Origin of the sequence: Nonomuraea recticatena (assembly GCF_039533245.1) — a bacterium.
In the GTDB taxonomy this organism is placed as follows: Bacteria; Actinomycetota; Actinomycetes; order Streptosporangiales; family Streptosporangiaceae; genus Nonomuraea; species Nonomuraea roseola.
In genome coordinates this window covers 75,585-130,745 of the sequence record NZ_BAAATE010000022.1, presented here as the reverse complement: position 1 = coordinate 130,745, position 55,161 = coordinate 75,585, and the positions used below count along the sequence as shown (strand labels likewise).

Sequence of the window (55,161 nt, the reverse complement as noted above, 5' to 3'; positions counted from 1 at the left end):
GGAGTGACTGGCGCAGTAGCCGTACTCGGCCCACCCAGCCAGGTCACTGCGCCGGGGCGGTGTCGCGGGAGCGGCCGCACTCCACCGGGGTGGAGTCCGCTGGCCGCCGACACCACATGGCAGAAAAGCCGCGAAGGATGGCTGTTCTGAGGCTCGATCATCTGAAGATCGGCTGGGAGACTGGGCGCGCTCAGGTTGCTGGTTGGCGTAGGCGAAGCCGTCCAGGACAGCCGAATAGGTGACTGCTCTCGAGTACTGATCTGGCTTGTGCCCGGCGGCAAGCGTCCGCGAGACGGACGCGATCACGGAGCCCCCGGCGCCATGGTTCGTATCCCCATGGCGGGAGAATCCGATGCCGGCACCACCGGTGACGCCTCGAGCGGCCGTCTGACCGACACACAGAGGGATCACTACTTCCATGGCATTGACGTTCGGCCGTATAGCGCGTCCTGTTCGCATCGGGCTGACAGTGGCGCTCGGCGCCGCCCTGTCCTTGGGTGCCGCCGCCCCGGCGTCGGCTGACCCCGTGGCCGCTCCCGTGAAGGAGTCCACGAGCATCGCTGACCATCGGGTGAAGGTGTACGAGCTCCTGACGAAGGACGGGGGCTTCTTCTACACCGCCAGCGAGACGGAGAAGGACAGGGCGGTCACCGCACACGGCTGGTCTGTGACGAAGACGCCGATGTACTACCTGTCGTCCGCTCCGTTCCAGGGCGGCAAGCCGCTCTACCGGCTGCGCTGGACGCACAAGGCGTCGTACATCATCACCGGATCCGACTCCGAGCGTGAAAAACTCGTCGCTTCCGGCAGCTTCCGGTACGAGGGCGTCCTCGGGTACGCGCCGTCGGCCACGTCGGGGAAGGTCGTGAAGATCTTCCGCTTGACCAACAACGGCAGGTGGCGCCTGGCGATCGAAGCGCACACCGAGAAGATTCTGGCGAACGAGCCGGGTTGGAAGCTCGACGGCCCGCTGCTGTATCAGTTCACGCAAGACCGCTGACCACGCCATGGTGCGCGCCGGTAGCCGGCGCGCACTCGGCGTGCCCGGCAAGGCGACGGGCGAGCGGTCAGCGCCCGCCCGTCGGCCGGACGTCCACCGTGGTGGAAGCGGCGTCGGCGAACAGACATGGTCGACCACCAGGGCGGAGAGCCGCCGGACCGAACCCCTCAGGAACGGCGGCTCGCTGCCCGGTCGCCTGACGCGCGGGAGCAGAACTCACTGCTTGCGAGGCTGGCTGAAGCGCAGCATGTTCCCTGAAGGATCGCGGAAGGCGCAGTCGCGCACGCCGTACGGCTGGTCGACCGGCTCCTGCAGCACCTCTCCACCCGCGGCGCTGATGCGCTCGAACGTGGCGTCGCAGTCGTCGGTCGTGAAGATGACGCCGCCCAGCAGGCCCTTCGCCAGCAGCTCCGCCATGGCCCTCCTGTCGGAGGGCGAGGCGTTCGGGTCCGCAAGAGGCGGTTCGAGAACGATGTCCACATCGGGCTGCGACGGCGCCCCGACGGTCACCCAGCGCATCCCCTCGAACCCCACGTCGTTGCGCACCTCCAGGCCGAGAGCGTCCCGGTAGAAGGCGAGCGCCTTGTCGTGGTCGTCGACGGCGATGAAGCACTGCGAGAGCCTGATGTCCATGCGCTTCACGCTACGGACCGAGGGCGGGTTTCGCTTCTCCGTTCCTGACCGGGCGCGTGTGGATCTTCGCGACGCAGGCAGGGATGGCGGCGCCCTCGTCATGGCGGCGGGCCCGGTATGCGCTCGGGCTCTCCCCGACCAGCTCGCTGAAGCGCGAGCTGAACGACCCCAGCGAGGTGCAGCCGACCGCGAAGCACACCTCCGTCACCGTCAGGTCACCTCTGCGCAGCAGCGCCTTGGCCCGCTCGATCCGGCGCGTCATCAGGTAGCTGTAGGGCGTCTCACCGAAGGCGGCGCGAAAGCTGCGGGAGAAATGGCCGGGCGACATGAGGGCGAACCGTGCCAGCGCGGGAACGTCGAGCGGTTCGGCGTAGTCGCGATCCATCAGGTCACGGGCCCGGCGCAGCCGGACGAGGTCCTCCAGCGTCACCTCACCACCATCCCACAGCGCCAGACGCCCGCCGGTGCCGGCGCACTCCTCGAGGTGCGCTCAATGCCGGGATTCATGGACGGCTGTGCAGGAAGTCGGCGGAACTAATGGACTTTGTTTCGCCTACTTCTTTCGAGCTAGAGTCATGCGGCATGTCGGACCCATCGAGTCCCGCCAACCTGCGCGAACAGGCGTCCAGCAGGCGTCGCACCACGCTGGAGACGGTCGAGGGCGCGACCTGCAGGGTCTCGACGAGATCGGCACGGGACGTGGGCCCGCCACTCGCCAGCAGGCCGAGCGAGGGCGCCATCCTCGAGGAGGGCACGGGCCGCTCCACCGGTGGACGGCGGCCGCGGATCCTGCGCCTGCGCGATGCGGCGGGGGCGCTGTCCGGCCTCGACGTCTACGTGGCCGCGGCGAGGAGCATGCTCTACGAGCGCTGCCTGCCGTCCATGACCCAGTCCCTGTCCATCGAGGCCGGCATCGCGGGCCCGGATGCGGCCCTGACCGGCCTCGGGCATCTGGTGCGCGCGAAGGCCGACGTCCGATCCTCCTGAGGAGCCCCGCCCGTGTCCCGTCCCCTTCGCGTCGCCATCGGCGGCGTGCACATCGAGTCCAGCACGTTCTCGCCGCACCTGAGCACCGCCGACGACTTCGACGTCACCCGCGGCGACAGCCTCCTGGCACGGTACGGCTGGCTCTCACCCGCCGAGCCGTGGGCCGCCGACGTCGAGTGGATACCGCTCGTCCACGCGCGCGCCCTTCCCGGAGGTGCGGTCGCCCCCGACACCTACGACGCCTGGCACGCCGAGATCCTCGACGGGCTGACCGCCGCAGGACCCCTGGACGGTGTGCTGCTCGACATCCACGGCGCGATGAGCGTCGCCGGCCGCGACGACGCCGAGGGCGACCTCGTCACCGCCATCCGGTCGGTCATCGGCCCCGAACCGTTCGTCTCCGCGGCCATGGACCTGCACGGCAACGTCTCCCACGCCCTGTTCGACGGGTGCGACCTGCTCACCTGCTACCGCACCGCGCCCCACGTCGACGTGTGGGAGACCCGTGAGCGCGCGGCGCGCAACCTGGTCGACGCGCTCCGCCGCGGACAGCGCCCGCACAGGGCCCTCGTCCACGTGCCGATCCTGCTGCCAGGAGAGATGACCAGCACCCGGCTCGACCCGGCCAGAGGGCTGTACGCCCGCATCCCCGAGATCGAGTCCAGGGAAGGCGTCATCGACGCGGCGATCTGGATCGGCTTCGCCTGGTCCGACGAGCCCCGCTGCAGCGGCGCCGTCGTCGCCACGGGCACCGACGCCGCCGTCACCGCCGAGGCGGCGCGCGAGCTCGCCGAGCACTTCTGGGCGGCGCGCGACGAATTCGCCTTCGTCGCCCCCACCGGCTCCATGGACGAATGCCTCACCGAGGCCATGGTGGCGGTCAAGGATCCCGCCCGGCGGCCGTTCTTCATCAGCGACTCCGGCGACAACCCCGGAGCCGGCGGCGCCGACGACGTCACCTTCGCCCTCGAACGGACACTGGCCCGCCCGGAGATCGCCGACGGCTCGATCCGGGCCGTGTACGCCTCGCTGGTCGACCCCGAGGCTGTGGCGCAGGTCGCGGACCTGCCGCTCGGCTCACCGGTCAGCGTACGCGTCGGCGGCCGCATCGACTCGCGGGATCCGGGCCCGCTTCCGCTCGAAGGAGTCCTGGAGGCGGTCGCCGACGACCCAGACGGCGGGCGGTGCGTGAGCGTTCGGGTGGGCGGGCTCAGCGTGTTCGTCACCTCCCGGCGGATGCAGTACCGCGAGCTGGCCTCCTACACCCGGCTCGGTGTCACCGTGAGCACGGTGGACCTCGTGGTCGTGAAGATCGGTTACCTGGAACCCGAGCTGTTCGACGCCGCGGGGGACTGGCTGCTGGCCCTGACGCCGGGCGGCGTCGACCAGGACCTGCGGCGGCTGCCGTACGAGCGCCTGGGCCGGCCGATGTTCCCCCTGGAGCGCGGCTTCGCCGCGGACCTCACCGTCGTCACACGGTGAGCCGATGAACGGCGGGGGAGCATGAGCGGCGGTGATGCGGCGTGGTGCGCGCCGGGCCGTCGCGGGTGTCAGCCGTCGACATGGAGGACGGCGGCGCCCGTCACCCGATCGGCGGCAAGGTCCGCCAGCGCCGTGTCCGCCTCGTCGAGTTCGTAGGGCACGGTGGCGACGCGCAACGGGTGGCGGGTGGCGAACTCCAGCAGGGCCCGCCCGTCCGCCCTGGTGTTGGCGGTGACGCTGCGCAGGGTGCGCTCCTGGAACAGATGGTCCTGATAGACCAGCGGCGGGATGTCGGTCACGTGAATGCCTGCCACGGCGAGGGTGCCTCCGCGATCCAGAGCCGCCAGCGCCACGGGGACGAGATCGCCGACGGGAGCGAACAGGATGGCGGCGTCGAGCGGTTCGGGCGCGGCCGCGTAGACGGGCTGCGCCGAGGCGGCACCCAGCTCCAGGGCCAGCCGCCGGGCCTCGGGTGCTCTTGTCATCACATGCACGGTGATCCCCTGAGCGAGGGCGACCTGCGTGGTGAGGTGGGCGGAGGCTCCGAAGCCGTAGACGCCCAGGCACCCGCCGGGCGGGACGTCGGCGCGGACCAGCGCCCGGTAGCCGATGATGCCGGCACACAGCAGCGGAGCGAGGGCCGCGGCCGGCTGGTCGTCGGGCAGCGGATAGACGAAGTCCTGGGGCGCGGTCAGGTACTCGGCGTAGCCGCCGTCGGTGTCCCATCCGGTGTACTGCGAGTACGGGCACAGGTTCTCGGCGCCGCGGGCACAGTAGCGGCACCTCCCGCAGGCGGCGCGTAGCCAGGCGACCCCCACCCGCTCGCCGTCCTGGAACCGGCCGGCGTCGGCGCCCCGCGCCGCGACCCGCCCCACGACCTCATGCCCCGGGACCGTGCCGGGGCGCCGGGGCGTCAGGTCCCCTTCGGCCAGGTGCAGGTCGGTACGGCAGACCGCGCACACCTCGACCCTGATGAGCACCTCGCCCCTGGCCGGTTCCGGCACGGGCAGGCGGACACGTTCCAACGGCCCTGTCGTCATGGGGCCCGGCTGCCGCACCACCCAGGCTGTCATCATGCGTCCCACCTCTCCATGGTCACATGCCGCTCGTCACAGTCGCGCAGGGTGATGGTTCCGGGCCGGCCGGGGTGAGCTCAACTAGAGTTCGATGACAGTCCCTTCCGGCCCGCCCCGGCGCGCAGGCCCTCGTCCTGGAGTACCCATGCAGCACGACGACATCTTCGACAGGGGACTCCAGTTCGACATGGCGGCGCTGCTGGAACGCCGGAAGGTCCTGGGGCTGCTGGCCGGCGCAGGCCTGGCCACGCTGGCCGGCTGCGGCGGCGACTCGACCGGCGCCGCGCCACACACGTCCTCGAGCGGGCCGCCCCGCGCGTCGTCGAGCGCAGGCGCGTCCGCATCGAGCGCCACGTGCGCGCAGATCCCGGAGGAGACCGCGGGGCCGTACCCGGGCGACGGCTCGAACGGCCCGAACATCCTCACCCGGAGCGGCGTCGTCCGCAGCGACATCCGCAGCAGCGTCGGCTCGGCCTCGGGCACCGCCGAAGGCGTGCCCCTCACCATCGACCTGACCCTCCTCGATACCTCCAGGGGCTGCTCGGCCCTGGTCGGCGCGGCGGTCTACGTGTGGCAGTGCGACCGCGACGGCAACTACTCGATGTACTCCGAGAGCATCGCGAGCGAGAACTACCTGCGCGGCGTCCAGGAATCCGACGGCGAAGGAAAGCTCACCTTCAAGAGCGTCTTCCCTGCCTGTTACGCGGGACGGTGGCCGCACATCCACTTCGAGGTCTACCCGAGCCTGGCCAGGACCACGAGCCCCGACCACAAGATCGCCGTCTCGCAGCTGGCGCTGCCCCGAGACGTCTGCGAGGCGGTGTACGCGACCGACGGCTACAGCCAGAGCGTGCGCAACCTGTCACAGGTGTCCCTGGACGGTGACGGCATCTTCGGCGACGGGCACACGAGCCAGCTCGGCACGGTCACCGGCAGCGTGAGCTCAGGTCTGGCCGTCAGCCTCTCGGTCGCCGTCTAGCCGGGGTCTCCGAGCGGCCGACCGGACAGATCGAACAGGGCGGCCACCGCCTCGGACCGCCGCGGACGAGGCGGTCCCCGGCCGGTTCCAGCGCCACCAGCGCCGCACAGCGGGGCAGGGGCGGACATCGTGCGACACTGAGGCGGTGACGGCGATCTTCCCACGGCTGCCACCCGCGCCGCCCGAGACCACGTCCGGCCGGCGCACCGCGTGGGGCATCGTCGGCCGGACGCTCGTCACAGGCGCCGCGGGTGGCGCCTTCACAGGGGTGATCACCGCCCAGGTGTTCCTCATCAGCGCCCTTGCCGGCGCCGAACCCGTGGACCGGCTCGCTTTCCTCGCAGGGCTGGCGCAGGTTTCCCTGGTGGGCGGTGTCGTCGGGCTGTTGGCGGGGACATCGCTCGCTGTGCCCGCCCTGATGGTGCTCCTGCCGTCGGCCACCTGGGCGGCCAGGCGCGGATGGCGCGCACGAACCGCCGGCGCGGCCGCCTGCCTGCTGCCCGTGGCCGCCCTGAACGCAGCAGGAGTGATCGCGACAGAAGCACGAGACGGCCTGCTGTGGCCGTCGCCCGCGTTGGCCGTCCCGGTCTTCGCGATGACGATCGCCATCGGGCTGTGGCGCGGCCCCGACCTTCTCCGGCAGCGCACCACCAGGCACACCACGGGCTGAGGCGCCGACCAGGCCACGTCCTGCCGACAGGCCCCCGCCTCCGATGTCCTCGTCGTCTGGGGCGGGCGCGACCCGGCGGAGCCTGAAACCGCGCGGTCACTGTGCGCCGGAGGCGATCTGTCGGAGGCCGGCGGGCACGACAAGCGTGACTCCTGGATAACGGGGTAGCGGGACGACTGCCGCAGTAGCAGACGGGAGTCGCGCATGAGCACCATGGTGGGGAACTGGAAAATGGCGATCACGGACGGGTGCATGCCCGGCGACCAGCTCAGCCTGTTCAACATCAGCCCCTGCAACGCCCACGTCGAGCTGACGTTCTGCGCGGAGGGCGGTCAGCCGCTCGGGCCGTTCCGCTTGGTCATCCCTCCGCAGCGCACGCAGTCTCCGATCTTGGAGGACCTGGTCGATTCCGACCTGCCGTCCCCGAGCCTGCCGTATTCCGTCGTGGTCGTGTCGGACGCGCCAGTGCTCGTGCAGCCCCGCCCGGCGAGCCAGCACGTGCCGAAGGCGCGGCGGTCCACGGCCTGACCGAGCGGCGGGTGGTTTCCCGGCGGCTGTGCCGAGGACATCGGCGATCACAGCCAGATCAGTCGTGCCGCGGACCGGCGACCGACTCGACTCGGCGGGTCCTTTCGGCCGAACCCGCGACCCGTGCCCAGACGCGCCCTGGACCTTGGTAGGGCTGGTGCCCTCCAGCGCATCGAGCTCGGCCCAGGTCAGGGGGTGTGGAAGGCGACCTCGGGGTTGGCCGGCGACGGAGCGGTGAGCAACGGCTGCTTCCTGCCCTTCAGGTGCAGGTCGAAGAAGGCGCCGACGTAGGCTCGCGTGATCTCCAGGGAGCGTTGCGGGGAGAGGGCGTCAGGGCCGGACAGGCCGGCCTCCTTCTGCAGGATCGACAGGTCGGTGAAGCTCGTGTGATCGGTACGGGCGACGGTGAGCCAGCGCTTCCAGCCGCCCATGTTCGGCCAGCTGCCGTCCCAGGTGTGGTCCTTGCCGGGGATGTGGTCGGCCTGGCTGCCCAGCAGGAGGAAGGCGCGATCGCCCAGGCTGTCGGCGGGAACCGTGGGGTGGAAGGTGCCGTCCAGATTGGCCCCTGCCCGTATGCGTTCGTCGGCGGCCATGGTGGCGGCCGCGGCGTCGCCGCCGAGGGAGTGCCCGGCCATGCCGATCCGCTTCGGGTTGATCATGAGAGCGTTCTTCCAGGCCGGACGGCGGTCGGTCAGTTCGTCGACAACGAAGGAGATGTCCTTGGTCCGGCTCTTGGTGATGGCCGCGAGCCCGCCCTCGGGCGGTTTGGGCTTGTCGCAGACGGGCGCGCAGGTGAGGGTGCGTCCGTCGGGGAAGGTCGTGCCGGACGACTCGTAGGCGTGGTCGACCAGCGCGACGACGTATCCGCGGCTGGCCAGGTCCTCACCGAGGAAGGTGAGGCTGGCGCGTGGCAGACCCAGGCCGGGCGAGAGCACCACGAGCGGGAAGCGGCCCTTCTTCGGGCGGGCGCCGGTGTGTGCGTGGGTGCGGGTGGCGGCCACCGTCTCGGGCGAGAGGGTGGCGCCCGGAACCTTCCTCCGCAGCAGCGACGTGGCCTCCTCGAGGGTCAGATAGGGAGAGGAAACGCCGGTGGCGGACTGGGCGGGGTAGTACATCGACACCATCAACTGCCGCGGGCCCGCCTCCGGCACCCAGGGGTCCTTGCGCTCCTTGTCGACGAGGTGCAGCGTGTCGCGTCCGACCGGGTACTGACCGGTCGGGCGGGGGAGTTCCAGACGGACGTCCTCGGCGTGAGCGGAGACGGCGGTCATGACGCAGGCCGTCACCGCCAGGAGGGCGGACGCCGCGAGTCGCGGCAGGAGTGCGCGACCGGTTGCTCCATGCATGTTCATCGGTTCCTCTCGCTGTTCGTGAAGGGGGGCAGGGGTGCGTTCACACGTCGCGGTGGCGCACCGCGATCAGGGCCAGGACCACCGCGGCGAGCGGCCACAGCGCGAAGACGAGCCATGAGCCCGCGATCGTGGGCAGGGCCGGCTCGGTGCGGGGATGCACAAGGGACAGGCAGGTACGCCAGACGTAGAAGGGGAACAGGGCGTACAGGTCGTTGGCCCACTGGTGCACGGTCGGTTTGAAGAAGGTCGGCAGGATGACCAGGACGGCGCAGACCGTGACGACGGTGGCCGCGGTGTGCCGCAACAGCGCGCCGATGCCCATGCCGACCAGCGCCGACACGGGGGCGAGCAGCGCGTTCGCGGTCAGGACGCGCAGCACACCGGGGTCGCCGATCGAGGCGCCGGCCCCACGGCCGGACAGGATGGCCTGGCTCACGCCGTACGTGGCGAGGGCGAGGATCGTGCCGGTGGCGAGCATGACGCCCGTCGCGACGGCGGCCTTGGCCGCCACCACCCGCGGGCGCGCGGGGGTCGCGATGAACGTGGTGCGGATCAGCCCACTGGCGTACTCGCCCGCGAGGGTCAGGGCGCCCACACTGCCCGCACCGATCATCACCAGGACCGCGCTGAGACCGCTGAAGGCCTCCGTCATCGGGTCGAACCTGGCCTTCTCCCTCGGGGTGAAGGTGGGCCAGGCGCTGTAGGTGTCGATGCTCGCCTGTACGGCAAGCGCGATCACGGCCAGCGCGCCGAGCCCGAGCACCCAGCAGGCCGAGCGCAGCGACCACAACTTGATCCACTCCGCGGCCAGCAGATCACGGAACCCGGGACGGGAGCCGCCGGTCACCGGCGGTCACCGGCGAGGTAGTCGGTACGGCCGGCGGTCAGCTCCATGAACGCCGCTTCCAGCGACGCCGTGGGCGGTGCCAGTTCGTGCAGCACGATCCGGCTCTGATGGGCGAGTTCGCCGATGCGAGCCGCGCTCAGCCCGGTGACCGTCAAAGCCGCGCCCTCCGGCCGCACGACGGCGCCCTCGCAGGTCAGCACGGCGGTGAGTTCGGCGGGGGCGGGCGTGCGGACGGCGACGCCTGCGCGGGTGCCGCGCGCCGCGAACTCGGCGAGGGACTGGTCGGCGATCAGCCGGCCGCGGCCGATGACGACGAGGCGGTCGGCGGTGTTCTCCATCTCGCTCATCAGGTGGCTGGAGACCAGGACCGTGCGCCCTTCGGCGGCCAGGCCCCTGAACAGGCCGCGCACCCACCGCACGCCTTCGGGGTCGAGCCCGTTGACCGGCTCGTCGAACAGCAGCACGGGTGGATCGCCCAGCAGAGCGGTGGCGATGCCGAGTCGCTGCCGCATGCCGAGGGAGAACCCGCCGACCCTGCGGTGCGCCACCCCCTCCAGCCCCACCTCCTGCAACACCTCGGCCACCCTGCGGCGGGGCAGACCGTTGCCGCGGGCCAGCGCCGACAGATGCGCGGCGGCGCTGCGGCCCGGGTGCACGTCGCCCGCGTCCAGCAGCGCGCCGACGTGGCGCAGCCCTGCCCTGTGCCGCCCGAACGGCCGGCCGTCGATGGTGGCGCTCCCGCTGGTCGGCCGGTTCAGACCGAGGATCATGCGCATCGTGGTGCTCTTGCCCGCGCCGTTGGGGCCGAGAAAACCGGTGACGTGCCCGGGACGCACCGTGAACGTCAGGTCGTTCACCGCCGTCGCGGCGCCGTAGCGCTTGGTCAGTCCGTTCACTTCGATCACCGGGCCAACGCTGCCGCAGGCCGTCCCCCTGGGGCATCTGGCCGTGGGCGGTATTCGGCGGCACGGGGGTGGCCTGCGGGCATACGCCGCCAGGCCGATGCCCCGGCCGGCGGGGGGTGGCTACGATCGAGCGCGTGCACCACGAACCGCCTCGGCCCCCTCTGCTGCAACGCCTGCCGCCTGGCACCTCGGCGGTGCTGACAGCGTGTGCCGTGGTGATCTTCGCGGTGACGCAGTACGTCATGCTGCTGGACGAGGACGAGGACGTTCATCCGGAGGGCATGGCCCTCGCCGGTGTGGCCGTGGCCATGGCGCTGCCTCTCGGGTGGGCGCGGCGCCGGCCGGCGCCGGTGCTGGTGGTGATGCTGGGCGAGGTGGCCGCCGCCCTGGCGGCGGGGGCTTCGGCCGAGCAGATCTGGCCGGTGTTCCTGGCGGCCGACATCCTGGTCGGGCTCATCGCGGTCACGCGGACACACCGGGCAGGCGTCACCGCGGCCGGCGTGACGCTGGCCGTCCAGGAAGCAGCCTGGCACCTGGACCTGTGGCGCAACGGCTACCGTGCTCTCGCCCCGGGCTTTCTCGCGCTGACGATCCTGCTCGCCGCGTTCGTCGTGCTCGCCTGGCTGGCCGGGGCCGCCATCCGCCAGCGGCGCGAGTACGGCCAGGCCCTGCGGGCGCACGCCGCCGCCCAGGCGGTGACGGCGGAGCGGTTGCGCATCTCCAGGGAGCTGCACGACATGGTCGCCCACAGCATCGGCGTCATCGCCATCCAGGCCGGCGCGGGCAGAAGGGTGATCGACGCACACCCGGCGCAGGCGCGCGACGTGCTGGACGCCATCGAGACCACCAGCAGGGAGACCCTGAAAGGGCTGCGGAGCATGGTAGGCGTGCTGCGCAGGAGCGAAGCGCCCGACCCGCGGGTGGGGCTGGCGAGCCTCGACCGGCTCATGGCCACGACCACCGCCGCGGGTGTCCACGTGGACCTGCGCTGGCAGGGGGAGCGCCGTCCGCTGCCCGCCCCCGTCGACCAGTCCGCCTTCCGCATCGTCCAGGAGGCGGTGACCAACGTGGTCAGGCACGCAGACACGCCGCACTGCCACGTGTCGATCGACTACGGGGGCGAGGAACTGCGCATCGAGGTCATCGACGACGGGCGCGGCACCACCACCGCCGAGGGGAACGGATTCGGCATTCCGGGGATGCGAGAACGGGTCGCGCTGCTGAACGGCCACTTCATGGCCGGGCCACGGCCCGAGGGCGGCTTCCGGGTCGCCGCACGCCTGCCGATTCCGGCAGGAGCGCCATGACGATCCGTGTCGTACTCGCGGACGACCAGCCCCTCGTGCGCGCCGGACTGCGCATGGTCGTCGCAGGCACGCAGGACGTCGACGTCGTCGGGGAAGCTGGAACCGGGGCCCAGGCCGTACAGCTGGCCAGACAGCTGAGCCCCGACGTGGTGCTCATGGACATCCGCATGCCGGGCATCGACGGCATCGAGGCCACCCAGATGATCACCACGGACCCGCCCGCGGCCAGGGTTCTCATCCTGACCACCTTCGACGACGACGACAACGTCCACGCCGCCCTGCGTGCCGGGGCGAGCGGATTCCTGGTCAAGGACATGGCGCTGGAGGACATCCTGTCCGCCGTCCGGGTGGTCGCCGGGGGAGACGCTCTGATCGCGCCCGCCGTCACCCGCCGTCTCATCGAGGAGTTCGCCGCCAGGCCCGGCCCCGCGTCCGAGCCGCGCGAGCTGGCGGGCGTCACAGGGAGGGAGCGCGAGGTGCTGATCCAGGTGGCGCGCGGCCTGTCCAACGCCGAGATCGCGGCCCAGCTGCACATCAGCCCCGGCACCGCCAAGGCGCACGTGGCGAGCCTGCTGCAGAAGCTCGATGCCCGCGACCGGGTACAGCTGGTCATCATCGCCTACGACGCCGGCCTGGCCTACCCGTCCCGCTGACCGACCGCGCGGACGCCGGATCCGGCGGCGCGGCATCGGTGGTAGTCAGGCCATCTTGGCGAGCAGGGTACGGACCACCTGTGACAGGACCTTGTCCCTGAACGCCTCCGAGCTCGCGGCGGAGTAGGCATCGGCCCCTGCGAGCTCCGCGCTGGTGTGACCCCAGGTCTCGAAGTGGCCCGTGTGACAGGAGACGCGCATCTGCGAGCCCGCCGTGGGCTTGGAGGAGTAGCACTCCTTCGCCCCCCACTCCTTGCCCAGTTCGACGACACCGCCGATCTTGTCGTCCTGCGCCTTGCCCTGGCGGTACGCCTTGGCGGCCAGGGCGGGATCGGCGATGGCGTTGACCATGATGCTGATGGCGGAGTTGGGCGCGTCGTAGTCGTCAGGGAGCTTGAAGCCGAGGTCACATCCCGCCTTCGCGATGTGCTCGGTGCCCCCGCCCTTCCCTGTCAGGAAGTCGGGTATATCCGTCAGGTTGAGTCCGCGCGGCTTCCTGCTCACCTCCTCCGCCTGCGGGAGGATGGCCTTGAGCTCCCCGTCGGTCAGCAGGCGGCAGGCGTCGGGCCACCGGTCGCCCTGAAGGTAGCGACCGGGCTCGGTTCGAAGGCCGAGCGCGCCCCCGGTAGGCCGGGCCGAGCCGGCCTCCACCGGCGGCACCGAGCAGGCCGCTCCGGCCAGGGTCAGACAGGTCACCGTCACGGCCAACCGCGTCACACGCAGGCCGGGTGCGTCCCGGAGCGGAGCCGGGGATCAACGGCGGTACCGGTAGTGGGGGATCGCCTTGACGGTGGCGTACGTCCTGAAGTCGGCGTCGCCGTTCTCGTAGTCCCACCACGCCTCTTTCAGCCGCGAATCGACCACGTTGCACGTGCTGCTGCGGGAATGGCCACGCTTGATGGGGCCGAGGTAGACCGTCCCCTTGCCCACGTAGCGTCCGTTGACCCTGAGGCGACAGGTTCCGCCCACCCAGGCGATGTCGTACCGGCTGGTGTTCGTCACCTTGATGCGGATCTCGCAGGCCGTCTTGCACCACCCGAAGCTGAGCTTCAGCCGCGGAGCGGCCGCGGCGGCGGCGGGAGGTGCGGTAAGTGAGCCGACCAGTAGAAAAGAGCTTAAGAATGCGAAGAATCGTTTCACGTCTACTCCCGGTAGAACGGATTCGGATGATCGGACACAGGCCTTACCGCGGTGGCGACGGCCCGCGACGGCGGCTCGGGGGGTGAGCGCCTACTCCGTGTCGGTAACATACACGACGTATGTCACACGGTCTGCAGGCTCCCTGTCAAGAGCCGCCTCGGGGGCCGGATGCTTCGGCTTCTGGATCCACTTCAGTCATCCTCGCGGTCCCCGCTCGGTGGGGTCATCCGCCAGTGGCGGGGCATACAGCGACGATCGGCGCCTGTCCTCTTGCTGTGAGGCGCTCGCGGTACGGCTGTCGCACCTCGACTCGCGTCGTCGTGTGTTACGACACGCTGATGCGCCGATCTTCCTGCGCTCGCCAGGGCGTCGGCGGGCTTCGCCGAGTGCGTGGCCGAGATCCGGCTCCTCAGCACCGGCCCCGCGATACGGAAGGGGCCCGACGGCAGGAAAGCGCCCGCCCCGTGGGCTGACGCCTCGTCGAGAGCGCCGATCGCGCTGGACGAGCAGGAGATCGAGCCGGTGTGCCTCGAACGGCCAGCCCCACCGGGCCCGCTCGACGAGCAGCTGCTGGATCGGCTCGCCCTCGCCGTCACCACGGTCGTCAAGAGGTACGGCCCTGGGGCGAACGTGAGATCAGCGCGGACAGCGATGAGGCGGGCGCTGCGACTCCTGGGCTCCACCACCGATCTTCCGGTACGCGTCATCGCTGCGCCTGATCTGCCGGCCGCGTCTGGCGAAGACGCTGCCGCTGTCCGAGGACGCCATGCGGGCGCCGGCCAGCCTGGGGCCGGCGGCTCAGGAGACGTTGGACGCCTACCGCACCTGCGGCTCCCAGCGCCGGGGCGCATCGTGACGGAGGCGTTCGTTCTACTGAGCGGATCTGCTGCTGGAAGCAAGAGAACGGAACTGCTTCCAGCAGCAGAATTCTGATCGTCAATCGACGTGCGGCCCAGTTCGGCCATGCCACTGCGCCTGGGTCGCTTGACCGTCCGTTACTGCCGTCTCGGACGTTCGGCGACTGGCTGGTCCGAGACCTACAGCGGCCGTCCCTCACTGCCGTAGTAGTCGAGGTCGGTGCCCCCGTGTGGCTGGAAGCACTCGGCGTGCGCGTCGTCGTGGTCGTACTCGTCGGTGAACGACATGCTTCGTCTTCGTCCTTCTGAATCTCGTCTCGTTGCCATGGGTCAAGCAATGATGTTGATTTGCAGCTTGCGAGAACTTCGCAGCGGCCGCTTCAAATTGCCCTATCGTTCCGGCAGGAAACCTGTGGAGTTGTGATATGTCTCATGTACTGCGCAGCGCCGAAAGTGGGTATGACCAGCAGAATTGCTTCACACGCAGATCCGCGCCCACGACGCCGGGGCCAGCCGTACCCCGCCAGGCGGGGCGGTCATGCCCGAGTTCGGTGACCGGACGGAGGCGGTCGTCGGCGTAGCCGGTCACCTTCATGCGTCGCCTTCAGGATGGCCGCACGATGGCTGTGACACCGACCTGGAAGGCCGGGCCGAGGCCGGGCGTCAATCGTTCTGCGTCCCCGAAGAAGGCTGAGGACGGCTGGCGTCCACGAGGCGGCCGACCGGTCAGCCGGTCATGCGGTCGGCTGAAGTCGACGCCCATGCAGTCCTATTCCTGGGCCGGGACGGGGCCGGAGTGGAGACGTACGATGGTGGCACCGGCGACGACGCGGTTGTGTGAGACGGGTGGATGAGTCCGGGTGACAGATCCAGCGCACGACCGGCCCGTACTGACAAGCAAGCTGAACCCGCCCTGGACGCGCCCCACAGCGGTGTCACGACGGCGGCTGTTGGGCATGCTCGACGACGCTCACACGCCCGTGACCGTGGTCATCGGGCCGGCTGGCTGGGGCAAGACGACACTGCTGGCCCAGTGGGCCGGCGGTGACGCGGAGCGGCGGCCGGTCTCATGGGTCACGCTGGACGAGACCGACAACGACCCGGTGCGATTCTGGACCTACGTCATCACGGCGCTTCAGCGCGTCCGACCGGGTGTCGGGGCGGAGGCCATGGCCGCGCTTCGCGTTCCCGGTCTCGAGCCACTCGATGTCGCCGTCCCCAGCCTCATCAACGATCTGACGGCCCACAACGGCCAGCACGAGGGCGTGCTCGTGCTCGACGACTACCACCTCATCACCGACCGCAGGATCCACGAGGCGGCCGAGTTCCTGCTGTCCTATCTGTCGGCGGCGATCCGCGTCCTGATCGCCGCGCGTTTCGACCCGCCATTGCCGCTGGCACGCCTGCGCGCACGCGGACAGCTCACCGAGATCCGCGCGGCGGATCTCGCGTTCGCGCCGGAGGAGGCGATTGGCCTGGTGGCCGATGTGGGCGGGGTCGCACTCGGCGCCGGCCAGGTTGCGGGGCTCGTCTATCGCACTGAGGGCTGGGCCGCCGGGTTGCATCTCGCGGCCCTGGCCCTGCGTGGCGCGGCCGATCCTGTACGCCGTGCGGAGGCCATCCGGGGCGATGACCGGCACGTCGTCGACTATCTCGCCGCCGAGGTACTCGCGCGCTTACCCGCAGACCAGCGCCACTTTCTGATCCGTAGCTCTGCGCTCGATCGCATGAGCGGTCCGCTGTGCGACGCCGCGCTCGACTGCGACGGCTCAGCGGAGCGACTGGACGCGCTGGAGCGGGCCGGTTTGTTCGTCGTGCCACTTGACGAGCAGCGGGAGTGGTACCGCTACCACCGGCTCTTTCGCGACGCGTTGCGCCAGGAACTGGGCCGCGTGACGCCTGCCGTCACACCCGGGATTCTGCGGCGGGCGGCGGCGTGGTGGCATGCTTCCGGCGATGTGGAAGCCGCAGTCCGCTACCTGATCGCCGCCGGGGACCAACGCGAGGCGGCCGACCTGCTGATCGCAGCTGACGATGAGTTCCTCGACGGCGGAGCCGCCGCTACCTATCTCCAGTTGGCCGAAAGTCTCGACGAGGCACTGGTTCGCGCCGATCCGCGCCTGGCGATCGCGATGGCCGCCGCAGCCGGCTTCAGTAGCAGGCCGGATCAGGTCGACCGACTCTTGGATGCCGCGGAGGCTGGGCTGGTCGGCGACGACCGGCCGCCGCGCGGGTGGACCAGCGCCCGCGCGGCCATCGGCACGCTGCGGGCGACGTTCGGGCCGGCCGCGAAGCTGGCCGCCGCCGTCGAGGAAGCCCGGCGCGCTGTCGAGTTGGAGCACGATCCCACCCGCGACGGCTACGTGATCTCACGGCTGACCCTGGGCGTCGTCCTGGCCGGGCTCGATCAGCAGGCCGAGGCGCGGGCGTTGCTCAGCGCGGCTCGGCAGGGCGCCGAGACGCTCGGCGCGCCGGTGTTCACCCGACTGATCGCTGCCGGAGCGCTCGCGATGTGCCTGCTCGACGAGGGCCGTGTCGACGACGCCGGGTCGGTCGTCGCCGAGTCGGCGTCCAACGCCGCCGGTCTCGAGGCGGCGCTGGGCGAGGCGGCCGGCGGCGCGCTCGCGCTGCTGCGGGCGGCAGAGGGCAGGCTCACCTACGAGGCGGGCCGGCCGGACCTGGCGCGGACGACGCTGGAGCGGGCAGCGCGGCTGGCACGGGCGGCGGCGCATCCCTCGCAGACGGCGCGTGTCCTGGTCACGCTGGCCGACGCGCTGCTGGCGACCGGTGACCGGGCGGCCGCGCGCGCTGTGCTGGCCGAGGCGGTTGAGATCGCCGGCACGGACACCGTCTTCCCTGGAACGCTACGGCGGATCTCCGCGGCAGAACAGCGCATGGGCCGCGGCGCGGCGCGTGCCGCCCGGGGCGATGGGCGGCTGTTCGAGGAGCTGACCGATCGCGAGCTGTCGATGCTCCGCGCGTTGCAAGGCCCGTTGTCACAGCGCGAGATCGGGCAGGAACTGTACCTGTCGCTGAACACAGTCAAGGGCTATACCAGGAGTCTGTACCGCAAGCTGGACGTGGCGTCGCGGTCCGATGCCGTACGGCGGGGGCGGGAGCTCGGGCTGATCTGACGCGCCGAACGGGGTGGACGGCGTGGTCCCCACCCTGGGTGGAATCCGGGGGCGGGTGGAGACGCCTCGCACCGGCGCGACGGATGCTCTGGTCATGAATCACCACTGCCGCATTGAGGTCGACGGACCGCTGCCAGCAGGTCTGCGCGAGGAGATGTCCCGGCGGTTCGGGCTGGTCCAGGTGCGCCAGGACGGGCGCAGGACCGTGCTCAGCGATCTGACATTGGACCAGGCCGGTCTGCGTGCGCTGCTCGACCTGTTGTGGGACGCCGGCGCACGGGTGCGCGCCGTCACGACCACCGAGGCCGGCGCCGGCCAGGACTGATACCGAACCCATTCATGAAGGGGAAGTCCTCTATGCGTGCGAAATCCGTCACGTTGGTCGTCTGGGGCACACCCGGCTCGGCGAGCAGCTACTACAACCGCAGCAAGTGCGCCTCCTTCGTGACCACCGAGCTGAAGAAGGCGTCGCCCACCATCACCGGCCAGTACCTGGAGGACGACTTCGGCTCTCAAAGCCCGACGTCGGCGCAATATCACGACACCTTCGTCAGCGGTGCCTCGCGCTTCATCACCAGTTCCAACCCCGCTCTGGACCAGGTAACCGAGATCCGTGCCGGGACGATCATCGCGATCAAGTACAACGACGTCGGCTCTGGATCCGGTGATCCCACCGGCCACATGATGATCGCGGCAGGGACCCCGGTGTCCTACAACCGCGACGCCAACGACTCCACCATCGAGTGGGCGGTCCCCGTGATCGACAGTACACAGAAGCCGCACGGGGTTGCGTCGTCCTTGTCGGGCTCGCTCTACCACGACTTCCCGGACACCCGATCCGTCGGCACGACCGAGTACGACGGCGTGGGGCGTGGGTGGATCTTCATCCGTACCGACGCGGCGAACCACCCTCAAGGACACTGGTGGGGGGTGAACGAGCACGTGGTGGACGGATTCCACAGCGTGGCGGACCGGCCGATCGCCTTCGGCAGAGTCAATTCTTGATCATTCCGTAGGCTCGCGGCTCCGGATCTGCGCGGAGCATCCGGAGCGGCGCCGCGGGACCACACCGACATGGAGATGTCATGACCTTGTCTATAGACGCACCGAGCTGGGCGGAGGCCCGGGCCACGAGCGAAGAGGCGCCGCATGTCCTGGCGGACACCGACTTCCCGACGTTGACGCCCGGCATGATGAAGGCCATCGAGGAGGAGGAGTTACTCCAGGAGTGGGAAGGGCTCCTGGACCTCCAGACCCAGGTCCTGGGCGAGGGTGAAGTCGCCTGGCTCCGGAGCAGGGAATTCGGCACAGGCTGCGGGGTCCTCGAGGTCGGCAGCGCCGCGGGCGGTTACGGCGGCTACCTTGCCCGCAACTTTCCCGGCACCCCTATCTTCGGGGTGGAGGCGAACCCGCATCTCGCCAGAAGGTTTCGCAGAAACGAGGCGTCACCCCCGAACTACAGCATCAACGTGTCCAAGATCGGCGAGGATCCGATCCCGGAGACGGCGCGTGGTCGGTTCGACAGGTGCATCCTGCGCTTCGTGTTGCAGCACGTCTCCGATCCCGCACGCGTCCTGAGAGCCGTCCATGACGCGCTTCCGGTGGGCGGCCGGATCTATGTGATCGAGGAGGACCTGTCCTTCCTGACCACGCGGCCAGCCTGGAAACCGTTCCAGACGACGAGGGATGTCTGGCTGAAAGTCACGGCGGACGGCGGCACCGACGCCATGATCGGCAGCAAGCTGCCCCGGCTCGCCACGGACGCGGGGTTCACAGTCGATGATCTCAACATCGTGCTGCGGAACAACGTGGAGATGGGCGCCGCGTTCGGTGACTACCTGACGAGTGTCATCAGGCTGTTCCAGAAGAACAACCCAGATCTGGTCACCGAGGCCGAGGTCAGAACGGTCGTCGACGGGTTCGAAGCTTCGCGCGATGACCACGCCGACCATTTCGTCGCCACATATCCGCAGTTCCTGATGACGGCGACAAAGGCCGGCGATCGCTGAACTGCACAGTTTCCGGCCGCCACCCTGGTGGGCGCCGAACCCTCACCATCAGGAGGACCGTTCATGGCCACGACCGACGTCACCCGTCAACCGCGGACCGACTCCCATCCTTCGCCCGGCCACGGTCGTACGTCCTGGCTGTGGCTGGCGCTGGGCGCCGGCCTGCTACCTTTCACCACCTTCCAATCGGTGATCCCAGCCGCCGCGTGGCTCGCGCCGATCTTGCTACTGCGGTTTGCCCGGACCCAGCGCGCCCTCGTCGCGCTGCCGGTGCTCGCGCTGGTGGGCTACGGCGCGACGCTCGTCGCGATGCGCGGTTTATGGACTCCGCCCGCGCTGTACCTGTGGGCGCTGCCCGGCCTGGCGATCGTCCTGCCGTACGCCGCCGACCTGCTTGCCGCCCGACGGCTGCGTGGTCCCTTGCACACGCTGGTGTTCCCGGCGGTGGAGACGGCGACCGCGTTTCTGCTCAGCCTGGATCAGGGCAGCGCGTTCGCTAGCTGGGGGACACCGGGCTACACGCAGGTCACGAACCTGTCCCTGGCCCAGGTGGTCTCGATCACCGGCGTCTGGGGCCTGAGCTTCCTGATCCTGTGGACCGCGCCGGTCGTCAATCACCTGTGGGAGCGGCGCCCCGCCCGTCCGCTCGCGATGCCATACTGCGTCGTACTGCTTGCGGTTCTGGTGTACGGCGGGACGCGGCTGGCGTTGTTCCCGACATCCCCGACGCTCCCGGCATCCTCGGCCACCGTGCCGATGGCGGGCCTCGCCCCCGACCGCGAGCTCGACAAGGCTCGCGAAGCGGCGGCCGTCCGCTCCGGCCCGCGCACCGAGCCGGAGCGGAACCGGCTTTTCCGCCTGCATCTCACGCCGGTGCTCGACGACCTGTTCACACGGACCCGGCAAGCGGCCCGCGCGGGCGCGAAGATCGTCGCGTGGTCGGAAGCGGCGGGCTACGTCTTCAAAGAGGAGGAGGCCGCCTTCCTGCAACGCGCCACTGCGGTCGCGCGCGAGGAGGGTATCTACCTCGCGGTCGGCGTGATCGTCATCCTGCCGACGGCCGGCGATCCGACGAATGAGAATCGGACGATCCTCATCGACCCGTCTGGAGACGTCCGCTGGGATTACGCCAAGGCGACCCGCGTCCCCGGCGACGGCAACGCCCTCGGTCCCGGCGTCCTACCGATCGTGGACACGCCGTACGGCCGCCTGTCCACGGTCATCTGCTTCGACGCGGACTTCCCATGGCTCGTCCGGCAGGCGGGCCGCGCGAATGTCGACGTGCTGCTGGTGCCGTCGAGCGACTGGGGGCCGATCGGCCCCGTGCACGCCGACATGGCCGTCATACGTGCGATCGAGAACGGTGTGTCGATCCTGCGTCCAACCAGGAGGGGCATTTCGATTGCCATAGATTCGCAGGGACGGACGCTCGCGATGGCCGACTACTTCGTAGGCGACGACCAGACGATGACGGTGTCGATGCCCACGGCGGGCACACCGACTCCGTACGCCGTGGCCGGTGATGCCGCCGGATGGGCCTCCATCGCCGGGCTCGTCATACTCGGCGGCGTAGCCCTGCTTCCCCGCCGCCGGAAGACCCGGTGAACGGCATGTACGTACCAAGAGTGCCCGTCGGCGAGGGTAGATGCCGTGGTCAGCTGTCGGCGCCAAGGCCGAGACGATCGTATCCAGGCGGCGACCCGAGACGGGCCAGCGCCGTGCCCGGGGTGCGGTGCCACGGCTCTTCGAGCATGGCGACGTCGGTCGACAGATCGCCGCCTGGTGCGGCTCAACTGCAGCCTGTTCGACACCCAGAAGGAAGCTCAGAAGGTCCTGGACCGCCGACAAGACCGACCCGCATGATCTCGATCGAGACGGGGACGGCATCGCCTGTGAAGCCCCGGACCACATCAGCTTCTCCGAGGTAGTCGACGGGAAGGGGTCGCTATCGTGATCGTCTTCGTCGTCGGCAGGATGCCGCAGGATCAGGTCGGCGAGGAAGTCCGCCAGCTGGACGGCTGTGGCCTGCCGCATGGTGGTGCCGGTGGCGGACTGGAACTCCTCGTGCAGGCCGCTGGTGACGCTGCGCCAGGTGGCCAGGATCTGGTTGGGCAGCGTCTCGGGGTCCTGCGGCGGGGGCGGTTCGTCCGGGACCGCGCCGCCCGGGTCGGTCGTGGCGCCGAGGGTAGCGGCGAGCGCTGAGCCGAGCGTGTTGAGCAGCGTGCGCAGTTCGGGAGTCAGATGTCCGGCTTCCTGCGCGCTCCGCCAGATCTGCCACACCTTCCCCGGGGTAGCGGCGGCCGTCGCCTGCGCCAGGTAGTCGGGGACGGTCTGGTCTTGGGTGGGCTTGCCCGCGGTGATCTGCGGGGCGTTACGGCGGGCGAGGGTCGATCGCTCGGGCACCGTGCCGGTCCTTACCTGCCGCGGGGAGATGCCTTACACGCGCAGGCGGGGATGGGGAAGGTGGCGGGCTTGCCGTCGACCAGGGTACGGCCTTCGACGACCGTCAGGTAGGCGTCGATGTAGTCACCGGCCTGCTCGATCAGCGCGGCCCGGTCGGGCAGGTCCTCGGCGGCGTTCCAACCCTTGCTTCAGACCGATCGAAGGGTGAACCGTTTTCCCGCATGAGCCGACGGGCAGGTACAGGTGATTTCGACCCGGTACCGGTAGCGCCTGCATGTGGCATCCCCACCATGGACGTGGAACCGGCACGTCGAGAAGCGGTAGGTTCGCTGCTCCGTGCCGGGACGGCCGCCTGCGGGGGCGGCCTTCCCGGCCTCCATGGATTGTCGGTGCCGACCGGCATGATGAACGCATGAGCGACGCACCCCCCATGATCACCTTGGCTGATCCCGCCTCCTACGCCGAGGCCGTGCGCGAGGCGGTCGGAGCCTCCGCCGCCTACTACGCCGACGGCACCTCCGCGCTCGACGACGACGCCTACGACCGGCTGGTGCGCGGCATCGAGGCCTACGAGCAGGCCCATCCCGACGAGGTGCTGCCCGACTCCCCGACGGGCAAGGTGGCCGGTGGCGCGGTGGTGGGCGACGTGCCGCACACGGTGCCGATGCTCTCGCTCGACAACGTCTTCAAGCCCGAGCAGCTGGCCGGTTGGGTGACCTCGCTGGAGCGCAGGCTCGGGCGGCAGGTCGCCGCGTGGAGTGTGGAGCCCAAGCTCGACGGGCTCGCGGTCTCCGCGCGCTACCGGGGCGGGCGGCTCGTCCAGTTGGTCACCAGGGGAGACGGCACCGCCGGTGAGGACGTCTCGCACGCCATCGGCACCGTCGTCGGCCTGCCGGAGCGGCTGGCCGAACCGGTCACGGTGGAGCTGCGCGGCGAGGTGATGATGACGGCCGAGCAGTTCACGCAGGCGTGCGACAAGCGCCGCGCGCACGACGGCACGACGTTCGCCAACCCGCGCAGCGCGGCGGCGGGCACCCTGCGCGCCCAGGATCGGGCCTACACCTGTGAGCTCACCTTCTTCGCCTACGGCGCGCTGCCGCTGCCGCCGCAGGACGACTCCGAGTTGGCCGCGCGGCTGCGGGAGCTGCCGCACAGCCAGATCATGGAGTGGGTCGCGGGGCAGGGCGTGCGCACCACAGCCGTCACGGCTGTGGCGGGCGTCGTCGCCGCCGACCTCGCGGGGGTGCAGGAGCGGATCGAGCAGATCGCCGCACTCAGGGCCGAGCTGCCCTTCGGCATCGACGGCATCGTCGTCAAGTGCGACCTGGCCGGCGACCAGGCACAGGCCGGGTTCGGCACGCGCGCGCCGAGGTGGGCGGTCGCCTACAAGCTGCCCGCCACCGAGAAGATCACCAAGTTGCTCGCGGTGGAGTGGAACACCGGCCGCACCGGCGTCATCGCCCCGAGGGCCGTCCTCGAACCGGTGGAGCTCGACGGCAGCACGGTCACGTACGCGACGTTGCACAACGTCGCCGACATCACCCGCCGAGGGCTCATGCTCGGCGACAGCGTCGTCGTCTACAAGGCGGGCGACGTGATCCCGCGTGTGGAGGCGCCTGTTGTGCACCTGCGCACCGGCGACGAACGGCCGATCGAGTTCCCCCAGGTGTGTCCCTCGTGCGGTGACGGCATCGACACCTCGCAGGAGCGGTGGAGGTGCGTGCGCGGCAGGGCGTGCAGGGCGAGCGCCTCCATCACCTACGCGGTCGGGCGCGACCAGCTCGACATCGAGGGCCTCGCCGACAGCCGCATCCTTCAACTGCTGGACGCCGGGCTCATCGCCGACTTCGCCGACCTGTTCTTCCTCACCCGCGAGCAACTGCTGCCCCTCGATCGCATGGGCGAGGTCAGCAGCGACAACCTGCTCGCCGCCATCGAGCAGGCCAAGACCAGGCCGCTGAGCCGGGTGTTCTGCGCGCTGGGCGTGCGCGGCACCGGCCGGTCGATGAGCCGCAGGATCGCCCGTCACTTCGCCACGATGGAGGCGATCAGGGCGGCCGACGCCGAGGCGATCCAGGGGGTGGAGGGCATCGGCCCCGAGAAGGCGCCCGTGGTGATGGCGGAGCTGGCCGCGCTCGGGCCCCTCATCGACAAGCTGGTCAAGGCGGGGGTGACGATGACCGAGCCAGGAGCCGTGCCCCCCGTCCTCGCAGGCCAGGGCCCCGATCCCGTGGGCCACGCACTCTCGGACGACGTGCCCGCGCTGCCACTGGCCGGTATGTCGGTGGTCGTCACAGGGGCGATGAGCGGACCGCTGGAGGCGCTGTCGCGCAACGAGGTGAACGAGCTGGTCGAGCGCGCGGGAGGCAAGGCGTCCTCGAGCGTGTCGGCGAAGACGTCGCTGCTGGTGGCGGGGGAGAAGGCCGGATCCAAGCGCACCAAGGCCGAAGCGCTGGGCGTACGGATCGTCACGCCTGAGGAGTTCGCCGACCTCGTCGCGGCGTTCAGATAGGCCGCCCACCAATCGAAAGCCGTCAAGCCCTCCCGCCGTGGCTCCACACCTACGGTCACCACCGCGGCCACACCGCATTGAACGGCCAAGCACCCGCCGGCCGCGTACTCAACCTCCCAGGACAGAACAGCTAGCGCGACCGGGCAGAACGGGTCGGCGAGGACGGGCCGGCGCCCGCGCGTCACGGTGATCAACGCGGGACCCGCGCCCGTCGTAGGGGATGGACGAGCCGTTGCGCCCCTCAACCGCGCCTCTCAACGCCAGCTCGGCCGGGCCGGCGATCGAAGCGATCCTGGATCCGACGATCGTCCGGCCCGCTCCCGTTCGCCCAGGGCTGCGGGCGGGCCGCCCCCGGATGTGGGGGCGGCCTGGAAGTCATGGGGTGACGTACTGGGTGGCGTACTCGCCCTGCGGCGGGATCGGGGTGATGACGTCGATCAGGATGCCGTTGGGGTCGGCCACGATGAAGTGGCGCTGCCCGAAGTCCTCGCTGCGCAGCTCGAGCTCGGCGGACAGTCCTTCGCGCACGACCAGCCGCTCCCACTCGGCGTCGACGTCCTCCACCTCGAAGTTGAGCAGCAGCCCCTGTGCGGCCCTGCCCCGATACCGCTCGGGGATGGTGGGGTGGCTCGGGTCCAGGAGGGCCAGCTCGTACGGCCCGCGGCGAAGGCTCACGTACCAGTCGGCCTCGAAGGTCGTCTCGAAGCCCATCAGGCGGGTGTAGAAGTCGTGCGACTCCTTGAGGCTGGTCGTGCAGATGACCGGATAGAAGCTGGTCAGCGTCATAGCGAGTCCTTTCACATACCGACGGTATGTCAGCATACCATCGGTATGTGAACGGGACGGCGAGAACGCGGCAGCGCGAGGAGACCAGGCGGACGCTCGTGCGCGAGAGCAGGCGGCTGTTCGCCGCGCGCGGCTACGGAGCCGTCGGGCTGTCGGAGATCGTCCGCGCCGCGGGCGTCACCAAGGGCGCGCTCTATCACCACTTCGACAGCAAGGCCGAGCTGTTTCGCGCGGTGGTCGAGCAGGTGCAGCAGGAGGTCGGCCGGCGGGTGGCCGAAGGAGCCGACGCCATGGACGATCCGTGGGACCAGCTCGTCGCCGGCTGCGAGGCCTTCCTCGCCGCGGGCGCCGACCCCGAGGTGCAGCAGATCATGCTCATCGACGGCCCCGCCGTACTGGGTTGGAACGAGTGGCGGGCGATGGATGAGGCCGCGTCGGCCAGCCACCTGGCCGACGCGCTGGCGGCGCTGGTCGAGGCGGGGGTCATCGCCGGCCAGCCGCTCGCGCCGCTGACCCATCTGCTCTCGGGGGCGATGAACGAGGCGGCGCTGTGGCTGGCCTCCTCGACGGGCCCGAACGATCTGGCCGACACCCAGGCCGCCCTCGTGCGGATGCTGGAGTCGCTGCGCGTGCGTTCGTGACCGGCGCGCCAAAGCGCCAACGGAATGCCCGCCTGACGCGCGTTGTCCTCATCCAGCGGTGTCCGTCAGCTGTCCGGTTCAGCGGTGCAGGGTGGTCGGCTGCTCGAGCCGTGACAGCTTTTCGGGGTTGCGCACGGCGTACAGGCCGGTGATGAGGCCGTCGTCGATGCGTACCGCCAGGACGGTGTCGACCTCGCCGTCGAGCCGGAGGATCAGTGCCGGGTAGCCGTTGACCTGTGCAGGCTGCAGCGATGCCGCGGTGATCCTGCTCAGCCGCCCGGTGGCCAGCACGTGAGCCACTTGGTCGGCGCCGACGACGGGCGTCAGCGCGGCCTGGACGACCCCACCGCCGTCGCCCAGCAGGACGACGTCGGGTGCGAGCTTGTCGAGCAGGCTCTGCAGATCGCCGGTTTCGACCGCCCGTTGGAACGCCCTGAGCGCATCGTGCGCTTCGGCCAGGGGGACGACCCCGCGCGGGCGGCGCGCGGCGACGTGCGTCCGGGCCCGGTGGGCGATCTGGCGGACCGCGACGGGGGTCTTGCCGACCGCTTCGGCGATCTCGTCGTAGCCGAGGTCGAACACCTCGCGCAGCACGAACACCGCCCGCTCGACCGGCGCGAGCGTCTCCAGCACCAGCAGCATCGCCATCGAGACGCTGTCGGCCAGCACCACGTCATGGGCCACGTCCGGCGCGGTCAGCAGCGGCTCGGGCAGCCAGGGGCCGATGTAGGACTCCTTGCGGCGGCGGAGCGTACGCATCCGGCCCAGCGCCTGACGCGTGGTGATCCGGACCAGGTAGGCGCGCCGATCCCGCACGTGGTCCAGATCCACGTCCGCCCACCGCAGCCACGTCTCTTGCAGGACGTCCTCCGCGTCGGCGGCCGAGCCGAGCATCTCGTAGGCGACGGTGAACAACAGGTTGCGGTGGGCCACGAACGCCTCGGTGGCTGAGTCCACGCGGCCACGGTCGGCGGGCGGCTCGGGTGTGTCCATGACCGGTTCGCTGCGCTCGCTCATCGTGGGTTTCTGCCTTTCGGTGTTGATCGTGCCACACGCACAAGACACCGGTCCCCGCCCTCTTGTGACAACCAGAGCGTGTGATGCATGTCACCGGCGCGGACCGGGAGCAGGCCCGGTCCCTGAGGGAGGCGCACCGAAGCCCGCAACAGATGAGCACCCGTTCGGCCCGCTGACGAGTGCTCACCTGTTCTCACTTCAGAATCCGGGCGGCGGAGTCGCGCCTGCGCCTGGCTCGATGTGCAGGACGATCACGCCGTCGTTGTAGGTTTCCGCTGTCGCCACCTTCCAGCTTTGGTCGATGCGGGAAGCGGGCACGCCCTGCTCGTAGCGAACGCCGTGGCCCCCGTCCCGAAGTGGCCAGTCGAGCTCGTAGGCCACCCTGAGGTCGCGCTCGCGCACGACTTGTACCGCCTCGGCCACCGATCGTCCCTGCAGCTTCACTCCGGCCAGGGCCTCACCTGGCCAGCTCGCATCGGCAGGATAGGCATACCTCTCGCCCGGCTTCGCCGGGCGGCCCAGCTGGAACTGCGCGGACCCCTTGATGTCGGCGGTCACGCGGAAGGCCGTCAGGCACCCTTCGACCCGCTCGCCGCAGTCGGACAGGGTGGACGACATGCGTGCGTCGGGATCAGTCTTGTCGAACCCGACGACGGGCGCGCGCTGCTGCGGCGAGACGGGGATCAGCTTGACCGTGACGTCGTCCAGCCCGACCTTCCTGAAGGCCTTCTCCAGCTCGGCGGGATCGGGATCGCCCTCGGTGATGTAGAAGACGTACCAGTCGCCGTCGCGGTCGATTGTCACGGCCTGGCTGGCGTACACCTGCCCCGACTCCTTGAAGAGGGAGGGCGCAACAACAAAGCTCCCCGTCAGGACGGCCACAGCGGCCAGGCCCAGCAGTGCGCGGCGGGGTGACGGCGTGAGCCGCCGCCGGGCAGGCTCCCGCTCCTGCTCCCGCTCCTGCAGCACGATCTCGGCCAGCAGCGCGTCCGCCCCCGCGGTGGACGCCCGGCCGGCCAGGTGCTCGTCCAGCACCCTGGCCCGGCTCTTGAAGATCTGGTCGTTGTTCACCGTGACTCCTTCTCGACGAGCGGCCGCGCTTCGAGGCGGGGCATCGATGGGCGGGTCTTCTCCAGCGCCTTGGCGAAGCGCTTGCGGGCGCGGTACAGGCGGACGCGGGCGGCGTTGCGTGAGCAGCCCAGCACCGCGGCGATCTCTCCGGGGTCGAGTTCCTCCCAGACGGACAGGGCCAGCAGCTCGCGATCATCGTCGGAGAGCAGGTTCATGGCCTCGTCCACTTCGTCAGCCCCGGTCTGAGGAGAGGGCATGGCGTAGAGGACCTCGGCCTCGGCCGTGAGTTCGGCGTGTTGAGTGGCTCTGCGCCGCTCGCCACGACGGTGGTTGGCCAGGACCCGCCGGGCCACGCCATACAGCCAGAGCCTGCCGGCCTCGCCACGCGGAAGCTCCCCTATCCGCCGCCACGCGATCACGTAGGTCTCGGCCACGACATCGGCGGCGTCTTCGGGAGAGGAACACCGCCGAATGGCGTAACCGAGGATCTGTTCATACGTGTGCCGGTACATGGCCTCGAACCGGTGCCGGCTGTCTGTTTCATCCATGCGTCATCCTCATCGGACCTTCCGAACGCTTTCGGGTTTCGTTTTCTACGTGTCCGCGAGCGACGGCAGAATTTCAGGCCGGGGCAGAGAGTCGAAGGGATCCCGAAGGCCTCCGGCACCGGGGGCGCCTCGGTAACGCTGTGTGTCACTGTGGGGCGTGGCCGCCGTCGGCCTCCCCGTAGTCCCGGAGCCATAGCCCGGGAGCACCGTCATTCTCGATCGGAGTGCTCAACCACCATGCCGAGGCTCGACATCGTGGTTGAAGGTGGACGATGGACGGCCGCCTCCTGCAGCGCGTCGAAGCGGGAGGCACCTGCCACGGTCCGAACAACGTGACGAACCCGCCGTTCCAGCCGTGAGCTGAGCCGGCCTCACCCTCGCGTCCTGTCCACCTCGTGAACCCGCGGGGCTGTAATCCCGACTGTTGTGGGTGAGGAGGCAGTGTGACTGACGAACTGCTGGTGGTGCGGTGCCAGCTCGGAGAGCGCGAGGCGCTCGCCGAGCTGGTGCGCGCATGGCACGACCCGGTGTGGACCTACGTGCGGCGCATGCTCGACCACGGCGACGCCGACGACGTGGCCCAGGAGGTGTGGCTGGCCGTGGTGCGCGGCCTTCCCAGGCTCCGGGAGCCCGGAAGGTTCGCGCCGTGGCTGTTCACGATCGCGCGCCGCGCGGTGACCAACAGGCTGCGCGAGGAGTACGGCAGGCAGGAGACGACCACGGCGTCCGGCCAGGTCACCGAGCACGCGGACGAGCAGGTGGTCGAGGACGGGGCCGAGGTGATGGCGGACAGGGCCGCGCTGGTCGCGGGGCTGTCGGGGCTGCCCTTGGTCGAGAGGGAGATCCTCGTGCTGTTCTACCTGGAGGACCTGTCGATCGAGGACTGCGCGCAGATCTGCGCCATCCCGGTCGGAACGGTGAAGTCGCGCCTGTCACGTGCCAGGCGCCTGCTGAGAGAACAACTGGGTGAGAGGGGAACGCGATGATGGACGCCGACGACATGATCAGAAGGCTGTCCGGGCCGGTGTCGCTGCGCAGGCGCATGGCGTACGTGGTGGCGCTGGTCATGGGGCTGGGCGGGGCGCTGGCCATCGGGTTGTTGTGGGCCACGGAGGAGCGGCTGCCGTCGGTCTTCGGGGGCTTCGCCGTCCTGTGCCTGGCCTGGGCCTGCTACGGCGGCTGGGCGCTGACCCGCAGGACGCCGCTGTTCGCGCTCGACAGGGTCATCGGCGGCTGGATCGCCGTGGCCGCGACCTGGCCGCTGACCCTGCTCACCGTCGCGCTGGCGGTGGACAGGCAGGGCTGGGCGGGCTGGGCGGGCGCGGCGGTGAACGTGGTGCTCGCGCTGGTGGCGGCCGTCGTGCTGGTCAGGGCCAGGTCGGCGCGGGCGGCCCTGCTGCGCCGCAAGCGCGAGCTCGGCGGCTGATGTCACACTCCCGGCGTCCACCCGCTCTCAGGAGGCATGAACATCCTTCGCACACCGGACGACCGGTTCGAGAACCTGCCCGACTTCCCTTTCGAGCCGCACTACGTCGAACTCGGCGACGGCATCAGAGTCCACTACCTCGACGAGCGCCCGGAGCGGCCCTCGGGCGAGACGGTGCTGCTGCTGCACGGCGAGCCGACGTGGAGCTACCTGTACCGGCACGTCATCCCGCCGCTGGTCGCGGCGGGGCACCGGTGCCTGGCACCCGACCTGGTCGGGTTCGGTCGCTCGGACAAGCCCGCCGACCGCTTCGCCTACACCTACCAGAGCCATGTCGACTGGCTGCGGGAGACCGTCTTCGACCGGCTCGACCTGCGTGACGTGACGATGGTCTGCCACGACTGGGGCGGCCTGCTTGGCCTGCGCCTGCTGGCCGAGCACCCTGACAGGTTCCGCCGCGTCGTGGCGACCAACACCGTCCTGCACGCCGGCGACCAGGGCGACATGGGGCCCTTCTACGCCCAGTGGCTGCAGCACAGCCAGCGCATGCGGCCGTTCAGCGCTGGGCAGGTCGTCGCGACCGGCACCGTCACCGACCTCGACCCCGCGGTGGTCGCGGCCTACGACGCGCCCTTCCCCGAGGAGGACCACGTGCAGGGCGCCCGCCGCTTCCCGCTGCTGATCCCCATCACCCCCGCCGACGAGGCGGCCCCTGCCAACCGCAAGGCGTGGGAGGTGCTGGAAAGCCTCGACACCCCGTTCCTGTGCGCCTTCAGCGACAGAGACTTCGTGCTCGGCCAGGCGCACACGGCCTTCAGGGAGCGCATTCCCGGCGCGAAGGGCCTGCCGCACACCACGATCGTCGGCGGCGGTCACTTCGTCCAGGAGGACCAGGGGCCGCGGCTGGCGCAGATCGTCGACGACTTCATCAGGTCGGCGGCCCGATGAGGACCGTCGAGGCCCGCGAGCTGAGCACCATCACGGGCGAGCGCGTGCGACTGCCCGCCCCCGACGGGCTGACGCACCTGCAGTTCCGCCGCTACGCCGGCTGCCCGATCTGCAACATGCACCTGCGCACGATCGCCGCGCGGCACGAGGAGATCAGGGCCGCGGGCGTCCACGAGATCGTGGTCTTCCACTCCTGCGCCGAGGACATGCTGCCCCACCAGGGCCTGCTGCCCTTCGCCGCGATCGCCGACCCCGCCAGGCGGCTGTACGCCGAGTTCGGGGTGGAGACCTCCGCCGGAGCGGTGCTGCATCCGCGCGCCTGGACCACCCCGATGCGGCCAGGCGCGTGGCCGGTGGTCGCCCGCGGCCTGCTCCGCGGCGGCAGGCCGTACCCCACGGGCGGGGAGACGGTGCTCGGGCTGCCCGCCGACTTCCTCATCGACCCTGGCGGGCGGATCCTCTCTCACAGGTACGGCAGGCACGCCGGCGACCAGTGGGAGGTCGACGAGCTCCTCCTCCTCGCAGCGCGGGCCAGAACGCAGGGAGGGCCGGCTACGCGAACGCACCACGCCTGAGCGGCCGTCCGCTCCCGGACCCGCCCGCTGACGCTCAGGCGAGGGAGGTGAAGAAGGCGCGGACGTCGGCGACGTAGAGGTCCGGCTGCTCGAGCGCGGCGAAGGTGCCGCCGCGGTCGTGCTCGACCCAGCTCACCACGTTGTTGTCCCGTTCGGCGAACCTGCGGATCGGGCGCAGGATGTCCTTGGGGAACACCGAGACCGCCGTGGGCACCGTCGCGGGCTTGAGCTCCCACTCCACCGAGGTGTCCTGGTCGGTGTCCGGCGTCTCGACGAAGGAACGGGCCGCCGAGCCCGCGGTGTTGGTCAGCCAGTAGAGCATCACGTTCGTCAGCAGACGGTCGCGGGGGATCTCGGCCTCGCTCCATTCGTGGAAGACGCCGGTGAACCACGACAGCAGCGCGACGGGGGAGTCGGCCATGCCGTAGGCGAAGGTCTGCGGGCGGGCGGACTGGATGAGCTTGTAGCCGTACTGCTCGGTCATGTAGCGCTCACGGAAGGCCATCCGCTCCTGCTCGACCTCGGTGAGGCCGTCGAGCTCGCCCGGCAGGCCCATGGGGAAGCAGATGATGCCGTTGCCGTGCATGCCGACGACGCGTTCGGGGGCCAGCACGCCGATCTCCCTGGAGATCCAGGTGCCCCAGTCGCCGCCCTGCACGCCGAACCGGTCGTAGCCGAGCCTGGTCATCAGCTCAAGCCACGCTCTGGCGATGCGGGTGGAGCCCCAGCCGACCTCGCGGGTCTGGCCCGACAGGCCGTAGCCGGGCAGCGAGGGGATGACGAGCGTGAAGTCGGCCGACAGGGCCTCGATCACGTCCAGGTACTCCACGGGGGAGCTGGGCCAGCCGTGAGTGATCAGCAGCGGAAGCGCGTCGGGATTGGCCGAGCGGACGTGCAGGAAGTGGATGTTCTGCCCGTCGATCTCGGTGGTGAACTGCGGGTGGGCGTTGAGCTCGGACTCGGCCTCGCGCCAGGAGTAGCCGGTACGCCAGTGGTCGACGAGGTCGCGCAGGTGGGCCAGGGGCACGCCGTACTGCCAGCCGAGTCCGGGTACCTCGTCGGGCCAGCGGACCCTGTCGAGCCGCTCGCGCAGGTCGTCCAGGTCGGCCTGGGCCACGTCGAGACGGAAGGGCCGGATGTCGTTCTGTGGCAAGAGCTTCTCCTCAGTGTGTCTAGTACGCTGTACCGTACACCATACGGTTCAATGGACGCAAGGACGGATAACGGGAAATCTTCAGGATGGCGAAGGGGAGCGGCCCAGCGGCCGGCCCTGCCGGTGAGCCGATGGCCGCCTACCGGGCTCTACGCGAGGAGGGCGCGCCCGCCTCGCGAAGCTTCCTGATCGGCGTGTCCTCGAGCGCGGCGCTGCCGCTGTCCGGCCAGGTCGCCGAGGAGACGAGGCGCTTCGGAGCCGTACCTCGAAGGTGACGGGCGATCGGGGACGCCGGTGGATCGGGGGAGCCCGGGATCAGGAGGAGGGCGCCGGATCAGGGACGGGAAGGGGCGAGGTCCCCCTGCTGCGGCCCGCCGCCGCTCGTGGGCGGCTCGGACCGCTGCTCGGGCAGGTCGTGTCTGGTCCTGAGAGGGGAGAGGAAGACCGGCAGGAACGCCGTGGCCAGCACGCAGGCTCCCACCCACAAGGTGACACGCACCCCGGCCAGCTCGCCGATCAGGCCGGAGATGGCGGCGCCGGTCGCGAGCGCGCCGGTCAGCAGGGTGCGGAAGGTGGCGTTCATGCGGCCCAGCAGGGGGTCGGGCGTCATCCGCTGCCGCAGGCTGACGCCGAGCACGTTGTCCATGCCGGTCTTGAACATGGCCAGCAGGTACCCGGCCCCGGCGAGCCAGAGCCCGGCCCCGCGGTCGAGGAACGGCAGGAGCAGCCCGGCGGGGGCCAGGCAAAGGCCGGCCAGCGCCAGGGCGCGGCCATGGCCCAGCCACCGGCCCGCCCACCCTGCGCAGCGGGCGCCGAGGAGCAGGCCAGTCCCGCCCACCGCCCACCGCCCAGAACAGGCCGAGGGCGCCCGCGGGCAGGCCCAACTCGCGCACGAACAGCACGGGCAGCATGGTGTTGACGATCTGGGAGCCCAGATTGTTCAAGGACGCGGTGAGCGCCAGCGCCCGCAGCTCGCGGTCGCCGAACACATGCCGCACGCCCTGCGCGATCTGCGTGCGCAGCGGGAGGCGTCCTCCCGGCGAAGGCGGCGCGGGCAGTCGGGGCAGGGACATGAGCCGCAGGGCCGAGACGAGATAGCCGGCGGCGGCGCAGGCCGCGGCGACGGGCGCGCTGAGCGCCTGGACGAGGCCGCCGCCCGCGCCGCGCCCTGCCACGTTGCCGAGCGCGATGAGGGTCATGACGGCCGCGTTGGCAGGCACAAGCCGGTCACGGCCCACCACCTGCGGGAGCACGCTCTGGGATCCGATGTCGGCGAAGACGGTGGCGCAGCCGTGCAGCACGACGACCAGGTACAGCTGCTGCAGGGTGAGTGCGTCCAGCCACCACGCCAGCGGGACCGAGGCGTACAGCGCCGCGCGCGCCACGTCGGCGGTGATCAGCACCCGCCGGTGCCGTAGCCGGTCCACCCAGGCGCCGGCGGGCAGGCCGATGACCAGGAAGGCGACCGTGCTCAGCATGGCCAGCGCCCCGACCTGGCCGGGGCCGGCACCGAGCGCGGAGACCGCGATCAGCGGGACGGCGATGTAGCCGACGTTGGCGCCGAGCTGGCTGAGCGTGCTCGCGGTGAACAGGGTGCGAAAGCCGGCGATCCGCCAGGGGGAGCTGGAGTCCATGATCCGTTCGTCCGATGATGGGGGCCGAGATGAACGGTGCCCGAGCTCGAACCGTCAGGACAAGCGCGAAGTCGTGGACTCACCTTTAAGCTCTGCTACATGCTCGACGCGCGGCGCATGCAGGTTCTCCACGAGGTCGTCACCAGGGGGACGGTGACGGCCGCCGCCGAGGCGCTGGGCTACACCCCGTCGGCGATCAGTCAGCAGGTGGCGGCGCTGGAGAAGCAGGCCGGCATCGCCCTGCTGGAACGGGTCGGCCGCGGCGTGCGGCCCACGATGGCGGGGCGGCTGCTGGCGAAGTACGCGGCCGTCATCGGGGAGCAGGTGGCCGAGGCGGAGGCCGCGCTGGCTGACCTGCGGGCCGGCCGGTCCGGGCGGCTCTCGGTCCGGTACTTCGCCACGGCCGGTGCCGTGCTGGTGGCGCCCGCGCTGGCCCGCTTCCGCCGGGAGCGCCCAGACGTGCTGATCGACCTGGGCATGACCGACCCCGACGACCCGCTGCCCGAGGTGCTGCGAGGCAGGGCCGACCTCGCCGTCGTGGTACGGCCCCGCGGCCTGCCTCACCAGGGCGTCCGGCTGGACCACCTGCTCGACGACCCCTACCTGGCCGTCCTGCCCACCGGGCACCCGCTGGCCGCCGAGGACGTCCTGGAGTTGGCCGATCTCGCCGGCGAACCGTGGGTCTGCGGCGAACGGCCCGGCCCCTGCCTCGACGCTCTTCTGGCGGGCTGCGCGGCGGCCGGCTTCCACCCGGAGTTCACGGTCGACGGCGAGGACTACGCCACCGCCCAGGGCTTCGTCGCCGCCGGTCTTGGCGTCACACTGATCCCGCGGCTGGCCCTGTCCGGCCCCCATCCGGGCGTTGTCGTCCGCGACCTGCGCGACCCGGCCCCGGTCCGCTCGATCCACACCGCCGTACGCGAGACCTCCCTCGGTCAGCCCGCCCTCAACGCCCTCCTGTCCGCCCTCCACGGCCGTCCGCAGGCGCCATAACCGCCTCCTGCCGTCGCCCCGGTCCCGACCCCGCTGCCCGGCCATCCCGTACGGCTTCGCCGACGGGATCGCCATCCGGTGGCTCTGCCGTCCGGCGGCTGTGCCGTCCGGCGTCTGCCACGAGAGGGCGCGCCGTAGGCGGTCAGCGGCCGGCTTCCTCGGGAAGGAGGTGGGCGAGCAGGAGCTTGATCAGCAGGAGCGGGGCGAACCAGGCCACGGCGTGCGGCACGCTGACGAGGCTGGTGGTCCAGATCAGGGCAAGCGCGGTGGCGGCGAAGGCGACGGGCCTGCGCAGCGGTGGGGGAGTGGCCGTCACCGCCAGTGCGGCGGTGAGAGCGGAGCCGTAGACGACCGCCGCCGCCGTCCACCCGAACCCGGGCACCGCCCAGGCCAGGATGAACGGCTGCACGTGGACGGCCACGAAACCCAGGTGGTGCCTCGCGGTACGGCCCGGCCGGTGGAACCAGAGCTTGGCCGAGCGGGTGGCGTTGACGACGGCTCCGCCGTACAGGTCGAAGGCGACCACCGCGATCACGCCGACGGCGAGCGCGGGCAGCCCCGCGCCCACGGCCAGGGCGACGGACAGGGCGGCGCCGGCGAAGGCGGTGCCGAAGGAGACCAGCACCTCGCCCCTGGTGGCGCCGGGGGCGATCAGCCTGTCGGCCATCGTCATGAGCGGACTCCCTCTACGCAGACCTCGATGATGGGGGCGGCCAGGTCGGCGAGCGGGAGCTCTGGGTCGACCAGCCACTGCAGCAGACAGCCCTCGATGGCCGCCACGATCACCACGGCGTGCCGCTCGTCGATGCCGGGGCGCAGCGCGCCCTCCTCGCGGGCCTGTCGCAGCAGGCCCGCGATCGCCTCGCGGTAGTCGCGGTAGACGGCGGCCATGTCCAGCGGCGGGCCCGCCGACCACAGGTCCACCAGCACGCGGGCGTGGTCGGGGTGGGCGGCGAGCATCGCCACCACCCGCCGCACCAGCGTCGCCAGCCGATCGAGCGCGGGACCCGGTTCCAGCGAGGCCAGCAGCTGCGCCGATCCGGCGGCATACGACTCGAAGGCGGCCTGGAGCAGGGCGTCGCGGCTGTCGAAGGAGAGATAGACGCTGCCCTTGGCGATGCCCGCCTCGGCGGCGACGTCCTCGATGCGCGAGGAGGCGAAGCCCTTGCGGGCGAACACCCGCACGGCCGCCTGGAGGATCTCCTGCCTGCGCGCGGCGTGGTCGACTCTCTTCGGCATGAAGCCGATTATGAATGACCAGTCAGTCATAATCAAGCTGTTCTACTTTGTAAAGGCGATAGCCTGGGTCGGTGGCCCTCCCGTACCTCACCCTGAGAACCCGCGCCGAGCACGAAACCGAGGTCAAACGGTCGCGGTTCATCTGCGCGATGGCGCCGGCGGGAAGCGCGGAGGAGGCGGCGGAGTTCATCGCCGAGCGGCGCAGGCTGCACCAGGGCGCCACCCACAACTGCACCGCCTACGTCGTCGGGCAGCGCCTGCAGAAGGGCGACGACGACGGCGAGCCCGGCGGCACGGCCGGCACGCCGATGGTGCAGGCCCTGGTCGGGCGCGGCTTCAACGACGTGGTCGCGGTGGTGACCCGCTACTTCGGTGGGGTGCTGCTGGGCGCGGGCGGTCTGGCCAGGGCGTACGGCTCGGCGGTGACCGAGACCCTCGACAGGGTCGAGCCCGTGCGAATGGTGCCCGCCAGACTGGTGCGGGTGTCGGTGGGGCACGAGCAGGCGGGCAGGGTGGAGAACGACCTGCGGGTGTCGGCGTACCCGGTGCGCGAGGTGAGCTACGGGGGCGAGGTGTCGTTCTCGGTCGCGGTGGGGGAGAACGAGGTGGCCTCGTTCACCGAGTGGGTGGCCACGCTGACGGCGGGCCGCGCCACGGTCGATCTCGGCGCGGAGATCCACGTCCCCGAGAGCTGAGCGCGCCGTCGATCAGGGGGCGGTTGTTCATGTCGTCGCTGACCCGATAGCAGAGCCTCCCGAGCTGGAGAAACCGGTCGATCCCGCCGATGACGCGGAGGAGGATCCTGCCCCAGTCGATCACGAGGTCGATCAGCGCCGCCCGAAGGTCGGCGGCGAAACCGAACGGTTTAGGGTCGCCTTCGACCGAACAATCTTGTCGTCCCAAGGAGATCGTCATGGCCTATCGTTTCGGCGTCCAGCTGTCCCCGTCCGCTGACGACCTTTCCGGGATCCGCGAGCTGGCCAGGCTGGCCGACCGGGAGGGGCTCGACCTCCTCGGTGTGCAGGACCACCCTTACGCGGGCGGCCTGGCCGACACGTTCAGCGTGATCGCCACACTGCTCGCCGACACCACGCGGATCCGGATATTTCCTGATGTGGCTAGCCTGCCGCTCCGCGGTCCCGGTGTGATCGCCAAGGCGGCGGCCACGCTCGACCTGCTCAGTGGTGGGCGCTTCGAACTCGGTCTCGGAGCGGGTGGCTACCGCCAGGCGATCACCGCCTTCGGCGGCCCCGACCGCACCGCGGGCCAGAACCAGGTCGCGCTGGAGGAGGCGGTCGAGATCATCAGGGCCCTCTGGCGACCGGACGGGAGCGTCAGGGTGACAGGCGAGCACTACTCGATGGCCGGCGTGCACGGCGGCCCGGCGCCCGCGCACCCGATCGGGATCTGGTTCGGCAGCGTCGGACCCAGGGCCCTGGCCCAGACCGGGCGCCTGGCCGACGGCTGGGCCGCCCCCATCCCGCACTACCTGCCCTACGAGAAGTGGCGTGAGTCCCAGGAGATCATCGACACGGCCGCGATCGAGGCGGGGCGGCGGCCCTCCGACATCACCAGGATCGCCCAGTTGGTCGGCCACATCACCGACGCCCCTGGCGAGGTCGTCCTGAAGGGTGAGGCTCCCATCAGGGCCACCGCCGCGCAGTGGGCCGAGGTCATCGCCCACCTGGCCGGCGACGTGGGCTTCGACTCCTTCGTGTACTGGCCCGAGAACGCCGACGCCGCGCAGCTGACCGCCTGGGTCCGTGAGGTCGTCCCCGCCGCCCGTGTCCTGCTCGGCAAGGGGTAGACCGCGATCACTGGGACAGGTGCCGCCGGCGTTCGGTGCGCTCGTCCCAGCGGGAGCCGGGAGGCGGGCTGTCGTCGCGGCGGGTCGCCTCTCCGGCGCGCTACCAGGGTGACGTGTCGTCCGTCGTTGATCAACCCGTCGGCCGTGACCTCGACGCCGCCGCAGGCGGCGGTGCGGCGGCTCTATCCCTCCAGGGCGTACTGCATGACGCGGAACTTGGTCTGGGCCTCGGCCAGTTCGGCTGCGGGGTCGGAGTCGCCCATGATGCCGCAGCCGGCGAAGAGCCTGGCGCGGTTGCCTTCGACGATGCCCGAGCGCAGCGCGATGCCCCATTCGCCGTCGCCGTGCGCGTCGATCCAGCCGACGGGCCCTGCGTAGCCGGAGCGGTCCATCCCTTCGAGCTCGCGGATGAGCGTGATCGCGGTGTCGGTGGGGGTGCCGCCGACGGCAGCGGTGGGGTGCATGGCGGCGACGACGTCGAGGACGGAGGCGCCGTCGGCGAGCGTGCCCGTGACGTGGCTGGCCAGGTGCTGGAGGTTGGGCAGGACGAGGAGCTCGGGCTCGTCGGGCACGTCGAGCGTGGCCGACAGCGGGGTGAGCGCGTGGCGGACGGAGGCGATGGCGCACTCGTGCTCGTGCCTGTCCTTGGCGGAGGCGAACAGGGCGGCGCCGCGGGCGACGTCGTCGGCGGGGTTGACGCCGCGCGTGGTGGTGCCGGCCAGGACGAGTGACTCGATCTGCTGTCCTGCCCTGCGGATGAGAAGTTCGGGGGTGGCGCCGACCAGGCCCGCGACCGAGAAGGTGTAGCAGTCGGGGTAGCGGGTGGCCAGGCGGGTGAGCAGGAGGCGGATGTCGATGGGGTGTTCGGCGGTGGCGGTGAGGTCGCGGGCCAGCACGACCTTCTCGAGCTCGCCTTCGCGGATGCGCTGGGAGGCGCGCGCGACGATGCCCTCCCACGCGGGCGCGGTGAGGCTGCCGTCGCCGTAGCTGATGCGGCCGGGATAGGTGATGGGAGTCACGTCCTGGCCGAGAGTGGGCTCGCCGATGCTGGTGAGCCAGGCCTGTCCTCCGCGGCGGGTCAGGACGGTCTGGGGGACGACGAGGGTGGAGCCAGGTGAGTTCTCGTCGAAGGTGAAGGTGCCGAAGGCGACGGGTCCGTGCCGGTGGCCGTTGCCGTCGGTGGCGTGGGTGTCGGCGAGGACCGAGTTGAGCCACTGGCGGGCCCACGCGAAGCGGTCCGGGCCTGGTGGCACGGTGACTCTGGCGGCCTCGCCCCATCCGGCGAGACCCTCGCCGTTCCTGATCCACGCGTAGGGGGCGGTGGACGGCAGGCGGGAGAGCAGGTCACCGGGGTCACCGATCGGGATGGTGCGAACCGGCAGAGGGCGGGTTATTCCGAGCGCGACACTCACTCAAGACATGCTATGCGGGAGCTGAACATGTTCGATTCGGGCCCCTGCCCATCGGCCACCTTAAGCTCGAAAATCAGACATGGAGTTGTATAGGGCTTATCTTGATCGTGTCAAGCCACGATAGGAAGTGGGTCCTGGTCGTGGCCTTGGCGTCTGACGCTCCCTACCTTAAGGGCCATGATCCGTCACGTGCTCACCGCCGTCGTGCTGGTCTCAGGGTCGGGCTCCGTGACGAGCTCCGCGGCGGCGGCCTCGCTGGAGCCGTTGCCTGGGGTGATGGCGGCGTTGGGCGACTCGGTCAGCGCGGGGTTCAACGCCTGCGGCTGGTACGTCTCGTGCACGTCGCGTTCGTGGTCGGCGGGCGACAACGCGGAGGTGCGCAGCCACTACGTGCGGCTGGCCGAGCGGGGGCCCTCGCTTCGGGGGCACAACCGCAACTTCGCCGTGCCTGGTGCGACGAGCGCCGATCTGATGGGGCAGGTGGACAAGGCCATCGCCGAGAAGGCCGAGTACGTGACGATCCTGCTCGGCGCCCAGGACGCGTGCGTGCCCACGGAGGCGGCCATGACGCCGGTGGCGCTGTTCAGGCGGCGAGTGGAGGCGGCGATGGGCAGGCTGCGGGCCGAGCTGCCGGGGGCGCGGGTGTTCGTGGCGAGCATCCCCGACCTGCGCAGGCTGTGGCAGGTGGGCAAGGACAACGCGATCGCGAGGACGTTCTGGGGGCTGGGGCGCATCTGCCAGGCGATGCTGGCCAACCCGACCTCGACCAAGCGGGCCGACGTGCAGCGGCGGGCCCGGGTGCGTGATCGGGTGCGCGACTTCAACAGGGAGTGGGCCAGGGCGTGCGCGGCGTTCGGCCCGCGCTGCCGTACCGACGAGGGCGCCGTGTTCGCCTATCGGTTCACGCTGGCGCAGGTGAGCAAGTGGGACTACTTCCACCCCAACTCCGAGGGGCAGCAGATCCTGGCCGACATCACGTTCGACAAGGGGTTCGACTGGTCTAACGACACACTCTGATCATGGTGGCGCGGTCGGCTCGGGTGACGGGCATGCCGTACTTGAGCGCGACCTGGGCGAAACGGACGGCGTAGGCGCAGCGGACGCGGCGCTGGGGCGGCAGCCAGGAGGCGGGTCCTGAGCCCCCCTTGGCCTCGTTGGTGTCGCCGTCGACGGGCAGCAGGTTGAGCGGGTCGTTGGCGAAGCGCAGGCGCTTGGCCGCCGACCAGCGGCCGGCCCCCATGCGCCAGCTGTAGGACAGCGGGACGACATGGTCGACCTGGATGTCGTCGGCGTGCTTCTTGCGCCAGGCGATGGTGCGTCCGGTGTAGGGGTCGTCGAGGCTGAGAGCGACGACGTCGCAGGGCGAGCCGCCACGGTAGGACAGGTCGTGGCCGTCGCGGACGAGCAGGTCGTCGCGGGTGCGGCAGCCGTTGCCCGCGTAGGGGACGTTCGCGGCGGTGTCGGCCCAGTTCTCGCCGTAACGGGTGCGGGTGTAGCCCGTCTTGGGGCCCATGCCCTTGGTCCTTAGCCTGCCGATGAGGTGGCGGGCGGCCGTCCTGTCGGCTCTGCTGGTGAGCGGGGCGAGGCCTGGCCTGGTGCCGTCGGGGTTCTCGAGGGGCGTGGCGGTGGCTTTGGCGGTCTGCTGCGGGTTGTTGCCGAGTAAGGCGGCAAGGAGTACGGCGGCCGCCAGTACGGCGATCGCGTCACGTGTGCTCAAGTGGCGCCTCCCGTTCGGTAGGTTCCCGCCTCCGGGGAGTTTGACACGGGGGCGTTAGGCTGTGGGAATCGTGCGGCGGTGGAACTCGTCGCCCTCGCCTGGGTGCGAGGAGACCGCGTTCAGACCCGGGGGATGGCGTGGGAGATCCTGTCGATCCTGATGTCGACCTGCGGGTCGAGGAGCAACGGGCGGAGCTGGGGCCCGGCCGATGGCGGGTGCTCGGAGTGATCTCGCTGGGCGGGATGGTGGGCGCGCTGGCCCGCTACGGCCTGGCTGTGGCCTTCCCCGTGCCCGCCGGGGGCTTTCCCTGGGCGACGTTCGCGACGAACGTGCTCGGCTGCCTGCTGATCGGGGTCCTCATGGCGGTGATCACGCGTGCGCGTGCGCCGCATCCGCTGGTGCGGCCGTTCGCCGGTGTGGGCGTGCTGGGCGGGTTCACCACCTTCTCCACCTATGTGGTGGACTTCCAGCGTCTGATCGCCTCGGGCGCCGCGCTGGTGGGCCTGGTCTACCTGCTGGCCACGGTGCTGACGGCCCTGGCGGCGGTGTGGGCGGGCGCACGGCTGACACGGCTGGTGCTGCGGTGAGCGCGATCCAGGAGACGCTGCCGCCGGCGTTGCTGGTGGCGCTGGGCGCGGCGGTGGGCGCGCCGCTGCGCTACCTGGTCGACCGGCTGGTCCAGTCCCGGTACGGCACGCTGTTCCCGTGGGGCACCCTGACGGTCAACGTCGCGGGCAGCGCGGTACTGGGCTTCCTCGTCGGGCTCGCGGCCTCGCCTGGCGTGATGGCGCTGGCGGGCACGGGGTTCTGCGGGGCGCTGACGACCTGGTCGACGTTGGGCTACGAGACGGTGCGCCTGGCCGAGGAGGGTTTCCGCCTCAGGGCGGTGGCCAACGTGGTGCTCAGCGTGGTGGCGGGGCTGGGCGCGGCGGCGGCGGGCGCCGCGCTGGCGATCACGATCGGCTGACGCGCGCGCGGGCGCTGGGCTGACGCGCTCGCAAGTGCGCTCGGCTGACGCGCTCGCAGGCGCGCTCGGGGGACAGGCGAGTTACCGTGTAATCGTGTAATCGTGTAATTCGCCCGGGAGGTCTCGCATGTCCGATCCCCTCGACGCCTACTCCCGTACCGTCTCCTCTGTCGCCGCCGAGCTGCAGCCGAAGGTGGCCGGCGTGCGCGCGGGCAGGGGCAGCGGCTCCGCGGTGGTGTTCACCTCCGACGGTTTCCTTCTGACGAACGCGCACGTGGTGGGCTCCTCGAGATCGGGGAGCGTGGCCTTCGCCGACGGCTCGGCCGGCGACTTCACGCTGGTGGGCCGCGATCCGCTGTCGGACCTGGCGGTGATCAAGGCGCAGGGGCCGACGCCCGAGCCCGCGCTGCTCGGCGACAGCGACGCGCTGGTGGTGGGCCAGCTGGTGGTGGCGGTGGGCAACCCGCTGGGCCTGGCGGGGTCGGTGACGGCGGGCGTGGTCTCGGGGCTGGGCCGTTCACTGCCGGTGGGCGGGCGGCTCATCGAGGACGTCATCCAGACCGACGCCGCGCTCAACCCGGGAAATTCCGGCGGGGCGCTGGCCGACTCGAGTGCCAGGGTGGTCGGGATCAACACGGCGGTGGCGGGGATCGGCGTGGGCCTGGCCGTACCCGTGAACTCCACGACGCGTGCGATCATCGCCGCGCTGATCAGCGACGGCAGGGTCCGCAGGGCTTACCTCGGGCTGGTGACCTCGCCCGCTCCGCTGCCCGAGGCGCTCGCGGAGCGGCTCGGGCAGCGGAGGGCGCTGCGGGTGGTGCAGGTGGTGAGCGGCTCGCCGGCGGCGAGGGCCGGGCTGCGGGCGGGCGATCTGGTGGTGAACGCAGGCCGCAGCCCGGTGGGTGACGCGCAGAGCCTTCAGCGGCTGATGTTCGCCGACGCGATAGGGCGGCCGTTGCCGATCACGGTGCTGCGCAACGGCGCGCTCGTCGACGTCATCACTGAGCCGGTGGAGCTGCTGGAGTGGGCTTGACGTAGGTGCCGTTGCGGCGGGCCAGCAGCTCGTCCAGAAGCGCGTCCCAGCGGGCGCCGATCGAGTCGACGTCGTAGGTCGCGGCGGTGGCCAGCGCGCCCTCGGCCAGGCGGTGGCGCAGCTCCTCGTCCTCGATGACGCGCATGATGGCGGTGGCGAGGTTGGCGTTGGTGCGCGGCTTGACCAGCAGGCCGTCGACCTCGTCGGTGATCATCTCCTTGGGGCCGTGCGGGCTGTTGAAGCTGACGATCGCCAGCCCCTTGGCCATGGCCTCCAGGATGGTCATGGGGAAGCCCTCATGACGCGAGCTGAGCACGAAGATCGAGGCCTTCTCCAGCTCGCCCGCCACGTTGTTGGACGGCCCCGGCAGCTCGACCTTGCCCTCGAGCCCCGCCTCGGTGATCTGGGCGCGCAGGTTGTCCTCCTGCGGGCCGGCACCGAGGATGCGAAGCTTCCAGTCGGGATGGGCGGCGGCGACGGTCTCCCATGCGGTGATGAGGCGGTGGAAGCCCTTGAGCTTGGTCATCCGGCCGACCGCGAGGACGACCTTGTTCTCCAGCTTGGAGATCTCGCCCGGCATGGGCGGCACGGCGTTCGGGATGCGCAACAGCTTCTTGGGCTTGCGCCGCAGCGTCTCGCGGTAGTCGCGCAGGTCGGCCTTGGTCAGGGTGACGAGCGCGTCGAAGGAGCGGTAGCGGCGCTTGATCAGCTCCTGGACCGGCTGCGGCTGCCCCTGCAGGGCCACGTGCTCCTGGCCGATGGTGATGACGCTCGGCAGGGCGAGCTGGGCCAGGGCCAGGTTGAGTCCTGGCCTGGTGGCCATGATGACGCCGGTGTCGATCGACCGGATCCATCGGGCCAGTTGCAGGTCGGTCCAGAGGTTGAAGCGGTGGTAGGCGGCCTCCTGCTCAGGGATGAGCTTGCTGGGCATCTTCGACAGACGCCCCCGCACACCCGTCCTGGGAATGAGCCTGTCGTCGAGGAAGCGGAACTTCACCCGGGGGTCGACGGGGAAGAACGGCTCCTCCGCCTCCTTGAGGATGGAGACGATCTCCACTTCACGACCGGTGGAGGCCAGATAGCCGGCCAGGTTGAAGACCGTTCTGATGGTGCCGCCCATCCCGTACGCGTGCAGGAGCAGGATGTGGACCCGGTCGGTCGAGGGTGGCGGCGCCGAGCGCGCCCGCCTGCGGTTGTTGGCTTCGTAGAGCCGGTATATGGCCGCCTTACCCTTGCCTGCCAGTGCACGCACTCTGGGTCCCCTTCTCGCCTGCGACCGAGTTCACGCGTCGTCTGTCCCCGTGGCGCGTTCCCCCGCTTTCGATCTTTAGACGCTTTAAGGCGGACAAAGGTTGCAAAGTCTGAACGTCAGCTGTGAATGATCCTTTTCAGTGCCAGGTCAATGGCTGTTTCGAGTTGGGTGTCGACGCCCCTGACGTAGTCCTGGGGGGTGATGTCGACCTCGAGGTCGGGGTCGGTGCCGTAGTTCTCCACCTCCCTGTCGCCCTCGATGAAGGTGAAGGAGTACTCGGGCTGGGTGGTGAGGGTGCCGTCGGCCAGGCGGTGGCGCGGCCAGATGCCGATGACGCCGCCCCAGGTGCGCTTGCCGATCAGCGGGCCGAGGCCGAGGAGCTTGAAGGTGTGGCTGAAGATGTCGCCGTCGGAGCCCGCCCACTCGTTGGTGATGGCCACCAGCGGGCCCCTGGGCGACTCGGGCGGGTAGGGCTCCGGCTCGCCCCTGCGGGGGTGGTCGTAGCCGAGGCGGCGGCGGGCGAGCTTGTCCAGCAACAGCGCGGAGATGTTCCCTCCACCGTTGAAGCGCACGTCCACGATCAGGGCCTGGCGGTCGTACTCGGCGAGATAGGCGCGGTGGAACTCGCCGAATCCGGCGCTGCCCATGTCGGGGATGTGCACGTAGCCGACGCGCCCCGCGCTGCGCTGGTGGCAGCGGGCCCTGTTGAGGTTGACCCAGTCGCGGTAGCGGGCGGGCTGCTCGTCGGCCAGCGCGCGGACGGCGGCGGTGAAGGTCTGCTCTCCTCTGCGCAGGGTCAGCAGCACCTCCTGGCCCGCCTGGTTGACCAGCGCCTGGTTGGGGGTGGTGGCCTCGTCGATGGGCACGCCGTTGACGGCCAGGAGGGCGTCGCCATGCCGTACGTCGAGGCCGAGCCTGTTGAGCGGCGAGGTGGCCTCGGGATCCCACCTGTCGCCCTGGACGATGTGGCCGATGTGGTAGAGGCCGTCGCGGTAGTCCCAGTCGACGCCGAGCTTGCCCTGCGTGTAGTCGGGTCCTGGCCGGTACTCGCCGCCGATCTCGTAGGCATGGCTGGTGCCGAGCTCACCCTGCAGCTCCCACAGCAGGTCGGACAGCTCCCCCCTGGTGCTGACGCGGTCGACCAGCGGCAGGTAACGGTCGTAGACCGCCTGCCAGTCGAGGCCCGCCATGTCGGCGGACCAGAAGTTCTCGCGCTGCAGCCGCCAGGCCTCGCGGAACATCTGCCGCCACTCGGCCTCGGGGCTGAGAGAGACCTTGACGCGGCCCAGGTCGATCCAGCCGCTGCTCCTCGAGGCGTGGTCGTCGTCGTGGTCGGGGATCTCGCCCGCCTTCAGCAGGCGCAGGCGATCACCCGAACGGTAGAGAAGGCTCCTGTGGTCGGCGGCGAGCTGGAAGTCGCCGACGTCCTCGGCGAAGGTCTCGTTCTTCTGCTTGTCGAAGTCGTACAGGTGCAGCGTGCCGTCGTCGGCCTCGATGGGGCTCGACAGGATCAGGACCTTGCCCCTCAGGCCCGCCAGCCGTTCGTAGCGCCCCTCGGGCAGCGGGAAGGCGGTGATCCGGTCCGGCAGGCCGTCCACGTCGATCGTCAGCTCGGCCCGCTCGTCGCCGCCCTCCTCGCCGTGCTCGTCGTCCTCGTCGTCGTCCCCGGCGGCCAGCGGCCGCGGCTGCGGCACGAAGGGGGAGGGGACGTCCTTGCGCAGGGCGATGGCGTAGGGACGGGTGCCGAGCGGGAAGCCGAGGTCGAACTGCAGCGCGTCGTAGACGGGGTTGAAGACGCGCTGGCCGATGAAGTAGAGGTAGCGGCCCTCGGGGTCGAAGGCGGGGCCGGAGTCCTTCAGCACCGGGTGCGTGGCCTCCACCGTGCGCCCCGTGGGCACGTGATGCAGCTTGATCGCGGTGTGCTGCCCGCTGGTGGGGCTGACGTAGGCCAGCCAGCGCCCGTCGGGCGACCAGGCGGGCTCCTCGACGGCGGCGTGCGGGTTGGCCTCGACCAGCGTGGTGGTGCGCGCGGCGAGATCGACGACGTGCAGTTCGTGGCGGTGGTTGGTGACGGCGATCAGGTCGCCGGCGGGGGAGGCCACGAGGTCGGTGACGCGGCCGGTGTCGAGGTGGTCGAGGCGGGTCTGGCGCCTGCCGTCGAGCAGGACGAGGATCTCGCGGTCGCCCTCGTCGCTGGCGGCGGCCACCAGGCTGCCCTCGCCCGTCCAGGTGAGGAAGCGGTAGCGGACGCCGTCGACCTCCCCGTGCTGCTGGACGGGGCCCTCCCATCCGGCGAAGGTGTAGGCCTTGCCGCGCGTGGTGATGGCCAGCCTGCTGCCGTCGGGGCTCGGGGCGGCGCTGTCGAGGTGGTCGGCGGCCTCGACGAACCGCCTGTTGCGCTGGGTGCGGGAGCTGGCCAGCAGCACCTCGACCTTCCTGGTCCTGCTGCCCGGCTCGAGGACGTAGAGGTCGCCGGCGGCGTGGTAGACCAGCGTGTGGCCGTCGCTGGACAGGTTGCGGGCGTAGTAGTCGTCGTGATGGGTGTGCCTGCGCAGGTCGGAGCCGTCGGGGGCGCAGGAGTAGACGTTGCCCGTGCCCTCGTGGTCGGACAGGAAGCAGACCCTGTCGTCGCTCCAGCAGGGCGAGGCGAGATTGCCCGGCAGGCTGATCAGCCGCCGCCAGTCGCCCCGCCCCGAGGGATCGATCCACAGGTCGCCCACGGTGCCGCCCCTGTAACGCTTCCAGCGGGCCGGGTCGGCGGTGTTGCGGCCCAGCACGATCATGTCGCGCGGCCCGTGGCTGATGCTGGTGGCAGGGCCGTACGGCAGGCGCTCGGGCACGCCGCCCGGCAGCACCCTGTGCAGCCACTTCTGCCCCTCGAACGGCTGCCGCTCGTCGCTGGCGTACAGCACCCTGCCCTGCGGATCCCAGCCGGTGACGGTGCAGCGGGCCCCGTGGAAGGTGACGCGCCTGGCCGCCCCGCCGCCCGCGGGCATCACGTACACCTCTTCCGGGCCCTCCTCCCTGCCGACGAAGGCGAGCTGGTCCCCGCGAGGGGAGAAGCGCGGGTAGGCCGCCTCAGCCAGGCCCGCGGTCAGCCGGAAGGCGCGGCCGCCCTGCGCGGCGACCATCCAGAGGTCGTCTTCGGCGGCGAAGACCACCACATCTTTGAAGATCGCTGGAAAGCGCAGGTAGGCCGTCAATGTCCGCTCCGTGATCAGGCAGCCGGATCGGCCTCCGGCTGCCTGATCATGATTTCACCGGCGCCGGGGCGGAGACTACTCCGCCTCCGGCTTCCTGGTGGACTCCCGCTTGGCGTTCTTGGCGGCCCTGGTGGCCTTGATGGTCGCCTTCTTGGCCTTGCCTGACTTGGCGACGGGTTTCTTCCGCTCCTCTGCCATGGATCTTTCCCCCGTGATGTCGGCCCGCTATTCGGGCATCACGCGCATTAATACCCATTTGGCTATTTAGTCTCACAGAAGGGATAGCTGCTCGGGTGGCGGGGCCTTGTCCGGCTGGATCCGCCAGGAGGCCCTCCGGCCGATGCCGTACTGCCTGGCCAGCTCCCTCACCTGAGCGCTCACCCGCTCCTGGTAGGCCTTGGGCGCGTAGGCGCCTCTGCCGTACAGCTCGAGATAGCGCGGCACCAGGCGCGGATGCTCGCGCGAGAGCCAGCCGAGGAACCACTCGCGCGCCCCTGGCCGCAGGTGCAGCACGATCGGCGTGACGTGTGTCGCCCCCGAGGCCGCGATCTCCCGCACCACCGCCTCCAGCTGTTCGGGGGAGTCGGACAGATAGGGCAGGATCGGCGCCATCAGCACCCCGCAGGCGATGCCGCTGTCGGTGATCCTGCGGCAGGCCTCCAGCCGCCTTCTCGGATGGGGCGTGCCCGGCTCCACCGCGCGCCACAGCCGCTCGTCGACGAAGCCCACCGAGAACGCGGCGCTCACCTCGCTCACCCCCGCCGCCTCCACCAGCAGCGGCAGGTCGCGCAGGATCAGTGTGCCCTTGGTGAGGATGGAGAACGGGTTGGCCGCCTCGGTCAGCGCCCGCAGGATGCCCGGCATGAGCCGGTAGCGCCCTTCGGCGCGCTGGTAGCAGTCGACGTTGGTGCCCATCGCCACGTGGTGCCCGCCCCAGCGGGGCGAGGCCAGCTCCTTGCGGGCGAGCTCGGCGGCGTTGACCTTCACCACGATCTTGGAGTCGAAGTCGTGGCCGGCGTCGAGGTCGAGGTACTCGTGGGTCTTCCTGGCGAAGCAGTTGTGGGAGACGACGCCGTCGGCGATGAAGTCGCCGGTGCCGGTGGTGATGTCGTACATCGGCGTCCTGACGCCGAGCGGCTCGACCGACACGACCCTCAGGTCGGCCGCCGACTCGACGACGGCGCCCTCGAGGCCGTGCGGGCCTGGAACGGCGGGATCGACGGTGTGCAGAAGCCGCAGCCACGTGGCAGGGCCCCCTCGCAGGGCGATCGCGGCCGGGTCTCCTCGCGGCGCGGTCGGGGCCGGGTCTTCGCCGGACCCCGTCGAGGCCGGGCTCGTGTCGAGCCGGTCGAAGCCCAGGGCGGACAGGCATGCGCGGAGGCGGTCGGCCTCGTGCCCGCCTCCCGCGTCGAGGCAGCCGGCCACGAAGCCCTTCATCCACTCGCCGGAAGGCGACTCCGCCACCGCGAACAGGCCCGAGGGCTCGCGCCCTGCGCTCGGCAGGGCCGGATCGGCCCCGAAGTGGCCGAGGTAGGAGCGCGCCCTGTCGAGCGCCTCCTCGGGCAGCGCGCGCTCCCCGGCCTTCCGCACGGGGTGGCCCTCCTGCTGGAGGGCGCAGGGCGAGGAGAGGATCGCGCACAGGTAGCCGCGCCGGTAGTCGTCGTCCCGCTTGGGAGGCGCGGCGAAGCGCCCGCAGCCCACCAGCCGATCGCCGTCGCGGAGGAACGGCCGCGCGCCCTCACCCGTGACGTGCTTCCAGCCGCGCTCGGTGAGGAAGCGATGCTCTCCGCTGGCCACCAGGCGGGTGCCGTCGGCGAGGGTCACCCGGTGCGCCGCCTTCACCGTCGACCAGTGGTCGAGCACCTCGGTGACCACATGGCGCCGCCGCCCGCCGACCACTCGCGTGCCGAAGATCCGGTCGCCGGCGCGCAGCTCGGCGATAGGCTTGGCACGGCCGTCGGCCATGAGGACCGGCGTGTCGCCCGCCAGGCAGTAGGAGCAGGCGTGGCTGCACCCCCTGTAGGGGTTGATGGTGTGGGTGAAGGGGACCCTGCTGGCCGCCGGGACCTTGTTGATGATGGATTTGGCCTGAATCTCGTAGAAGGTCATCCCCTTGAACTCAGGCGTGTCGAAGGTGCGCGCCACCGCGCCGCGCGCGAACAGCGGCACGGCGGAAGCGTCGTCCTCGGCGTCGGCCAGACGCAGGTTGTCCCAGCGCATCCCATGATTAGAACGCAGGTTCGATAGTGATCGCAACAGGAAAGAGCCAGTAATTACCTACCCTTGGAACGGATAATGATCTTCACGGTTGGGCAGGAAACGGGGCACAGAGCTTGCGTTCCGGAGGTGCACCATGGCCTGGTCGCAGGACGAGGAGCGGTTGCTGGCCCAGATCGAGCGCCACCTCGTCGACGAGGATCCACGGCTCGTCGCCCGCCTGGAGTCGTTCAACGACCGTGTGCGCCGTAGCGAGGAGTCCGAGCGTCGGCGCGAGGCCAAGGCGAACGGTGAGAAGCCCGTTCCGCGCCGCCGTCCACGCCGCTCGACCGTCATCATCATGGTCAGCTGGCTGCTGATCGCCACCCTCGTCGCGACGCTGCTGGTGCTGATGCTCCGCCACGAGGCCGCCGCCCTGGCCTTCTGACGAGAGCCGAGGGTTTCCCGGCTCAGAGGCCGCGCAGGAAGTCGGCTGCCACAGGGGCCGCGACCTTGCCGCCGCCGCCACCGCCCTCCACGACGACCGCGAAGGCCACGTCGTCGCTGTAGCCCATGAACCAGGCGTGGGAAGGCAGCTCGGGCCCGCTGCCGTACTCCGCGGTGCCGGTCTTGCCGCGCGTTCCCGACGGCAGGCCCGCCGCCTTGGCGGTGCCCTTGGTGACGACCGCGGACATCATCGGGTGCAACTGGTCGGCCACCCCCTCGGGCAGCTTGACCTCCTTCGCCTTCTGCTTGAGCCCCTTCACCAGCGTCGGCGGGCGCCAGGTGCCGTCGGCGAGCGCGGCGGCCGCCGAGGCCATCACCAGCGGGCTGGCGGTGATGCGCGCCTGGCCGAAGGACTCGGCGGCCAGCTCCGCGTCGGACTCGGCCTTGGGGAAGCTGGCCTTGGCGGCGGGGACGCCGATGTTGAGCGGCTGGTTGAAGCCGACCATCTCGGCCGCCCTCAGCAGCTTGTCGGAGCCCAGCCGCTCGGCGGCCAGCGGGGCGAAGGTGGTGTTGCAGGAGTAGGCGAAGGCGTCGGAGAAGGTGAGCGAGCCGTACTCGGCGTGCTCGGAGTTGCGCACCTTCAGGCCTCCGACCGTGGCGTACTTGGGGCAGGTCACCCGCTCGGTGGGTGAGACACCCTCGGCGAGCAGGGCCAGCGCGGTGACGGCCTTGAAGGTGGAGCCCGGCGGGTAGCGGCCGTCGAGCGCCCTGTTGAAGCCGCCGCGGTTGTTGACGACGGCGAGGATCTCGCCCGTGCCGCGCCGTACCGCCACCAGGGAGGCGGGTTTGTCCAGGTCGCGGACGGCGCCGACGGCGGCGGCCTGCACGCGGGGGTCGAGGGTGGTCTCCAGCGGCTTGCCCTCGCTGCCCTTGATCGTGGCCAGCGTCTTGCCGCCGAGCAGGATCTTGGTGGCGGGGGTGCCCGCCAGGCGCGCCTGGAAGGTCTCCTGCAGACCGCCCCTGCCGACGGCCCCGCCGACCTTGTAGGAGGGGCCGAGCTTGGCGACGTCCTTGGCGGTGGCCTTGTCCAGGAAGCCGACCAACTGCTGCACCGAGCCGCCTGCCTGGCCCGTGTCGATGCGCTCGCCCGAGGAGTCGGTGATCGCCGCCCGCGCCGGCCAGTCCGTCTTGAGAGAGAAGTCGGCCTGGCCGGTCAGCGAGGGGTGCACGGTCGCGGGCGACCAGTCGACCTTCCATGCCCTGTCGGCGACCTTCAGATCGATCTGACCGGTGTAGGTCCAGTCGCCGATGTTCCTCAGGGTCAGGGTGGCGGTGTAGGGAGCCCTGGCGGTGCCGTCGCCCGTCTCGACGGCCTGCCCGAGCTTGACGATGGTCCGCTCGACGTTCAGCCCCTTGCGCTGCTGCTCGTAGGCGGCCAGCGAGGCGGGAGCGGCCAGCTCGGCCGTCATTCCGCCCGTGTCGGCCGCCTGCCAGGCCGCGGCGAAGCGCTGGGCGCTCTCCTGCGGGGTGCCGCGCGTGTGCAGCACCCACCAGGCACCCCCGGCCGCGGCCCCCACCGCAAGCACACTGACCCCTGAAACTATCGCGATCGTCCGGCCACGCGGCACGAGCCATCCCCCCGGTCATCGACAGGTAGCAGAGCCTACCTGTCGATGATTCACGACATTCCGGCTTTGACGCTGGAGGCGTAGGCGGGCACGTACTCCTGACCGGACAGCTTCTGGATCTCCACCATGATCTCGTCGGTCACCCGGCGCCGGTCGCGGGCGTTCTTGTAGTCGCCCTCGAACGTCATCGGCGCGCCGATCTTGATGCCGATCTTCGTGAAGCGCGGCACCTTGGCGCCGAGGGGCAGCACGTTCTCGGTGCCCGACAGCGCGACGGGCAGCACCGGGGCGCCCGTCTTCAGCGCCAGCCACGCCACGCCGACCTTGCCGCGGTACAGGCGGCCGTCGGGCGAGCGGGTGCCCTCAGGATGGATGCCGAACAGCTCGCCGCGCTCGAGAAGCTCGGCGGCGCTGTCGAGCATGGCCTGGGCGGCGCCGGCCGACTCGCGGTCGATCGGCAGACTGCCGCCCAGCCGCATGAACCACTGGGAGACGGGGTTGCCCGAGAAGTACTCGCTCTTGGCGGTGAAGGTCACGTGGCGGGGCAGCAGCGCGGGAATCAGGAAGGAGTCGATCACCGCCAGGTGGTTGGCGGCCAAAATGGCGGGACCCGTGGCGGGGACGTGGTGACCGCCGGAGATGTGCGGGCGCCACATCACGTGCGCCATCGGCGCGGCGACGAACTTCACCATCTGGTACAGCAACGGCTCTCCTGAATCGTGTGGACGGCGAAGCCAACCCTATTGCGCGCGGGACGGCCCCGACGCCCCACCTCGGGTGGTGAGGTCCAGCGCCTGCCGCAGGAAGTCCAGTTGGCAGTGCAGCAGCCCCGCGACGGCCGCCTGCCCCGTGGGCGCGTGGGCGGCGCCGGGCAGCGGCAGCACCTGGTGCGGACGGCCCGCCGCCAGCAGCGCCGCCGACATCCGCAGCGTGTGCGCGGCCACCACGTTGTCGTCGGCCAGGCCGTGCACCAGCAGCAGGGGCCGTCGCAACCGCGCCGCGTCGCCGATCGGCGAGGAGCGCTCGTAGTTCGCCTGCTCCTGATCGGGATGCCCGAGGAAGCGCTCGCGCCAGTGGGTGTCGTACAGCCGCTGGTCGCTGGGCGCGGCGCCGGAGACGGCGGCGTGGAAGACCTCGGGCCTGCGCAGCACGGCCGCCGCCGCGAGCGTGCCGCCGTAGCTCCATCCGCGGATGGCGACCCTGCCGAGATCGAGCTCGGGGCAGTGCGCGGCGGCCGCGCGCAGCGCCGTCACCTGGTCCTCCAGCGGCGCGGTGAGCGTGTCGCCGTGGACGGCCTTCTCCCACGCGGGCCCGCGTCCCCTGGTGCCGCGCCCGTCGGCGACCACGACGGCGAACCCCGACTCGGCGAACCACTGCGCCTCGCACAGCCACCAGTGCCTGGCCCTGACCGCCAGCTGCATGGCGGGCCCCGCGTAGGGGGCCATCAGGACGGGCAGCAGGCCCGCGCCGGCCCTGTGCCAGGACGGCAGCAGCAGCGCGGTGCGGATCTCCCGCGCGCCCGCCCTCAGCCAGGTGACGCGCGGCGACAGGAGCGGCTCGGCGGCCAGCGAGGCGATCTCGGTGTCCGGCAGGCCGTCGCGGAGCAGGCGGAAGGAGTGGCCGTGCGGGGTGTGCGAGGCGACGAGCAGCGCGCCGGCCGACCGGTGGCCGGTGTGCAGGCCCGGCTCCTCGCTCAGCCGTACGGCGCCGCGCGAGGGGTCGTACGACCACAGGTGTCTCTCGGTGGGCTCGTCCGTGGCCAGGAAGAGCACCGATTCGCCGCTGACGTCGAGGACCTCGGCGACCTGCAGTCCCTCGGGGGTGACAGGGACGCCGTCCACCAGCAGCCGCCGGGTGAGGGGGGAGTCGGCGGTGTGGACGAGCGCGCCCGAGGCGGTGCGGGCGGGGGTGCCGGGGATCAGCTCGACCCAGGCGGGGTCGCGCTGCTCGTGCAGGAGCGTGGTCGCGCCCGTGCCAGGGTCGGCGGCCAGGATCCGCAGCGTGCGCTGGTCGCGGCTCTGCACGCCGATGAGCGGGCCGTGGGCGTCCCAGCGGGCGGCGGTGACGTACTCGAAGGACTCGCGGTCCCAGTCCAGCTCGACGCGCTCGCCGTCGAGGCCGAGCACGTGAAGGGTGACGAGGGCGTTGGCGGTGCCCGCGGCGGGATAGCGGATCGGGCGCGGCGGCCTGGACGGGTCGGCGGGGTCGGCGATCCACCAGCGCTGGACGGGGGAGTGATCCACCCTGGCGGCCAGCAGCCTGCGCCCGTCGGGTGACCACCAGTGGCCGCGGCTCCTGTGCATGGACTCGGCCGCCACGTGCTCGGCCAGCCCCCAGACCACCTCGGGACCGTCAGGCGCTGCCATGCGCAGCAGCCTCCCGCCGTCCAGCTCGCTCACGTGCAGCGCGCCTTCGCAGACGTAGGCCACCCTGGCGCCCGTGGGGTCGAGGCGAGGGTCGGTCACGGGGCCCTCGGTGGGCACCCGCCACGGCCTGCCCTCGCGGGTGTCCACCGCCCACAGCCGCCCGTTCACGGCGAAGACGGCGACGCGGAGGTCGGCGTCAGCGCTGTAGGCGACCACCCCCGCGCCGTGTTCCCGGGCTCGTTCCCTGCGGACGCGCTCGGCCTCGGGAACGGGCCCGTGCGCTCCGAGCGTCTCGGGGGCGGCCAGCAGCCGCTCGTGGCCGCCGTCGAGCAGCCAGAGGCAGCCTGTGCGGTCTTCGGGGCCACGGGTGCGCAGGAACAGCGCCCTGCGGCCGTCGGGGGAGAGGGTGAAGGCGCGCGGCAGGCCGAGGGACAGGCGCTGCGTGCGGGCCAGCTGGGTGGGAAACGCGTGGATGTCCATGAAGGGACTCTGCGCAGGACCGGCACGGTGGGGGAGAAAGAGAGGGCGACCCGGCGGACTCACGGGCGCGGAGGGCGTCCGAGCGGACGCGTCACACACTTTACCATCCGTCACACGCGAACGGCGCCCCACCCGCGGGGGGGGGGGC

The 55,161-nt window shown here is 70.9% G+C and carries 55 protein-coding genes and 3 pseudogenes (1 of these 58 cut by a window edge); 31 read left to right on the top strand and 27 right to left on the bottom strand.

The annotated features are described in order from the left end of the window. Positions 1-97: pseudogene (locus tag ABFX50_RS33680) on the bottom strand (transposase family protein) (its annotated part extends 239 nt beyond the left edge of the window); the annotation flags it as partial. A 321-nt stretch (positions 98-418) separates the two neighbouring features. On the opposite strand from ABFX50_RS33680, the gene ABFX50_RS33675 reads away from it, so the two are divergent. Then, on the top strand, positions 419-1,000 hold the full coding sequence (locus tag ABFX50_RS33675) for a hypothetical protein (RefSeq protein WP_346152132.1): 582 nt from the start codon (positions 419-421) through the stop codon (positions 998-1,000). A 216-nt stretch (positions 1,001-1,216) separates the two neighbouring features. On the opposite strand, the gene ABFX50_RS33670 is transcribed toward ABFX50_RS33675, so the two are convergent. Together ABFX50_RS33670 and ABFX50_RS33665 are read right to left on the bottom strand one after the other, a co-directional pair. Further along, positions 1,217-1,633, bottom strand: a complete 417-nt coding sequence (locus tag ABFX50_RS33670) for a VOC family protein (protein ID WP_346152130.1) — start codon at positions 1,631-1,633, stop codon at positions 1,217-1,219. Positions 1,634-1,643: 10 nt separating this feature from the next. Then, positions 1,644-2,018, bottom strand: a complete 375-nt coding sequence (locus ABFX50_RS33665; protein WP_346152200.1) for a helix-turn-helix transcriptional regulator — start codon at positions 2,016-2,018, stop codon at positions 1,644-1,646. Between the two features lie 197 nt (positions 2,019-2,215). Between ABFX50_RS33665 and ABFX50_RS33660 the strand changes: the two genes are divergently transcribed. Together ABFX50_RS33660 and ABFX50_RS33655 are read left to right on the top strand one after the other, a co-directional pair. Further along, the gene (locus ABFX50_RS33660; RefSeq protein WP_346152128.1) at positions 2,216-2,620 is read left to right on the top strand and encodes a hypothetical protein; all 405 of its coding nucleotides are present in this window, start codon (positions 2,216-2,218) and stop codon (positions 2,618-2,620) included. 12 nt (positions 2,621-2,632) lie between these two features. After that, positions 2,633-4,102, top strand: a complete 1,470-nt coding sequence (locus ABFX50_RS33655; protein ID WP_346152126.1) for a M81 family metallopeptidase — start codon at positions 2,633-2,635, stop codon at positions 4,100-4,102. 68 nt (positions 4,103-4,170) lie between these two features. Here ABFX50_RS33655 and ABFX50_RS33650 read toward each other — a convergent pair whose 3' ends face one another. Continuing rightward, the gene (locus tag ABFX50_RS33650; protein ID WP_379506172.1) at positions 4,171-5,178 is read right to left on the bottom strand and encodes a zinc-binding alcohol dehydrogenase family protein; all 1,008 of its coding nucleotides are present in this window, start codon (positions 5,176-5,178) and stop codon (positions 4,171-4,173) included. A 145-nt stretch (positions 5,179-5,323) separates the two neighbouring features. Between ABFX50_RS33650 and ABFX50_RS33645 the strand changes: the two genes are divergently transcribed. From ABFX50_RS33645 to ABFX50_RS33635, 3 genes are all read left to right on the top strand, one after another. Next, the gene (locus tag ABFX50_RS33645) at positions 5,324-6,157 is read left to right on the top strand and encodes an intradiol ring-cleavage dioxygenase (protein ID WP_346152124.1); all 834 of its coding nucleotides are present in this window, start codon (positions 5,324-5,326) and stop codon (positions 6,155-6,157) included. A gap of 145 nt (positions 6,158-6,302) precedes the next feature. Then, a complete protein-coding gene (locus ABFX50_RS33640) occupies positions 6,303-6,827 on the top strand; it encodes a hypothetical protein (RefSeq protein ID WP_346152122.1) in 525 nt (174 codons plus the stop codon). Positions 6,828-7,031: 204 nt separating this feature from the next. After that, positions 7,032-7,355 (top strand): sensory rhodopsin transducer, encoded by a 324-nt coding sequence (locus ABFX50_RS33635; protein WP_346152120.1) that lies wholly within the window; start codon positions 7,032-7,034, stop codon positions 7,353-7,355. Between the two features lie 188 nt (positions 7,356-7,543). On the opposite strand, the gene ABFX50_RS33630 is transcribed toward ABFX50_RS33635, so the two are convergent. The 3 genes from ABFX50_RS33630 to ABFX50_RS33620 are packed head-to-tail and all read right to left on the bottom strand — an operon-like array spanning position 7,544 to position 10,459. Beyond that, complete coding sequence (locus ABFX50_RS33630) at positions 7,544-8,701, bottom strand: alpha/beta hydrolase family protein (RefSeq protein WP_346152119.1); 1,158 nt, start codon at positions 8,699-8,701, stop codon at positions 7,544-7,546. Between the two features lie 46 nt (positions 8,702-8,747). Beyond that, positions 8,748-9,554: a hypothetical protein gene (locus ABFX50_RS33625; protein WP_346152117.1), complete on the bottom strand. Its 807-nt coding sequence runs from the start codon at positions 9,552-9,554 to the stop codon at positions 8,748-8,750. After that, positions 9,551-10,459 carry an ATP-binding cassette domain-containing protein gene (locus tag ABFX50_RS33620; protein ID WP_346152115.1) on the bottom strand — a complete coding sequence of 303 codons (909 nt, stop codon included), beginning with the start codon at positions 10,457-10,459 and terminating at the stop codon, positions 9,551-9,553. The genes ABFX50_RS33625 and ABFX50_RS33620 overlap by 4 nt, the downstream gene beginning before the upstream one ends. Positions 10,460-10,593: 134 nt before the next feature. Here ABFX50_RS33620 and ABFX50_RS33615 point away from each other — a divergent pair, with 134 nt between their 5' ends. Both ABFX50_RS33615 and ABFX50_RS33610 read left to right on the top strand, forming a co-directional pair. Beyond that, a complete protein-coding gene (locus ABFX50_RS33615; RefSeq protein ID WP_346152113.1) occupies positions 10,594-11,766 on the top strand; it encodes a sensor histidine kinase in 1,173 nt (390 codons plus the stop codon). Next, positions 11,763-12,419, top strand: a complete 657-nt coding sequence (locus ABFX50_RS33610; RefSeq protein ID WP_346152112.1) for a response regulator — start codon at positions 11,763-11,765, stop codon at positions 12,417-12,419. The genes ABFX50_RS33615 and ABFX50_RS33610 overlap by 4 nt, the downstream gene beginning before the upstream one ends. Before the next feature lie 45 nt (positions 12,420-12,464). Here ABFX50_RS33610 and ABFX50_RS33605 read toward each other — a convergent pair whose 3' ends face one another. Beyond that, positions 12,465-13,121: a hypothetical protein gene (locus tag ABFX50_RS33605; protein ID WP_346152110.1), complete on the bottom strand. Its 657-nt coding sequence runs from the start codon at positions 13,119-13,121 to the stop codon at positions 12,465-12,467. Positions 13,122-13,172: 51 nt separating this feature from the next. Beyond that, positions 13,173-13,559 (bottom strand): hypothetical protein, encoded by a 387-nt coding sequence (locus ABFX50_RS33600; RefSeq protein WP_346152108.1) that lies wholly within the window; start codon positions 13,557-13,559, stop codon positions 13,173-13,175. Positions 13,560-15,372: 1,813 nt separating this feature from the next. On the opposite strand from ABFX50_RS33600, the gene ABFX50_RS33595 reads away from it, so the two are divergent. From ABFX50_RS33595 to ABFX50_RS33560, 9 genes and pseudogenes are all read left to right on the top strand, one after another. Continuing rightward, positions 15,373-17,550: a winged helix-turn-helix domain-containing protein gene (locus tag ABFX50_RS33595; RefSeq protein WP_346152107.1), complete on the top strand. Its 2,178-nt coding sequence runs from the start codon at positions 15,373-15,375 to the stop codon at positions 17,548-17,550. Positions 17,551-17,572: 22 nt separating this feature from the next. Next, complete coding sequence (locus ABFX50_RS33590) at positions 17,573-17,875, top strand: hypothetical protein (protein ID WP_346152105.1); 303 nt, start codon at positions 17,573-17,575, stop codon at positions 17,873-17,875. 14 nt (positions 17,876-17,889) lie between these two features. Continuing rightward, positions 17,890-18,555 (top strand): hypothetical protein, encoded by a 666-nt coding sequence (locus ABFX50_RS33585; protein ID WP_346152103.1) that lies wholly within the window; start codon positions 17,890-17,892, stop codon positions 18,553-18,555. Positions 18,556-18,635: 80 nt separating this feature from the next. Further along, a complete protein-coding gene (locus ABFX50_RS33580) occupies positions 18,636-19,559 on the top strand; it encodes a methyltransferase (RefSeq protein ID WP_346152101.1) in 924 nt (307 codons plus the stop codon). A gap of 63 nt (positions 19,560-19,622) precedes the next feature. Continuing rightward, positions 19,623-21,164 (top strand): nitrilase-related carbon-nitrogen hydrolase, encoded by a 1,542-nt coding sequence (locus tag ABFX50_RS33575; RefSeq protein ID WP_346152099.1) that lies wholly within the window; start codon positions 19,623-19,625, stop codon positions 21,162-21,164. A gap of 40 nt (positions 21,165-21,204) precedes the next feature. Next, entirely contained in the window at positions 21,205-21,513 is a 309-nt protein-coding gene (locus ABFX50_RS51470) for an excalibur calcium-binding domain-containing protein (protein WP_379506178.1), read from the top strand. After that, a complete protein-coding gene (locus tag ABFX50_RS33570; RefSeq protein WP_346152098.1) occupies positions 21,510-21,761 on the top strand; it encodes a hypothetical protein in 252 nt (83 codons plus the stop codon). Before ABFX50_RS51470 ends, ABFX50_RS33570 begins: the two co-directional genes overlap by 4 nt. Positions 21,762-22,374: 613 nt before the next feature. Then, positions 22,375-24,474: an NAD-dependent DNA ligase LigA gene (gene ligA, locus ABFX50_RS33565; protein ID WP_346152096.1), complete on the top strand. Its 2,100-nt coding sequence runs from the start codon at positions 22,375-22,377 to the stop codon at positions 24,472-24,474. Positions 24,475-24,506: 32 nt separating this feature from the next. Continuing rightward, a pseudogene (locus ABFX50_RS33560) lies at positions 24,507-24,608 on the top strand (IS481 family transposase); the annotation flags it as partial. Positions 24,609-24,849: 241 nt separating this feature from the next. On the opposite strand, the gene ABFX50_RS33555 reads toward ABFX50_RS33560, so the two are convergent. After that, complete coding sequence (locus ABFX50_RS33555; RefSeq protein WP_346152196.1) at positions 24,850-25,260, bottom strand: VOC family protein; 411 nt, start codon at positions 25,258-25,260, stop codon at positions 24,850-24,852. Positions 25,261-25,307: 47 nt separating this feature from the next. On the opposite strand from ABFX50_RS33555, the gene ABFX50_RS33550 reads away from it, so the two are divergent. Next, positions 25,308-25,901 carry a TetR/AcrR family transcriptional regulator gene (locus tag ABFX50_RS33550; protein WP_346152094.1) on the top strand — a complete coding sequence of 198 codons (594 nt, stop codon included), beginning with the start codon at positions 25,308-25,310 and terminating at the stop codon, positions 25,899-25,901. Between the two features lie 78 nt (positions 25,902-25,979). Here ABFX50_RS33550 and ABFX50_RS33545 read toward each other — a convergent pair whose 3' ends face one another. The 3 genes from ABFX50_RS33545 to ABFX50_RS33535 form a co-directional block, all read right to left on the bottom strand. After that, entirely contained in the window at positions 25,980-26,918 is a 939-nt protein-coding gene (locus ABFX50_RS33545; RefSeq protein WP_428834715.1) for an RNA polymerase sigma-70 factor, read from the bottom strand. A gap of 198 nt (positions 26,919-27,116) precedes the next feature. Next, a complete protein-coding gene (locus ABFX50_RS33540) occupies positions 27,117-27,989 on the bottom strand; it encodes a hypothetical protein (RefSeq protein WP_346152092.1) in 873 nt (290 codons plus the stop codon). Next, a complete protein-coding gene (locus tag ABFX50_RS33535) occupies positions 27,986-28,537 on the bottom strand; it encodes an RNA polymerase sigma factor (protein WP_346152091.1) in 552 nt (183 codons plus the stop codon). Before ABFX50_RS33535 ends, ABFX50_RS33540 begins: the two co-directional genes overlap by 4 nt. 443 nt (positions 28,538-28,980) lie before the next feature. Between ABFX50_RS33535 and ABFX50_RS33530 the strand changes: the two genes are divergently transcribed. From ABFX50_RS33530 to ABFX50_RS33515, 4 genes are read left to right on the top strand one after another with little or no spacing between them, the layout of a single operon-like run. After that, complete coding sequence (locus tag ABFX50_RS33530; RefSeq protein WP_346152089.1) at positions 28,981-29,523, top strand: RNA polymerase sigma factor; 543 nt, start codon at positions 28,981-28,983, stop codon at positions 29,521-29,523. Further along, positions 29,520-29,963, top strand: a complete 444-nt coding sequence (locus ABFX50_RS33525) for a hypothetical protein (protein ID WP_346152087.1) — start codon at positions 29,520-29,522, stop codon at positions 29,961-29,963. Before ABFX50_RS33530 ends, ABFX50_RS33525 begins: the two co-directional genes overlap by 4 nt. A gap of 36 nt (positions 29,964-29,999) precedes the next feature. Beyond that, positions 30,000-30,911: a haloalkane dehalogenase gene (locus tag ABFX50_RS33520; protein ID WP_346152085.1), complete on the top strand. Its 912-nt coding sequence runs from the start codon at positions 30,000-30,002 to the stop codon at positions 30,909-30,911. Further along, positions 30,908-31,486, top strand: a complete 579-nt coding sequence (locus ABFX50_RS33515; protein WP_346152083.1) for a peroxiredoxin-like family protein — start codon at positions 30,908-30,910, stop codon at positions 31,484-31,486. The genes ABFX50_RS33520 and ABFX50_RS33515 overlap by 4 nt, the downstream gene beginning before the upstream one ends. A 34-nt stretch (positions 31,487-31,520) precedes the next feature. Here the strand turns inward: ABFX50_RS33515 and ABFX50_RS33510 are convergent, their stop codons facing one another. Next, positions 31,521-32,639 (bottom strand): epoxide hydrolase family protein, encoded by a 1,119-nt coding sequence (locus tag ABFX50_RS33510; protein ID WP_346152082.1) that lies wholly within the window; start codon positions 32,637-32,639, stop codon positions 31,521-31,523. 86 nt (positions 32,640-32,725) lie between these two features. Here ABFX50_RS33510 and ABFX50_RS33505 point away from each other — a divergent pair, with 86 nt between their 5' ends. Then, a complete protein-coding gene (locus tag ABFX50_RS33505; RefSeq protein ID WP_346152206.1) occupies positions 32,726-32,914 on the top strand; it encodes a hypothetical protein in 189 nt (62 codons plus the stop codon). Positions 32,915-32,973: 59 nt separating this feature from the next. Here the strand turns inward: ABFX50_RS33505 and ABFX50_RS33500 are convergent, their stop codons facing one another. Next, a complete protein-coding gene (locus tag ABFX50_RS33500; protein ID WP_346152204.1) occupies positions 32,974-33,477 on the bottom strand; it encodes an MFS transporter in 504 nt (167 codons plus the stop codon). Between the two features lie 61 nt (positions 33,478-33,538). Beyond that, positions 33,539-34,273, bottom strand: a pseudogene (locus ABFX50_RS33495) (MFS transporter); the annotation flags it as partial. Positions 34,274-34,372: 99 nt separating this feature from the next. Between ABFX50_RS33495 and ABFX50_RS33490 the strand changes: the two are divergent. Further along, positions 34,373-35,266: a LysR family transcriptional regulator gene (locus ABFX50_RS33490; RefSeq protein ID WP_346152080.1), complete on the top strand. Its 894-nt coding sequence runs from the start codon at positions 34,373-34,375 to the stop codon at positions 35,264-35,266. A 142-nt stretch (positions 35,267-35,408) separates the two neighbouring features. Here ABFX50_RS33490 and ABFX50_RS33485 read toward each other — a convergent pair whose 3' ends face one another. Then, the gene (locus tag ABFX50_RS33485; protein ID WP_346152078.1) at positions 35,409-35,939 is read right to left on the bottom strand and encodes a hypothetical protein; all 531 of its coding nucleotides are present in this window, start codon (positions 35,937-35,939) and stop codon (positions 35,409-35,411) included. Further along, positions 35,936-36,505, bottom strand: coding sequence for a TetR/AcrR family transcriptional regulator (locus ABFX50_RS33480; RefSeq protein ID WP_183661000.1), 570 nt, complete (start codon positions 36,503-36,505; stop codon positions 35,936-35,938). The genes ABFX50_RS33485 and ABFX50_RS33480 overlap by 4 nt, the downstream gene beginning before the upstream one ends. A 71-nt stretch (positions 36,506-36,576) precedes the next feature. Between ABFX50_RS33480 and ABFX50_RS33475 the strand changes: the two genes are divergently transcribed. Together ABFX50_RS33475 and ABFX50_RS33470 are read left to right on the top strand one after the other, a co-directional pair. After that, complete coding sequence (locus ABFX50_RS33475) at positions 36,577-37,200, top strand: IMPACT family protein (RefSeq protein ID WP_346152076.1); 624 nt, start codon at positions 36,577-36,579, stop codon at positions 37,198-37,200. A gap of 218 nt (positions 37,201-37,418) precedes the next feature. Further along, complete coding sequence (locus tag ABFX50_RS33470) at positions 37,419-38,312, top strand: LLM class flavin-dependent oxidoreductase (protein WP_346152074.1); 894 nt, start codon at positions 37,419-37,421, stop codon at positions 38,310-38,312. Between the two features lie 182 nt (positions 38,313-38,494). On the opposite strand, the gene ABFX50_RS33465 is transcribed toward ABFX50_RS33470, so the two are convergent. After that, complete coding sequence (locus ABFX50_RS33465) at positions 38,495-39,724, bottom strand: isochorismate synthase (RefSeq protein ID WP_346152072.1); 1,230 nt, start codon at positions 39,722-39,724, stop codon at positions 38,495-38,497. A 177-nt stretch (positions 39,725-39,901) separates the two neighbouring features. On the opposite strand from ABFX50_RS33465, the gene ABFX50_RS33460 reads away from it, so the two are divergent. Further along, positions 39,902-40,741, top strand: coding sequence for an SGNH/GDSL hydrolase family protein (locus ABFX50_RS33460; protein WP_183660994.1), 840 nt, complete (start codon positions 39,902-39,904; stop codon positions 40,739-40,741). Here the strand turns inward: ABFX50_RS33460 and ABFX50_RS33455 are convergent. Next, the gene (locus ABFX50_RS33455; RefSeq protein ID WP_183660992.1) at positions 40,725-41,441 is read right to left on the bottom strand and encodes an HNH endonuclease family protein; all 717 of its coding nucleotides are present in this window, start codon (positions 41,439-41,441) and stop codon (positions 40,725-40,727) included. The two genes, ABFX50_RS33460 and ABFX50_RS33455, sit on opposite strands and share 17 nt — an antisense overlap. A 137-nt stretch (positions 41,442-41,578) precedes the next feature. Here ABFX50_RS33455 and ABFX50_RS33450 point away from each other — a divergent pair, with 137 nt between their 5' ends. The 3 genes from ABFX50_RS33450 (at position 41,579) to ABFX50_RS33440 (ending at position 43,441) form a co-directional block, all read left to right on the top strand. Beyond that, complete coding sequence (locus tag ABFX50_RS33450) at positions 41,579-42,028, top strand: fluoride efflux transporter FluC (protein WP_346152069.1); 450 nt, start codon at positions 41,579-41,581, stop codon at positions 42,026-42,028. Beyond that, positions 42,025-42,408 (top strand): fluoride efflux transporter CrcB, encoded by a 384-nt coding sequence (gene crcB / locus ABFX50_RS33445; protein WP_346152067.1) that lies wholly within the window; start codon positions 42,025-42,027, stop codon positions 42,406-42,408. The genes ABFX50_RS33450 and crcB overlap by 4 nt, the downstream gene beginning before the upstream one ends. Before the next feature lie 127 nt (positions 42,409-42,535). Then, on the top strand, positions 42,536-43,441 hold the full coding sequence (locus tag ABFX50_RS33440) for a S1C family serine protease (protein ID WP_346152065.1): 906 nt from the start codon (positions 42,536-42,538) through the stop codon (positions 43,439-43,441). Here ABFX50_RS33440 and ABFX50_RS33435 read toward each other — a convergent pair. The 4 genes from ABFX50_RS33435 to ABFX50_RS33420 form a co-directional block, all read right to left on the bottom strand. Further along, positions 43,407-44,693 (bottom strand): glycosyltransferase family 4 protein, encoded by a 1,287-nt coding sequence (locus ABFX50_RS33435; protein ID WP_346152063.1) that lies wholly within the window; start codon positions 44,691-44,693, stop codon positions 43,407-43,409. The two genes, ABFX50_RS33440 and ABFX50_RS33435, sit on opposite strands and share 35 nt — an antisense overlap. A 116-nt stretch (positions 44,694-44,809) precedes the next feature. Then, complete coding sequence (locus ABFX50_RS33430; RefSeq protein WP_346152061.1) at positions 44,810-47,896, bottom strand: S41 family peptidase; 3,087 nt, start codon at positions 47,894-47,896, stop codon at positions 44,810-44,812. 75 nt (positions 47,897-47,971) lie between these two features. Further along, positions 47,972-48,094 carry a hypothetical protein gene (locus ABFX50_RS33425; RefSeq protein ID WP_281388543.1) on the bottom strand — a complete coding sequence of 41 codons (123 nt, stop codon included), beginning with the start codon at positions 48,092-48,094 and terminating at the stop codon, positions 47,972-47,974. A gap of 72 nt (positions 48,095-48,166) precedes the next feature. Beyond that, the gene (locus ABFX50_RS33420) at positions 48,167-50,116 is read right to left on the bottom strand and encodes an intein-containing Rv2578c family radical SAM protein (protein WP_346152059.1); all 1,950 of its coding nucleotides are present in this window, start codon (positions 50,114-50,116) and stop codon (positions 48,167-48,169) included. Positions 50,117-50,249: 133 nt separating this feature from the next. On the opposite strand from ABFX50_RS33420, the gene ABFX50_RS33415 reads away from it, so the two are divergent. Further along, on the top strand, positions 50,250-50,540 hold the full coding sequence (locus ABFX50_RS33415) for a DUF3040 domain-containing protein (protein ID WP_346152057.1): 291 nt from the start codon (positions 50,250-50,252) through the stop codon (positions 50,538-50,540). Positions 50,541-50,562: 22 nt separating this feature from the next. On the opposite strand, the gene ABFX50_RS33410 is transcribed toward ABFX50_RS33415, so the two are convergent. The 3 genes from ABFX50_RS33410 to ABFX50_RS33400 form a co-directional block, all read right to left on the bottom strand. Further along, on the bottom strand, positions 50,563-52,086 hold the full coding sequence (locus ABFX50_RS33410; RefSeq protein ID WP_346152055.1) for a penicillin-binding transpeptidase domain-containing protein: 1,524 nt from the start codon (positions 52,084-52,086) through the stop codon (positions 50,563-50,565). A 131-nt stretch (positions 52,087-52,217) separates the two neighbouring features. Then, positions 52,218-52,871 (bottom strand): lysophospholipid acyltransferase family protein, encoded by a 654-nt coding sequence (locus ABFX50_RS33405; protein WP_346152053.1) that lies wholly within the window; start codon positions 52,869-52,871, stop codon positions 52,218-52,220. 36 nt (positions 52,872-52,907) lie between these two features. Next, on the bottom strand, positions 52,908-55,013 hold the full coding sequence (locus tag ABFX50_RS33400; RefSeq protein WP_346152051.1) for a S9 family peptidase: 2,106 nt from the start codon (positions 55,011-55,013) through the stop codon (positions 52,908-52,910). Between the last annotated feature and the right edge of the window lie 148 nt (positions 55,014-55,161).

Bases quoted from the DNA above. Each gene is read 5' to 3' on its own strand.
- ABFX50_RS33675 (WP_346152132.1), top strand. From the start codon at position 419: ATGGCATTGACGTTCGGCCGTATAGCGCGTCCTGTTCGCATCGGGCTG.
- ABFX50_RS33670 (WP_346152130.1), bottom strand. From the start codon at position 1,633: ATGGACATCAGGCTCTCGCAGTGCTTCATCGCCGTCGACGACCACGAC.
- ABFX50_RS33665 (WP_346152200.1), bottom strand. From the start codon at position 2,018: ATGGATCGCGACTACGCCGAACCGCTCGACGTTCCCGCGCTGGCACGG.
- ABFX50_RS33660 (WP_346152128.1), top strand. From the start codon at position 2,216: ATGTCGGACCCATCGAGTCCCGCCAACCTGCGCGAACAGGCGTCCAGC.
- ABFX50_RS33650 (WP_379506172.1), bottom strand. From the start codon at position 5,178: ATGATGACAGCCTGGGTGGTGCGGCAGCCGGGCCCCATGACGACAGGG.
- ABFX50_RS33645 (WP_346152124.1), top strand. From the start codon at position 5,324: ATGCAGCACGACGACATCTTCGACAGGGGACTCCAGTTCGACATGGCG.
- ABFX50_RS33635 (WP_346152120.1), top strand. From the start codon at position 7,032: ATGAGCACCATGGTGGGGAACTGGAAAATGGCGATCACGGACGGGTGC.
- ABFX50_RS33630 (WP_346152119.1), bottom strand. From the start codon at position 8,701: ATGCATGGAGCAACCGGTCGCGCACTCCTGCCGCGACTCGCGGCGTCC.
- ABFX50_RS33610 (WP_346152112.1), top strand. From the start codon at position 11,763: ATGACGATCCGTGTCGTACTCGCGGACGACCAGCCCCTCGTGCGCGCC.
- ABFX50_RS33595 (WP_346152107.1), top strand. From the start codon at position 15,373: ATGCTCGACGACGCTCACACGCCCGTGACCGTGGTCATCGGGCCGGCT.
- ABFX50_RS33585 (WP_346152103.1), top strand. From the start codon at position 17,890: ATGAAGGGGAAGTCCTCTATGCGTGCGAAATCCGTCACGTTGGTCGTC.
- ABFX50_RS33580 (WP_346152101.1), top strand. From the start codon at position 18,636: ATGACCTTGTCTATAGACGCACCGAGCTGGGCGGAGGCCCGGGCCACG.
- ABFX50_RS33575 (WP_346152099.1), top strand. From the start codon at position 19,623: ATGGCCACGACCGACGTCACCCGTCAACCGCGGACCGACTCCCATCCT.
- ABFX50_RS51470 (WP_379506178.1), top strand. From the start codon at position 21,205: ATGCCGTGGTCAGCTGTCGGCGCCAAGGCCGAGACGATCGTATCCAGG.
- ligA (WP_346152096.1), top strand. From the start codon at position 22,375: ATGAGCGACGCACCCCCCATGATCACCTTGGCTGATCCCGCCTCCTAC.
- ABFX50_RS33555 (WP_346152196.1), bottom strand. From the start codon at position 25,260: ATGACGCTGACCAGCTTCTATCCGGTCATCTGCACGACCAGCCTCAAG.
- ABFX50_RS33545 (WP_428834715.1), bottom strand. From the start codon at position 26,918: ATGAGCGAGCGCAGCGAACCGGTCATGGACACACCCGAGCCGCCCGCC.
- ABFX50_RS33535 (WP_346152091.1), bottom strand. From the start codon at position 28,537: ATGGATGAAACAGACAGCCGGCACCGGTTCGAGGCCATGTACCGGCAC.
- ABFX50_RS33525 (WP_346152087.1), top strand. From the start codon at position 29,520: ATGATGGACGCCGACGACATGATCAGAAGGCTGTCCGGGCCGGTGTCG.
- ABFX50_RS33520 (WP_346152085.1), top strand. From the start codon at position 30,000: ATGAACATCCTTCGCACACCGGACGACCGGTTCGAGAACCTGCCCGAC.
- ABFX50_RS33515 (WP_346152083.1), top strand. From the start codon at position 30,908: ATGAGGACCGTCGAGGCCCGCGAGCTGAGCACCATCACGGGCGAGCGC.
- ABFX50_RS33505 (WP_346152206.1), top strand. From the start codon at position 32,726: ATGGCGAAGGGGAGCGGCCCAGCGGCCGGCCCTGCCGGTGAGCCGATG.
- ABFX50_RS33490 (WP_346152080.1), top strand. From the start codon at position 34,373: ATGCTCGACGCGCGGCGCATGCAGGTTCTCCACGAGGTCGTCACCAGG.
- ABFX50_RS33485 (WP_346152078.1), bottom strand. From the start codon at position 35,939: ATGACGATGGCCGACAGGCTGATCGCCCCCGGCGCCACCAGGGGCGAG.
- ABFX50_RS33480 (WP_183661000.1), bottom strand. From the start codon at position 36,505: ATGCCGAAGAGAGTCGACCACGCCGCGCGCAGGCAGGAGATCCTCCAG.
- ABFX50_RS33470 (WP_346152074.1), top strand. From the start codon at position 37,419: ATGGCCTATCGTTTCGGCGTCCAGCTGTCCCCGTCCGCTGACGACCTT.
- ABFX50_RS33460 (WP_183660994.1), top strand. From the start codon at position 39,902: ATGATCCGTCACGTGCTCACCGCCGTCGTGCTGGTCTCAGGGTCGGGC.
- ABFX50_RS33440 (WP_346152065.1), top strand. From the start codon at position 42,536: ATGTCCGATCCCCTCGACGCCTACTCCCGTACCGTCTCCTCTGTCGCC.
- ABFX50_RS33425 (WP_281388543.1), bottom strand. From the start codon at position 48,094: ATGGCAGAGGAGCGGAAGAAACCCGTCGCCAAGTCAGGCAAGGCCAAG.
- ABFX50_RS33420 (WP_346152059.1), bottom strand. From the start codon at position 50,116: ATGCGCTGGGACAACCTGCGTCTGGCCGACGCCGAGGACGACGCTTCC.
- ABFX50_RS33415 (WP_346152057.1), top strand. From the start codon at position 50,250: ATGGCCTGGTCGCAGGACGAGGAGCGGTTGCTGGCCCAGATCGAGCGC.
- ABFX50_RS33400 (WP_346152051.1), bottom strand. From the start codon at position 55,013: ATGGACATCCACGCGTTTCCCACCCAGCTGGCCCGCACGCAGCGCCTG.